This is a genomic window from Agromyces tardus (assembly GCF_003710805.1).
Classification (GTDB): domain Bacteria; phylum Actinomycetota; class Actinomycetes; order Actinomycetales; family Microbacteriaceae; genus Agromyces; species Agromyces tardus.
Genome location: NZ_RHHB01000014.1, coordinates 1 through 55,732 on the forward strand (window position 1 = coordinate 1; position 55,732 = coordinate 55,732).

General features: G+C 71.8%; 51 protein-coding genes, 1 tRNA gene and 3 pseudogenes (1 of these 55 cut by a window edge). 31 read left to right on the forward strand and 24 right to left on the reverse strand.

Annotated elements, in window-relative coordinates; translation table 11 throughout:
• Positions 1-742: pseudogene (locus tag EDM22_RS19535) on the forward strand (hypothetical protein); the annotation flags it as partial.
• Between the two features lie 103 nt (positions 743-845).
• Here the strand turns inward: EDM22_RS19535 and EDM22_RS09210 are convergent.
• Complete coding sequence (locus EDM22_RS09210; RefSeq protein WP_122936769.1) at positions 846-1,253, reverse strand: DUF7144 family membrane protein; 408 nt, start codon at positions 1,251-1,253, stop codon at positions 846-848.
• A gap of 142 nt (positions 1,254-1,395) precedes the next feature.
• Here EDM22_RS09210 and EDM22_RS09215 point away from each other — a divergent pair, with 142 nt between their 5' ends.
• The 8 genes from EDM22_RS09215 to EDM22_RS09250 all read left to right on the forward strand — a co-directional run bounded on the left by EDM22_RS09215 (position 1,396) and on the right by EDM22_RS09250 (position 7,711).
• The gene (locus tag EDM22_RS09215; RefSeq protein WP_122936770.1) at positions 1,396-1,788 is read left to right on the forward strand and encodes a hypothetical protein; all 393 of its coding nucleotides are present in this window, start codon (positions 1,396-1,398) and stop codon (positions 1,786-1,788) included.
• Between the two features lie 179 nt (positions 1,789-1,967).
• A tRNA-Trp gene (locus EDM22_RS09220) sits at positions 1,968-2,040 on the forward strand.
• Between the two features lie 40 nt (positions 2,041-2,080).
• Complete coding sequence (gene secE / locus EDM22_RS09225; protein WP_122936820.1) at positions 2,081-2,356, forward strand: preprotein translocase subunit SecE; 276 nt, start codon at positions 2,081-2,083, stop codon at positions 2,354-2,356.
• Positions 2,357-2,418: 62 nt separating this feature from the next.
• Complete coding sequence (gene nusG / locus EDM22_RS09230; RefSeq protein WP_122936771.1) at positions 2,419-3,348, forward strand: transcription termination/antitermination protein NusG; 930 nt, start codon at positions 2,419-2,421, stop codon at positions 3,346-3,348.
• 139 nt (positions 3,349-3,487) lie between these two features.
• A complete protein-coding gene (gene rplK, locus EDM22_RS09235; RefSeq protein ID WP_055863240.1) occupies positions 3,488-3,916 on the forward strand; it encodes a 50S ribosomal protein L11 in 429 nt (142 codons plus the stop codon).
• A gap of 163 nt (positions 3,917-4,079) precedes the next feature.
• Positions 4,080-4,769, forward strand: a complete 690-nt coding sequence (gene rplA, locus EDM22_RS09240; protein WP_122936772.1) for a 50S ribosomal protein L1 — start codon at positions 4,080-4,082, stop codon at positions 4,767-4,769.
• 231 nt (positions 4,770-5,000) lie between these two features.
• Positions 5,001-6,236, forward strand: a complete 1,236-nt coding sequence (locus EDM22_RS09245; protein WP_245989292.1) for an alkaline phosphatase PhoX — start codon at positions 5,001-5,003, stop codon at positions 6,234-6,236.
• Between the two features lie 170 nt (positions 6,237-6,406).
• Positions 6,407-7,711: an alkaline phosphatase PhoX gene (locus tag EDM22_RS09250; protein ID WP_212591923.1), complete on the forward strand. Its 1,305-nt coding sequence runs from the start codon at positions 6,407-6,409 to the stop codon at positions 7,709-7,711.
• Here the strand turns inward: EDM22_RS09250 and EDM22_RS09255 are convergent.
• Both EDM22_RS09255 and EDM22_RS09260 read right to left on the reverse strand, forming a co-directional pair.
• Entirely contained in the window at positions 7,695-7,892 is a 198-nt protein-coding gene (locus EDM22_RS09255; protein ID WP_122936773.1) for a DUF2188 domain-containing protein, read from the reverse strand. The two genes, EDM22_RS09250 and EDM22_RS09255, sit on opposite strands and share 17 nt — an antisense overlap.
• A 129-nt stretch (positions 7,893-8,021) precedes the next feature.
• The gene (locus EDM22_RS09260) at positions 8,022-8,291 is read right to left on the reverse strand and encodes an acylphosphatase (RefSeq protein ID WP_122936774.1); all 270 of its coding nucleotides are present in this window, start codon (positions 8,289-8,291) and stop codon (positions 8,022-8,024) included.
• An 85-nt stretch (positions 8,292-8,376) separates the two neighbouring features.
• Between EDM22_RS09260 and EDM22_RS09265 the strand changes: the two genes are divergently transcribed.
• The 4 genes and pseudogenes from EDM22_RS09265 to EDM22_RS09280 all read left to right on the forward strand — a co-directional run bounded on the left by EDM22_RS09265 (position 8,377) and on the right by EDM22_RS09280 (position 12,051).
• The gene (locus tag EDM22_RS09265) at positions 8,377-8,733 is read left to right on the forward strand and encodes an iron chaperone (RefSeq protein ID WP_122936823.1); all 357 of its coding nucleotides are present in this window, start codon (positions 8,377-8,379) and stop codon (positions 8,731-8,733) included.
• A 158-nt stretch (positions 8,734-8,891) separates the two neighbouring features.
• Positions 8,892-9,972, forward strand: a pseudogene (glsA, locus tag EDM22_RS09270) (glutaminase A).
• Positions 9,969-11,591 carry a LuxR family transcriptional regulator gene (locus EDM22_RS09275; RefSeq protein WP_122936775.1) on the forward strand — a complete coding sequence of 541 codons (1,623 nt, stop codon included), beginning with the start codon at positions 9,969-9,971 and terminating at the stop codon, positions 11,589-11,591. The pseudogene glsA and the gene EDM22_RS09275 overlap by 4 nt, the downstream one beginning before the upstream one ends.
• Positions 11,592-11,709: 118 nt before the next feature.
• A complete protein-coding gene (locus EDM22_RS09280; RefSeq protein WP_245989293.1) occupies positions 11,710-12,051 on the forward strand; it encodes a hypothetical protein in 342 nt (113 codons plus the stop codon).
• Here EDM22_RS09280 and EDM22_RS09285 read toward each other — a convergent pair.
• The 4 genes from EDM22_RS09285 to EDM22_RS09300 all read right to left on the reverse strand — a co-directional run bounded on the left by EDM22_RS09285 (position 12,048) and on the right by EDM22_RS09300 (position 16,840).
• On the reverse strand, positions 12,048-13,595 hold the full coding sequence (locus EDM22_RS09285; RefSeq protein WP_170964075.1) for an APC family permease: 1,548 nt from the start codon (positions 13,593-13,595) through the stop codon (positions 12,048-12,050). The two genes, EDM22_RS09280 and EDM22_RS09285, sit on opposite strands and share 4 nt — an antisense overlap.
• A 295-nt stretch (positions 13,596-13,890) precedes the next feature.
• Positions 13,891-15,255, reverse strand: coding sequence for an NAD-dependent succinate-semialdehyde dehydrogenase (locus EDM22_RS09290; protein ID WP_122936776.1), 1,365 nt, complete (start codon positions 15,253-15,255; stop codon positions 13,891-13,893).
• 90 nt (positions 15,256-15,345) lie between these two features.
• Complete coding sequence (locus tag EDM22_RS09295) at positions 15,346-16,089, reverse strand: PDC sensor domain-containing protein (protein WP_138708058.1); 744 nt, start codon at positions 16,087-16,089, stop codon at positions 15,346-15,348.
• Complete coding sequence (locus tag EDM22_RS09300; RefSeq protein ID WP_122936778.1) at positions 16,070-16,840, reverse strand: FadR/GntR family transcriptional regulator; 771 nt, start codon at positions 16,838-16,840, stop codon at positions 16,070-16,072. The genes EDM22_RS09295 and EDM22_RS09300 overlap by 20 nt, the downstream gene beginning before the upstream one ends.
• Positions 16,841-16,955: 115 nt before the next feature.
• Between EDM22_RS09300 and EDM22_RS09305 the strand changes: the two genes are divergently transcribed.
• Genes EDM22_RS09305 through EDM22_RS09315 form a run of 3 tightly spaced genes read left to right on the forward strand, consistent with a single transcriptional unit; the run spans position 16,956 to position 21,003 of the window.
• Positions 16,956-18,269, forward strand: coding sequence for a CaiB/BaiF CoA transferase family protein (locus tag EDM22_RS09305; RefSeq protein WP_122936779.1), 1,314 nt, complete (start codon positions 16,956-16,958; stop codon positions 18,267-18,269).
• 14 nt (positions 18,270-18,283) lie between these two features.
• On the forward strand, positions 18,284-19,492 hold the full coding sequence (locus EDM22_RS09310) for an acyl-CoA dehydrogenase family protein (RefSeq protein ID WP_122936780.1): 1,209 nt from the start codon (positions 18,284-18,286) through the stop codon (positions 19,490-19,492).
• 11 nt (positions 19,493-19,503) lie between these two features.
• Positions 19,504-21,003 (forward strand): aldehyde dehydrogenase (NADP(+)), encoded by a 1,500-nt coding sequence (locus EDM22_RS09315; protein WP_245989294.1) that lies wholly within the window; start codon positions 19,504-19,506, stop codon positions 21,001-21,003.
• Positions 21,004-21,077: 74 nt separating this feature from the next.
• On the opposite strand, the gene EDM22_RS09320 is transcribed toward EDM22_RS09315, so the two are convergent.
• On the reverse strand, positions 21,078-21,404 hold the full coding sequence (locus tag EDM22_RS09320; protein WP_122936782.1) for a hypothetical protein: 327 nt from the start codon (positions 21,402-21,404) through the stop codon (positions 21,078-21,080).
• A gap of 316 nt (positions 21,405-21,720) precedes the next feature.
• On the opposite strand from EDM22_RS09320, the gene EDM22_RS09325 reads away from it, so the two are divergent.
• The 4 genes from EDM22_RS09325 (at position 21,721) to EDM22_RS09340 (ending at position 24,810) form a co-directional block, all read left to right on the forward strand.
• Positions 21,721-22,536: an amino acid ABC transporter substrate-binding protein gene (locus EDM22_RS09325; RefSeq protein ID WP_122936783.1), complete on the forward strand. Its 816-nt coding sequence runs from the start codon at positions 21,721-21,723 to the stop codon at positions 22,534-22,536.
• Positions 22,537-22,538: 2 nt separating this feature from the next.
• Complete coding sequence (locus EDM22_RS09330) at positions 22,539-23,204, forward strand: amino acid ABC transporter permease (RefSeq protein WP_122936784.1); 666 nt, start codon at positions 22,539-22,541, stop codon at positions 23,202-23,204.
• The gene (locus EDM22_RS09335; protein WP_122936785.1) at positions 23,191-23,997 is read left to right on the forward strand and encodes an amino acid ABC transporter ATP-binding protein; all 807 of its coding nucleotides are present in this window, start codon (positions 23,191-23,193) and stop codon (positions 23,995-23,997) included. Before EDM22_RS09330 ends, EDM22_RS09335 begins: the two co-directional genes overlap by 14 nt.
• Before the next feature lie 63 nt (positions 23,998-24,060).
• On the forward strand, positions 24,061-24,810 hold the full coding sequence (locus EDM22_RS09340; RefSeq protein WP_122936786.1) for a Pr6Pr family membrane protein: 750 nt from the start codon (positions 24,061-24,063) through the stop codon (positions 24,808-24,810).
• 58 nt (positions 24,811-24,868) lie between these two features.
• Here EDM22_RS09340 and EDM22_RS09345 read toward each other — a convergent pair whose 3' ends face one another.
• The 4 genes from EDM22_RS09345 to EDM22_RS09360 form a co-directional block, all read right to left on the reverse strand.
• On the reverse strand, positions 24,869-26,413 hold the full coding sequence (locus tag EDM22_RS09345) for a flavin monoamine oxidase family protein (protein ID WP_122936787.1): 1,545 nt from the start codon (positions 26,411-26,413) through the stop codon (positions 24,869-24,871).
• A gap of 36 nt (positions 26,414-26,449) precedes the next feature.
• On the reverse strand, positions 26,450-27,655 hold the full coding sequence (locus EDM22_RS09350; protein WP_122936788.1) for an aminotransferase class I/II-fold pyridoxal phosphate-dependent enzyme: 1,206 nt from the start codon (positions 27,653-27,655) through the stop codon (positions 26,450-26,452).
• A gap of 94 nt (positions 27,656-27,749) precedes the next feature.
• The gene (locus EDM22_RS09355) at positions 27,750-29,156 is read right to left on the reverse strand and encodes an aspartate aminotransferase family protein (protein ID WP_122936789.1); all 1,407 of its coding nucleotides are present in this window, start codon (positions 29,154-29,156) and stop codon (positions 27,750-27,752) included.
• Between the two features lie 145 nt (positions 29,157-29,301).
• Positions 29,302-30,804, reverse strand: a complete 1,503-nt coding sequence (locus EDM22_RS09360) for a CoA-acylating methylmalonate-semialdehyde dehydrogenase (RefSeq protein ID WP_122936790.1) — start codon at positions 30,802-30,804, stop codon at positions 29,302-29,304.
• Between the two features lie 205 nt (positions 30,805-31,009).
• On the opposite strand from EDM22_RS09360, the gene EDM22_RS09365 reads away from it, so the two are divergent.
• The 3 genes from EDM22_RS09365 to EDM22_RS09375 all read left to right on the forward strand — a co-directional run bounded on the left by EDM22_RS09365 (position 31,010) and on the right by EDM22_RS09375 (position 34,078).
• Positions 31,010-32,638: a PucR family transcriptional regulator gene (locus EDM22_RS09365; protein WP_342768507.1), complete on the forward strand. Its 1,629-nt coding sequence runs from the start codon at positions 31,010-31,012 to the stop codon at positions 32,636-32,638.
• 233 nt (positions 32,639-32,871) lie between these two features.
• A complete protein-coding gene (locus EDM22_RS09370; RefSeq protein ID WP_122936792.1) occupies positions 32,872-33,330 on the forward strand; it encodes a VOC family protein in 459 nt (152 codons plus the stop codon).
• Positions 33,331-33,343: 13 nt separating this feature from the next.
• Positions 33,344-34,078 (forward strand): winged helix-turn-helix transcriptional regulator, encoded by a 735-nt coding sequence (locus EDM22_RS09375; RefSeq protein ID WP_122936793.1) that lies wholly within the window; start codon positions 33,344-33,346, stop codon positions 34,076-34,078.
• Between the two features lie 99 nt (positions 34,079-34,177).
• On the opposite strand, the gene EDM22_RS09380 is transcribed toward EDM22_RS09375, so the two are convergent.
• From EDM22_RS09380 to EDM22_RS09390, 3 genes are all read right to left on the reverse strand, one after another.
• A complete protein-coding gene (locus EDM22_RS09380; protein WP_122936794.1) occupies positions 34,178-34,744 on the reverse strand; it encodes an MOSC domain-containing protein in 567 nt (188 codons plus the stop codon).
• Between the two features lie 243 nt (positions 34,745-34,987).
• The gene (locus tag EDM22_RS09385; protein WP_122936795.1) at positions 34,988-35,350 is read right to left on the reverse strand and encodes a cupin domain-containing protein; all 363 of its coding nucleotides are present in this window, start codon (positions 35,348-35,350) and stop codon (positions 34,988-34,990) included.
• Positions 35,347-36,795, reverse strand: coding sequence for an NAD(P)/FAD-dependent oxidoreductase (locus EDM22_RS09390; RefSeq protein WP_122936796.1), 1,449 nt, complete (start codon positions 36,793-36,795; stop codon positions 35,347-35,349). The genes EDM22_RS09385 and EDM22_RS09390 overlap by 4 nt, the downstream gene beginning before the upstream one ends.
• 220 nt (positions 36,796-37,015) lie before the next feature.
• Between EDM22_RS09390 and EDM22_RS09395 the strand changes: the two genes are divergently transcribed.
• Positions 37,016-37,822: a glycoside hydrolase family 16 protein gene (locus EDM22_RS09395; RefSeq protein ID WP_212591925.1), complete on the forward strand. Its 807-nt coding sequence runs from the start codon at positions 37,016-37,018 to the stop codon at positions 37,820-37,822.
• Positions 37,823-38,095: 273 nt separating this feature from the next.
• Here EDM22_RS09395 and EDM22_RS09400 read toward each other — a convergent pair whose 3' ends face one another.
• The 6 genes and pseudogenes from EDM22_RS09400 to EDM22_RS09420 form a co-directional block, all read right to left on the reverse strand.
• Entirely contained in the window at positions 38,096-39,619 is a 1,524-nt protein-coding gene (locus EDM22_RS09400; protein ID WP_122936798.1) for a helix-turn-helix transcriptional regulator, read from the reverse strand.
• Positions 39,620-39,787: 168 nt separating this feature from the next.
• On the reverse strand, positions 39,788-40,657 hold the full coding sequence (locus tag EDM22_RS20250) for an AarF/UbiB family protein (RefSeq protein ID WP_376917751.1): 870 nt from the start codon (positions 40,655-40,657) through the stop codon (positions 39,788-39,790).
• Positions 40,658-40,749: 92 nt separating this feature from the next.
• Positions 40,750-41,622, reverse strand: a pseudogene (locus EDM22_RS20255) (ABC1 kinase family protein); the annotation flags it as partial.
• Positions 41,623-41,703: 81 nt separating this feature from the next.
• Positions 41,704-42,657, reverse strand: coding sequence for a TIGR03557 family F420-dependent LLM class oxidoreductase (locus EDM22_RS09410; protein WP_122936800.1), 954 nt, complete (start codon positions 42,655-42,657; stop codon positions 41,704-41,706).
• 81 nt (positions 42,658-42,738) lie between these two features.
• On the reverse strand, positions 42,739-43,335 hold the full coding sequence (locus tag EDM22_RS09415; protein ID WP_138708059.1) for a hypothetical protein: 597 nt from the start codon (positions 43,333-43,335) through the stop codon (positions 42,739-42,741).
• A gap of 103 nt (positions 43,336-43,438) precedes the next feature.
• A complete protein-coding gene (locus EDM22_RS09420) occupies positions 43,439-43,891 on the reverse strand; it encodes a winged helix-turn-helix transcriptional regulator (RefSeq protein WP_342768508.1) in 453 nt (150 codons plus the stop codon).
• A 104-nt stretch (positions 43,892-43,995) separates the two neighbouring features.
• On the opposite strand from EDM22_RS09420, the gene EDM22_RS09425 reads away from it, so the two are divergent.
• The 5 genes from EDM22_RS09425 to aceB all read left to right on the forward strand — a co-directional run bounded on the left by EDM22_RS09425 (position 43,996) and on the right by aceB (position 50,209).
• Complete coding sequence (locus tag EDM22_RS09425; protein WP_122936803.1) at positions 43,996-44,865, forward strand: NAD-dependent epimerase/dehydratase family protein; 870 nt, start codon at positions 43,996-43,998, stop codon at positions 44,863-44,865.
• Between the two features lie 102 nt (positions 44,866-44,967).
• Positions 44,968-45,612 carry a GNAT family N-acetyltransferase gene (locus EDM22_RS09430; protein ID WP_342768509.1) on the forward strand — a complete coding sequence of 215 codons (645 nt, stop codon included), beginning with the start codon at positions 44,968-44,970 and terminating at the stop codon, positions 45,610-45,612.
• A gap of 205 nt (positions 45,613-45,817) precedes the next feature.
• On the forward strand, positions 45,818-46,735 hold the full coding sequence (locus EDM22_RS09435) for a hypothetical protein (RefSeq protein WP_122936805.1): 918 nt from the start codon (positions 45,818-45,820) through the stop codon (positions 46,733-46,735).
• Positions 46,736-46,979: 244 nt separating this feature from the next.
• Positions 46,980-48,302 (forward strand): isocitrate lyase, encoded by a 1,323-nt coding sequence (aceA, locus tag EDM22_RS09440; RefSeq protein WP_122936806.1) that lies wholly within the window; start codon positions 46,980-46,982, stop codon positions 48,300-48,302.
• A gap of 173 nt (positions 48,303-48,475) precedes the next feature.
• The gene (gene aceB / locus EDM22_RS09445; RefSeq protein WP_245989295.1) at positions 48,476-50,209 is read left to right on the forward strand and encodes a malate synthase A; all 1,734 of its coding nucleotides are present in this window, start codon (positions 48,476-48,478) and stop codon (positions 50,207-50,209) included.
• Between the two features lie 127 nt (positions 50,210-50,336).
• Here aceB and EDM22_RS09450 read toward each other — a convergent pair whose 3' ends face one another.
• Positions 50,337-51,710 (reverse strand): ATP-binding protein, encoded by a 1,374-nt coding sequence (locus EDM22_RS09450; RefSeq protein WP_212591926.1) that lies wholly within the window; start codon positions 51,708-51,710, stop codon positions 50,337-50,339.
• A 134-nt stretch (positions 51,711-51,844) separates the two neighbouring features.
• Here EDM22_RS09450 and EDM22_RS09455 point away from each other — a divergent pair, with 134 nt between their 5' ends.
• Positions 51,845-52,441 (forward strand): GNAT family N-acetyltransferase, encoded by a 597-nt coding sequence (locus EDM22_RS09455; RefSeq protein ID WP_122936807.1) that lies wholly within the window; start codon positions 51,845-51,847, stop codon positions 52,439-52,441.
• 52 nt (positions 52,442-52,493) lie between these two features.
• A complete protein-coding gene (locus EDM22_RS09460) occupies positions 52,494-53,390 on the forward strand; it encodes a bifunctional helix-turn-helix transcriptional regulator/GNAT family N-acetyltransferase (protein ID WP_122936808.1) in 897 nt (298 codons plus the stop codon).
• 67 nt (positions 53,391-53,457) lie between these two features.
• On the opposite strand, the gene EDM22_RS09465 is transcribed toward EDM22_RS09460, so the two are convergent.
• Both EDM22_RS09465 and EDM22_RS09470 read right to left on the reverse strand, forming a co-directional pair.
• Positions 53,458-54,816 carry a cryptochrome/photolyase family protein gene (locus EDM22_RS09465; RefSeq protein WP_122936809.1) on the reverse strand — a complete coding sequence of 453 codons (1,359 nt, stop codon included), beginning with the start codon at positions 54,814-54,816 and terminating at the stop codon, positions 53,458-53,460.
• Positions 54,813-55,732: the 3' portion of an MFS transporter gene (locus EDM22_RS09470; RefSeq protein ID WP_245989296.1), read on the reverse strand. Its footprint extends 424 nt past the window's final position; only the last 920 of its 1,344 coding nucleotides appear in the window; the start codon falls outside the window, past its right edge — the gene reads right to left on this strand; the stop codon is at positions 54,813-54,815. The genes EDM22_RS09465 and EDM22_RS09470 overlap by 4 nt, the downstream gene beginning before the upstream one ends.

Genomic DNA, 55,732 nt, shown 5'->3' on the forward strand with positions numbered 1-55,732 from the left:
GCGCGCCCGCTGGCCCGGCGCCCGGGCCGCCCGCGCGCTCTGGGTGGCGGGCACCCGGCCGTGGCGCGCCGCGGAGGTCGTCGCCGGGCTCCCACGCGCCGAACAGGTGCTCGTGGTCGGCGTGCCCGCGGTGCTGATCGCCGCGAGCCGCGGCATCCAGACCTGGTTCCTCGCGCCCTCGCACCTCGTGGTCACGCTCGGCGCCTGGCTCGTGTTCGTGCTCGTGCTGCTGCTCGTGCTGCGGAGGCGATCCGCGTGGCCGGTGCTCGCCGCGCTCGGCGGAGCCGCGAGCCTCCGGGTCGCCCTGCTGCTCGTCGTGCTCGCGCCCACCGGCCCGGGCGGATACTGGTTCGACTTCTGGACGAACCCGCTCGCGCGCTCGGCCTACATCACGATCGCGTTCGCGGCGTTCGGCTGGGTGATCGTGGCGGGCGCCTGGGCCCTCGCGATCGAGCTCGGCGCGCGACGGGCGCTGGGCGGGGTCGTCGCAGCGGTCGGGGCGGTGCTCGCGGTGTTCGGTGCGCTCATCGGTGCGATCGGAGTCGAGGCGGCACTCACGGCGTGGAACGACGAGATGGGCCTGCTGCCGTGGGGACTCTCGCGGATCCTCGGCATCACCGTGTACCTCGACATCCCCGTCGACACGGCGTGGGTCGCCGCGGCCGCGGGCGCCGTGCTGGTCGTCGTCGGGATGCTGCTCGCGCTGCCCGGGCGGCGCCGACGCGCGGTCGCGACGACCTGAGCGACCGCTGCGCTCGCCGGGGCAGCCGTCGGGCGCGCAGCGAGGCGGCATCCGTCCATCGTGGGGTGGGCGGATGCCGCGGTCTCGCGTGGCGACTCGGTCGTCAGACCCTGGCGGCCTTGAGTTCCCTGCCGTGCACCGTGAGGGCGTAGATCACGAGGATGTCGAGCGTGATCACGATGATCGACCACCACGGCTGCAGCGGGAGCACCATGAGCTGGCTGAGGCCGTTGAAGGCCGCCAGCACGATCGCGACGACCCGTGCCCACGTCGCGCCGCTGAACAGCGCGATGCCGACGAGGATCAGCACGGCGCCGAAGATGACGTGCCACCATCCCCAGCCCTGGACGTCGAAGACGACCAGCTGGCTGTCGGTGACGACGAAGTAGGAGCTGCCGGGCTGGAAGATCGCGATGAACCCGTAGATGAGGTCGATCGCGCCGGCGATGATCAGCAGGATGCCGGCGAACCAGCCCCACCCGACCCAACCGGTGACCTGCGTGTCACTCATGTCAACACTCTTTCGCTCGATGCTGCGCCGGGCGCCCCTCGCGCCGGCGGTGGTGCTGTGCGTCAAGCTATCGCCGCCGCCGAGCGGGTGCGCGGGCCATTGGTCCCGCCCGGATGCCGCACCGGTCGGCGACACTGGCGTCATGACCGATCCCGTGCCGCCGTACTCGGGGATCGAGGGGCTGTGGAACGCGGACCCGATCGAGCTGGCAACGATGCTCTTCCGGCAGGTCTTCGCGCCCCGCTACGCCGAGGTGCTGCCGCGTCGGGGAGTCGGCTCGCTCGAGGAGGACCTCGCGGCGCTCGCCGGCATCCAGCTGCCGTCGATGCGGATGTACGGCACGCCGCCCGGCTCGACGCTCCTGCAGCTCGGGCTGGAGTGCGTGCTCATCTGGGAGCGCGCGGGCATCGCGGCACGCGAGTCGCACGGCACGAACCTCAACGTCGAGCACCAGGTGATCATGCTGCGCATGGGCACGACGGTGCTGCAGTCGGCCGACCCCGAGGCGACGGTACGCCGGCTCCTCGGTCGCTGAGACCGTCGGGCGGATGCCGCATCCGCCCGGGTTTGGCTCACCCTCCGGCGTCGCATACACTTGGTGAGGTTGTTGAAGTCAGCCAAGATTCCCTGCGCCTGTTTTCGGGTCTGAACGCCTGAACGGAGCGCGCAGGGGGCGGGCTTCGACCCCGTGGAACACGGTTCGCCGGGTTCCATAGGGCGGTGGCTCAATTGGTAGAGCAGCGGTCTCCAAAACCGCAGGTTGCAGGTTCGAGTCCTGTCCGCCCTGCGAGCCGGCAGCGAATGCCGGCCCATGAAAGGTGTACGAGGTGGCTCGGAAAGTACTCGACGAACCCAGCGAGGACGTCGTCGCCAACGCGAGGCGCGACAGCGCTGCGCGTCGGAACCCCTTCGCTCGGATCGCCCTGTTCATCCGGCAGGTCATCGCCGAGCTGAAGAAGGTCGTCACTCCGACGCGCAAGGAGCTGTTCAGCTTCACGGGCGTGGTGCTGGTCTTCGTGATCATCATGATGGCCATCGTCTGGACCCTCGACCAGTTGTTCGCAACGCTGGCGATCTGGGTGTTCGGACAGCCGGGGGTCTGATCGGGCCATCGTCCCGATACCCGCCGCGACGAATCGGCGCGGCAGAAGAGAAGGATTGAGAAGTGTCGAAGATCGAACGTGACGACGCCGACTGGGCGACCGCTGCAGAGCTGTCGTCCGAGGAGGACGAGGCGCAGGAGGGCAACGCGCTCGAGCACGACGAGCTGTCGTCGGCTCCCGCCGAGCACGGCGCCATGCACGTCGTCGACGACGAGGGCAACGACATCGACCTCGATGCCGTCCTCGACGCCATCGCCGAGGCGAGCGACCCCGAGGCCGACGCGATCGTCGACGACGCCCTCGAGATCGACTCCGTCGAGGAGGCCGACGCGGCCCTCGAGGCCGTGACCGAGGAGGAGGAGGAGGCGGAGCACGACCCCTACGAGTCGTTCCGCAGCGAGCTCCGGTTCCTCCCCGGCAAGTGGTACGTCATCCACTCCTATGCGGGCTTCGAGCGCCGCGTGAAGGCGAACATCGAGCAGCGCCGTGAGTCGATGGCCATGGCCGACTACATCTTCCAGGTCGAGGTTCCGATGGAAGACGTCGTCGAGATCAAGAACGGCCAGCGCAAGATGGTCACCCGCGTGCGCATCCCCGGCTACGTGCTCGTGCGCATGGACCTCAACGAGGAGAGCTGGTCGGTCATCCGCCACACTCCGGGTGTCACCGGCTTCGTCGGCAACGCGCACAACCCGACCCCCCTCCGCTTCGAGGAGGCCTTCGGCATGCTGAAGAGCCTCGTCGAGATCAAGGACGTCGCTCCCGCCAAGGGCGCGAAGGCCGGCGCCGCCACCGGTGCCGCCCGCCAGATCCCCGCCGAGGTCGACTTCGAGATCGGCGAGACCATCACGATCAAGGACGGCTCGTTCGCGGGCCTGCCCGGCACGATCAGCGAGATCAAGCCCGAGAGCGGCAAGCTCACCGTGCTCGTCTCGCTCTTCGAGCGCGAGACCCCGGTCGAGCTCAGCTTCGACCAGGTCACCAAGCTCTAGACCTCCCAGACAGGGCGCAGCAACCCTCCGGTACCATCGGAGGGTTGTGCTGCGTCAGCACAGACCACCGCCTCCCGGAACCGCCGGGTATGCGGGAGAGTGCCCCGGCACGGGGCGTTCGAACAGAAAGAGAGAAATCATGGCACCGAAGAAGAAGGTCACGGGTCTGATCAAGCTTCAGATCAAGGCCGGCGCCGCCAACCCCGCACCGCCCATCGGTCCGGCGCTGGGTCAGCACGGCGTCAACATCATGGAGTTCTGCAAGGCGTACAACGCGCAGACGGAGTCGCAGCGCGGCAACGTGATCCCCGTCGAGATCACCGTCTACGAGGACCGCTCGTTCACCTTCATCCTGAAGACCCCGCCCGCCGCGGAGCTCATCAAGAAGGCCGCCGGCGTCGCCAAGGGCTCGGGCGTCCCGCACACCACCAAGGTCGGCAAGCTGACCCAGGCGCAGGTGCGCGAGATCGCCGAGGCGAAGATGGTCGACCTCAACGCGAACGACCTCGACGCCGCCTCGAAGATCATCGCGGGCACCGCCCGTTCGATGGGCATCACGGTCGAGTAATCGCCTCGGGTCCACTTCCGTCGGTCGAGGAGCGCGAAGCGCGTATCGAGACCTGCCGGATCGAGGCTCCGAGCGGATGCCGCGGCATCCGCTCACCACAGAACTCTCATTCGTGGCAGCGCCCGCCAGGCGCGATGACCACACTCTCGCAAGGAGAACCAACATGGCACAGAAGTCCAAGGCCTACCGGGCCGCGGCCGAGAAGATCGAGGCCGGCAAGTACTACACCCCGAGCGAGGCCGTCGCCCTCGCCAGGGAGACCGGATCGGCGAAGTTCGACTCGACCGTCGAGGTCGCGCTGAAGCTCGGCGTCGACCCCCGCAAGGCGGACCAGATGGTGCGCGGCACCGTCATCCTCCCGCACGGCACCGGCAAGACCGCCCGCGTCATCGTGTTCGCGACCGGCCCCGCGGCCGAGGCCGCGATCGCAGCGGGCGCCGACGAGGTCGGCGGCGCCGAGCTCATCGAGAAGGTCGCCGGCGGCTACACCGCGTTCGACTCGGCGGTCTCGACCCCCGAGCTCATGGGCCAGGTCGGCCGCCTCGGCAAGGTGCTCGGCCCCCGCGGCCTCATGCCGAACCCGAAGACCGGCACCGTGACCCCCGACGTCGCGAAGGCCGTCTCGGAGATCAAGGGCGGCAAGATCGAGTTCCGCGTAGACAAGCACGCCAACGTGCACTTCGTCGTCGGCAAGGCCTCGTTCACGCAGGACCAGCTCGAGGAGAACGCCAAGGCCGCCCTCGAAGAGGTCGTGCGTCTCAAGCCGTCGAGCGCCAAGGGCCGCTACATCCAGAAGGGCGCCGTGTCGACCACGTTCGGCCCCGGCATCCCGCTGGACGTCAACGCCATCTAGTACCGCTGGTCGAGGCGCGCCGACGGCGCGACTCGAGACCACGAAGGGGCCCGCCGGTTCGCCGGCGGGCCCCTTCGTCATGCCCGCGGTGAAGTGCCGGCCACTCCCGCGCGCCGGGAGCGGGAGTTCACGCCCACGTCACCGCCCGCACACCTGCGGGCAAGCAGACCACCTCCCGCCGCTCGTAGCGTTCGAGTCGACCACGCAACACGCGATTCGAAGGAGTTCTCCGTGCGTACGCAGATCATCGCCGGCGCCGTCGGCGCCACCGCGCTGCTGGGCCTCGGCACCGCGGCCCACGCCGCGACCGGCCCGATCGATTTCGAGCCGATCGCGGGCTCGGCCTACGGCCAGGCATCCGCCGACTGGGACGAGCCCTACCTCGTGCCCGAGGGCTACACCCAGACCCTCGTGAAGGACGAGTCGGTGCTCGACGTCTACCCCGGCACCGCCGACCTCCACGACATGAACACGCAGAACGAGACCGGCTACCAGGCGGGCCGCTACCTCTACAACACGTACGAGGTCGGCTCGAACGGCGCCCTGGCCGTGACCGACCTGCAGACCGGCGAGGCCGAGGTCATCGCGCGCGACGCCGACTTCGGGTTCGAATGGAACCGTCTCGACGGCATCCGCTGGACGCCGTGGGGCACCCTCCTCTTCGACGAGGAGACCGCCGGCGGCCACGTCTACGAGGCGTTCTTCGCGAAGAACGACCCGACGACGATCGTCGACGTCGAGGAGCGCTCGGAGATCGGCATCCTGCGCCACGAGGGCATCGACGTGGGCGCCGACGGCTCGGTCTACGTGATCGACGAGCTCAACGGCGGGTCGATCTACCGCTTCGTGCCGACGGTGCGCGGCGACCTCTCGGCCGGGCAGCTCTACGCCCTCAAGCTGACCGGGCTCGGCGACGCCGAGCAGCTGTGGAACTCGTCGACCTTCGGCCAGAAGGTCGGCGCGTTCGAGTGGGTCGCGCTCGACCAGTCGGCGGTCTCGGTCGACGCGGATGCCGCGGCCAACGCCGTGCACGCCACCGAGTTCGGCCGCCCGGAGGACGTCGAGATCATCGGCCGCACGCTCTACGTGGCGAACACCTCCGAGGACCGCGTCATCGCGATCGACCTCGCCAAGCAGACGGTCGCGACCTTCGTGCAAGCGGGCGTCAACGTTCCCGTCGAGGTGAAGAACGTGACGACGGGCTTCAACAACCCGGACAACCTCGCCGAGGGCCCCGACGGCGCGCTCTGGATCGTGGAGGACAACGATTTCTCCGACATCTACCGCGCGAGCAAGGACCTCGACAGGGACGGCGCCGCCGACTCCGTCGAGCTCTTCGGATCGCTGAAGGACGAGGGCGCCGAGACCACGGGCATCTATTTCGGCCAGGACCCGAAGGTGATGTTCGTCTCGGTGCAGCACCCCGACAAGCCGCTGGCCGACGGCATCTGGGCGATCAGCAAGTAGTACGGGTCGAGGAGCGCCGCGGGCGCGACTCGAGACCGAGAGGGGCCCGCCGGTTCGCCGGTGGGCCCCTCGTCCCGAGGCAGCGACCTCACCGGGTGGAGACTGTGAGGGGGAGCCGACCGTCGACCGGCGGGTGGCCCACGCCGCGGCATCCGACGGGAGGCGTGCTCATGCGCAGGCGCACCTTCGTCGCCCTCGTGGTCTCCGCGGCAGCGGTCGGCGTCATCACCGTCGTCGGCGCGGCCGGCGTCCGCGCGTTCATGGGGCGAGAGGACCCCACCGCCGCGACCACGGCTCCGCCGCGGGCCGTGTCGGCACCCGGCTTCGAGCCCCTTGCCGCGTCGGCCTACGAGCAGGAATCCCAGGACTGGGACGTGCCCTACCTCCTGCCCGACGGATACATCCAGACTCTGGTCTCCGACGAGACCACGCTCGACGTGTACCCGGGCGCGCCCGACCTCCACGACATGAACGCGCTGAACGAGTCGGGAGTCGACGCGGGCCGCTACCTCTACAACACCTACGAGGTGGCCACCCACTCCGTGCTCGGTGCGACCGACCTGCGTACCGGGGCATCGAAGGTCATCGCCGACGGTGCCGACTGGGGCTTCGACTGGCGGCATCTCGACGGCATCCGCTGGACGCCGTGGGGCACCCTCCTGTTCGACGAGGAGACGCCCGGCGGCCACGTCTACGAGGCTGTCCTCGCCGACGGCGACCCCTCGACCATCGTCGACGTGCGCGAGCGTCCGCAGGTCGGCGCCCTGCGCCACGAGGGCATCGACGTGGGCGCCGACGGCGCCGTCTACGTGGTCGACGAGCGCGACGGCGGGTCCATCTTCCGCTTCGTGCCCGACGTGCCCGGTGACCTCTCCGCCGGCACCCTCTCCGCCCTCCGGCTCACCGCGCTGGACGACGCCGCGCAGGCCTGGGACCCGGACGCCATCGACCGGAAGGTCGGCGCGTTCGAGTGGGTGGCGCTCGACCGGGCCGCGGTCGCGTCCGACGCGGATGCCGCCGCGAACTCGGTCGCGGCCACCGAGTTCGGTCGCCCCGAGGACGTGGAGATCATCGGCGAGACGCTCTACGTCGCGAACACCTCCGAGGATCGCGTGATCGCGATCGACCTCGCCGAGCGCACCGTCTCGGGCTTCGTGGAGGCCGGCGTCAACGTGCCGGTGGAGGAGGAGGGGGTCGTGACGGGACTGCGGTTCCCCGACAACCTCGCGGAGGGACCCGACGGCGCACTCTGGATCGTCGAGGACAACGCGTTCTCGGACATCTACCGAGCGGCCCCCGACCGCGACGGCGACGGGCGCGCCGACCGGGTCGATCTCTTCGGCTCGCTCGTCGACCAGGGCGCCGAGAGCACCGGCATCACCTTCGGTACGGACCCGATGGTCGTCTACGTGTCCGTGCAGCACCCCGACAAGCCGTTGGCCGACGGGATCTGGGCGATCACCCCTCGTCGGTGATGACGCCGGTCTCCTCGCTCTCGACGATGAAGTGCTCGGAGCCGAGCACCGCCGCGAGCTCCCTGCCCGCGTCGATCGCCTCCTCCCTCGACCGGAAGCTCTGCGAGAGCTCCTCGCCGCCGATCACGCGGTTGACCCACTGGCCCCGCTTCGAGAGCGTCTCGACGTCTCCGTCGTGCATGGCCGGTCCTCCCTCCACCGCGTGCGCGGGGACGCGCGCGCGGTGCCACGAGTCAACCAGTTCGCGCCGCCCGCGGGAAGGCGTCGGCGGACGCCGGCGATCGGGTGGACGCCGCGTCGCGGCATCCGCTCAACCCGTGACGTGGAAGCCGCGCTCGCCCGTGGGCGGCACCTCGGTCGTGCTGATCGAGGTGACGTTCGCGCCCGGCGGCCCCTCGTCGAGCCAGCCGAGCATCGCGTCGACGGCGGCCTCGTCGCCCTCGATCTCGGCCTCCACCGCTCCGTCGACGCGGTTGCGGATCCAGCCCGAGACGCCGAGGCGCTGCGCCTCGGCCCGCGCGTAGTAGCGGAAGCCGACGGCCTGCACGAGGCCGTGCACCGTCACATGCGTCCGGATCATGAGACCCCCTCACCTCGAGGGTAGGACCTCGAGGGCCCCCGCGCACGGATGCCGCGGCGCGCCGCCCGCGCGTAGCATGGCGCCCATGGGGGAGATGACGGACTACATCGCGGGTCTCGACGAGCCCGACCGCTCCGCGATGGCGGAGGTGCACCGCGCGGCGCTCACGCTCGTGCCCGACGCCGTCGAGGGCGTGAGCTACGGGATGCCGGCGCTGCGCTATCGCGAGCGGCCATTGCTCTCGGTCATGCAGGCGAAGGGGCACATCGGGCTCTACCCCTTCAGCCCCGCCGTGGTCGCTGCGGTGTCCGACGAGCTCGGGGGCTACTCGTTCTCGAAGGGCACGATCCGCTTCACGGCCGACCACCCGCTGCCCGACGGGCTCGTCGACCGCATCGTGGCGCTGCGCCGCGACGAGATCGACGCGGCATCCGACCGGTGAGCGACGACCGGCGGTACGACACCGACACGCCCGGTCTCGGCCGTGTCGTCGACGACGCGCTCGCCGAGGCGCTGCACGAGGTCGCCGCGAGCGTGGGCGACGGCGCCGTCGCCGACTACATCCCGGAGCTCGCGCTCGCCGACCCCGGCGCCTTCGGAGTGTCGATGGCGAGCGTGCTCGGCCGGGTCTACGGCGCCGGCGACCGGGCGGCGCTCTTCACGATCCAGTCGATCTCGAAGCCGTTCGTCTACGCGCTCGCACTCACCGAGCTCGGCCCCGACGAGGTGCTGCGGCACGTCGGCGTGGAGCCGAGCGGCGAGCCGTTCAACGCGATCAGCCTCGACGATTCGGGGCGCCCGGCGAACCCGCTCATCGGGCGCCATCGTGACGACCTCGCTCATCCCCGCGGCCGACGCCGACGAGCGGTACGCGCGGGTGCGCGACGTGCTCTCGCGGTTCGCCGGCCGCGAGCTCGACCTCGACGACGACGTGTACCGGTCGGAGGCGACCACGGGGCACCGCAACCGGGCCCTGGCGGGGCTCACTCTCGCGGCGGGGGTGCTCGGCACCGACGACGTCGACGACGCGACCGATCCGTACTTCCGGCAGTGCTCCCTGCTCGTGAGCGCGACCGACCTCGCGCTCATGGGCGCGACGCTCGCGAACAACGGGGTGCATCCGCTCACGCGCGAACAGGTGGTCGACGCGCGGGTCGCGCGCGACACCCTGTCGCTCATGGCGACGTGCGGCATGTACGACCGGTCGGGCGCGTGGGTGTTCCGGGTCGGGATGCCGGCGAAGTCGGGCGTCGGCGGCGGCATCGTCGCGGTGAAGCCCGGCGAGTTCGGCGTCGGCGTGTTCAGCCCGCCCCTCGACGCCGCGGGCAACAGCAGCCGCGGCGTGGCGCTGCTCGAGCTCCTCTCGGAGCGGTCGGGCCTGCACATGTTCGACCACACCGCCGCGCCGCCGTCGCCGATGGGCGACATCACCGTCGGCGAGGCCGAGGCCGAGGTCACGATGGCCCTCCGAGGCGAGCTCGACTTCGTCGCGATGGAACAGGTCGTGCACGACGCCCGCCGCCTGGTCGAGTTCACGGGCGCCACGACGCTGCGCCTCGACCTCGAGGCGGTGACGCGCGTCGCCCCGGTCGCCGAGCGGCTGCTGCGGGCGATGGTGCAGGTGGCGGATGCCGCGGGCCTGGCGGTGCTCGTCGTGAACCGCCCGGCGGGCGCGCCATGAACCCCTCCACCTCGCTCGACGCGGGGCGTGCGGCCGCGGCGGATCGGCGCTGGGCCGACGCCTACGAGCGACTCGCCGGGGTCGAGGCGACCGAGGGGCTCGCGGCATCCGACCTCGAACTGCTCGCGACCGCGGCGCTCCTGCGCGGCGAGCCCCAAGCCGCGGTCGACGCGCTGTCGCGCGCATACGAGCGTCACCTCGCGGATGGGAACACCGCGGGCGCCGCGCGCTCGGCGGGCTGGCTCGCGCTCGACCTCATCGAACTCGGGGACTTCACGCGAAGCGTCGTCTGGGCGGCACGGGGAATGCGGCTCGTCAACGCGATGCCGGAGCCGGGCGCGCTGGCCGGATTCGTGCGGCTGGCGCCGGCGGTCGGGCAGATGGGCAGTGGGGATCCGGGCGAGGCGCGGCATCGGTTCGAGGAAGTCCTCGCGATCGCCGAGCGCCACGAGGACGGCGAACTCGTCGCCCTCGCGATGCTGGGCCTCGGGAAGTCGCTGATCGAGGTCGACGCGATTCCCCAGGGGTTCGCGTGCTTCGACCGCGCCATGGCCTCGGTCGCGGCCGGCGAGGTCGCGCCCGTCCCGACGGGCGTCATCTCGTGCGCGGTGATCTCCGATGCGATCATGGCGTTCGACCTGGAACGTGCCACCGAATGGACGAGCGTGCTCGATCGGTGGTGCCGCGATCAGCCCGAGCTCATCACGTTCAGCGGCCAGCGCCACGCGCTCGAGGCCGGGCTGATGCTGCTGCGCGGCGCGTGGGCGGAGGCGTCGACCGCTGCGGAGCTCGCGCTGTCGCGCTTCCGCGCGGGCGACTACCGGGCCGTCTACGGCGCGCCCTACCAGCTCGCCGAGCTCGCGCGATTGCGCGGGGCCTTCCACTCCGCCGAGGAGTCGTACCGTCGGGCCGGTGAATCCGGGTGGGAGCCGGAACCGGGGCTGTCCCTGCTGCAGCTCGCCGTCGGGAGGACGCGACGCGCGCAGGACGAGATCCGACGCAGCGCCGCCGGCGCCGACCCGTTCACCCGTCGGTACCTGCTGCCCGCGATCGTGGAGATCGAGGTCGCCGCCGGTGATCTCGACGCCGCCCGCCGTGGCGTCGAGGAGCTCCGCGCGGCCGAGCTCGGTGCTCCCACTCCGATGCTCGCCGCGACGGTCGCTGCCGCCGAGGCACGGATGCTGCTCGCCTCCGGCGACGCCGCGGCGGCGCTCGACGCAGCGCGCACCGCAGCGCACGCGTGGCAGGCGCTCGACGCTCCATACGAACGAGCTCGGAGCAGGGCCTCCGCAGGACGCGCACTGATGGAACTCGGTGATCGCGATGCCGCACTCGCCGAGTTCCGGGCCGCACGCGAGGTGTTCCTCGCGCTCGGCGCGGATCCCGCCCTGGCGGAGCTCGCAGAGGTGATGGGCGACCGTCGCGCCGGGGTGCTCACGGCTCGCGAGGTCGAGGTGCTGCGACTGGTGTCGACGGGGCTCACCAATCGGGCCATCGGCGAGCGGCTCTCGCTCAGCGAGAAGACCGTGGCCCGGCACCTCAGCAACATCTTCGGCAAGCTCGGGCTCTCGACGCGGGCTGCGGCGACCGCCTACGCGTACGAGAACGGTCTCGTCTGAACGCGGTCGTCGACCCCGCTGCGTCCACGGACTGCACAGAATGACCCATACGCCTCGCACGGCGAAGATGGACGCTTCGGTCGACGCGGCGAGCGGATGCCGCGCCTACCGTTTGGGCATGGACATCCCACTGATCGCCGGCACGGTCTCGACCGTGGTGTTCGCGGTCAGCAACCTGCCGATGCTGCGCAAGGCGCTGCGCACGCGGGACGTCTCGTCGTACAGCCTGTCGAGCGTCGTGATGATCAACGCCGCCAACGCGGTGTACTCGCTGTACGTCTTCAGCCTCCCGGTCGGCCCGATCTGGGTGCTGCACACGTTCTACCTCGTCTCGTGCGCGATCCTGCTCGTGCTGTGCCTTGCCCAGCGCCGCATGGCCGCATCGAGGACGACCGAACGCAGACGCCCACCCGAGCACCGTGCGGTGCCGGATGGGCGTCTGCGCGTGCGCGACCGCTAGTTGTTCTTGACCGGTTCGGCCGCCGCGGTGCGCGAGGGGTGCGAACGCAGGCGCTCGGCCACGTCGATCGCGTCGCCGGCAGGTGCGTCGGAGAGGCGGTCGGGTCGCGCCACGAAGAGGTACACGAGCCCGGTGCCGAGCACGATCCCGAGGCCGATCAGCACGATCCAGTCGGTGACGGGGTCGCCCGAGGTGCCGGGAGTCGCGAGGAGGATCATCGCGAACACGCCGTAGGCGAGTGCCGCGAGGTTCACGACCATGCCCCATCGGCCCAGCGAGAAGGGACCCGCCGGCTTCCAGCCGCGGAAGCGCTGGCGCAGCGACGCGAGCACCACCATCTGGAATGCGACGTAGATGCCGAGCACCGCGAACGCCGTGACCGGGTAGAGCAGGTCGGCGTTGAGCCACACGAGCACCGCGATGAGCGCGGGAACGGTGCAGGCCACGATGAGGGCGTTCGCCGGTACCTTGCTGCCCTCGGTCACCTTCGACAGCCAGCGGTGTCCGGGGAGCATGCCGTCGCGGGCGAAGGAGAACAGCAGGCGGCTCGCCGCAGCCTGCAGGCTGAGCACGCAGGAGAGGAACGCCGTGATCGCCACGATGAGGAAGAGCTTCGCGCCCACCGGCCCGAGCGTCGACTCGAGGATCGCGGGGATCGGGTCGGCGTCCTCGCCGGAGACGATGGCCTGCAGGTCGGGGGCCGCGAGCACGTAGCCGCCGAACGAGAACAGCGCCGAGACGCCGCCCACGAGGATGGTGAGCACCATCGCCTTGGGGATGCGGCGGGCCGGGTTCTCGACCTCCTCGGCGACGTCGCCGCACGCCTCGAAGCCGTAGAACAGGAACAGGCCGGCGAGCGCCGCGCCCATGAACGCCGTGATGTAGCTGCCGTCGCCCTCGACGCCCATCGTGTCGAAGAAGATGCCGAAGTCCTGCTTGCGCTGGAAGATCAGCAGGTAGAGGCCGAGGCCGATGACGCCGATGAGCTCGGCGGCGAGGCCGATGCGGGCCACGCGGCCCAGCCACTTGGTGCCCGACAGGTTGATCAGCAGGGCGATGAGCAGGAGCCCGAGCGTGATCCACAGCGTGGAGTCCGCCGTGTGCTCGATGCCGAAGAGGCTCGCGGCGAAGCCGGAGCCGTACTCGGCGACGGCGGTGATCGTGACGATCATGGCCCAGATGTAGACCCAGGCGGCCATCCACGCGTAGCGGCGACCCCACAGGCGGCGGGCCCACGGGTAGATGCCGCCGTGGATCGGGTACTGCGACACGACCTCGCCGAACACGAGGGACACGAGCAGCTGCCCGGCGCCCACGATGACGATCCACCAGATCGAGGGCGGGCCGCCCACGGTCAGCGCGAGCGCGAAGAGGGAGTACACGCCGACGAGCGGGGAGAGGTAGGTGAAGCCGAGGGCGAAGTTCGCCCAGAGGCTCATGGAACGGTTGAAGGAATCCTCGTAACCGAGGACCTGGAGGTGCTCGCCGTCGCCGAGATCGGCGGGCTTGGCGGGTTCGGACATCGTGACCTTTCGGATCGTCATTGATCGCGTCCGCCACCCCCGGACGCCAGTCGATTGCGTCAGCTTGCCATACCTTCGGGCGCTATAGCTATAGCACCAGATGATTATTTTGCGGGGGCGCCGCGCACGAGAAACGCCGGTCGAGTAGCGCAGCGTATCGAGACCGTGGATGGGGGTCTCGATACGCGCTGCGCGCTACTCGACCGGCGACGGTGCGGTCGGGAAGACGCCGGTCGAGTAGCGCAGCGTATCGAGACCGCGACGGCGGGTCTCGGGTCTCGATACGCGCTTCGTGCTACTCGACCGGCGGGGTGCGTCAGCCGATGCGGATCATCTTCTTGTTGACGAACTCGTCGGCGCCGAAGCGGCCGAGCTCGCGGCCCGAACCGGAGCGCTTGATGCCGCCGAAGGGCAGCTCCGCGCCATCCGCCAGCACGACGTTCACGAACACCATGCCGGCCTCGATCGCGTTCGCGACGCGGTCGGCCTGCTCGGCGTCGGTCGTGTAGACGTACGAGCCGAGGCCGAACGGGATGTCGTTGGCGATGCGCACGGCGTCCGACTCGTCGGACGCGCGGTAGACCTGGGCCACCGGGCCGAAGAACTCCTCCTTCGACGCGGGGTTGTCTGACGCGACATCCGTCAGCACCGTGGTCTGGAAGAACGCGCCGTCACGGGTGCCGCCGTGCACGAGCTTGGCGCCGTGCTCGACCGCGCGCTTGACCTGCTCCTCGAGCCCTTCGGCCGCGCGGAGCGACGAGAGCGGGCCGAGCGCCGAGTCCGACGAGGTCGGGTCGGTGGCCTCGACCTCGGCGATCTTCGCGGTGAACTTCTCGAGGAAGGGCTCGTAGAGCTCGTCGATCACGATGAAGCGCTTGGCCGCGTTGCACGACTGGCCGCTGTTGTCGAGGCGTGCGTCGACCGCGTTCTGCACGGCCGTGTCGAGGTCGTCGGTCGAGAGCAGGATGAAGGGGTCGGAGCCGCCGAGCTCGAGCACGACCTTCTTGAGGTGGCGTCCCGCGATCTCGGCGACCGCGGCGCCGGCGCGCTCGGAGCCCGTGAGCGAGACGCCCTGCACGCGCGGGTCGGCGATGACGGTCTCGATCTGCTCGTGCGACGCGTAGATGTTCACGTAGGCGCCCTCGGGGAAGCCGGCATCGTGGAAGATCTGCGCGATCGCCGCGGCCGACTCGGGGCACTGCTCGGCGTGCTTGAGCAGGATCGTGTTGCCGATGATCAGGTTCGGACCGGCGAAGCGGGCCACCTGGTAGTACGGGAAGTTCCACGGCATGACGCCGAGCAGCACGCCGAGCGAGCTGCGGCGGATGACCGCCGAGCCCTCGCCCGCCAGCAGCTGCACCGGCTCGTCCTTGAGGAAGTCGGCCGAGTGGTCGGCGTAGTACGCGTAGATGTCGCCCGCGAAGTCGGCCTCGGCGAGCGCCTGCTCGATGGGCTTGCCCATCTCGCGCACGATGATCTCGGCGAGCTCCTGGCGGCGCTCGACGTGCAGCTCGCCCACGCGGCGGATGAGCGCGGCGCGCTCCTCGACGGTGGTGGACTTCGACCACGTGCGGTGCGCCTCGGCGGCCGAGGCGATGGCCGCCTCGAGCTCGGCGTCGGAGATGGTCGGGTACGTCTTCAGGACCTCACCGGTCGCAGGGTTGGTGACGGCATAGCTCATGGGGTTTCTCCTTCTCGGGGTGCACACGCGCCAGAGCCTCGTCTGCCTCGGTGCATACGCTCGTCGTTCAAAGATATAGCATCGGATGATTTATTTCGACACGGATGCCGCAGGCTCCACGAGCACGCGGAACGGCGTGCCGGGGCACGGCTCGGCGTGGGCCCACCCGGCCGCGAGCTGCCCGACCTGCAGCGTCGGCTCGGTCGACAGCACGACGCGTCCGGCCTCGTTCACGAGCGCGAGCGGCTCGGGCACGTCGAGGAACGCGGCGAGGAGCTCGCGCTCGAGGCGGCGCACCGCGACATCCGCCCCGACGACCCCGACCATACGGGCGTCGCCGTCGTCGCCCGCGCCGCGCGCGTGCACCGGCATCGTGAGCGTCAGGATGTAGTCGCACGTGCAGAGGTGGTCGACGTAGGGCCCCGTGACGTGCGCGTGCCGGGTCGTCGCGGGGATGGCGTACCACTCGAGGGCGCGGAAGTCGCGCAGGTACTCGGTGTAGCCGCGCGTCGTGAGGTCGAGGCGCGTGGGCTCCGTCGTCGAGCCGAGCACGGGGTTCGCCTCGAGCGGGCCGAGCCACCACGCGAAGTGCACGTCGCGCCCCCGCACGATCTCGCCGTCGGCGATGAAGCCCGCGCCCACGAGCAGGGGGTCGGGCTCGACGATGCGCGGCAGCACGAGCTCGGCGACCGTTGCGTCGAGGTCGGCGGGGCGCACCTCCGCCGAGGACGCGATCACCTGCTCGATGGGGGTGCGCCATGCGGCGAGCTGGTCGAACACGCTCGTGAACACCGCGCTCACGGCGGCGGCGACCTCAGGCACTGATCGGCTCATCGAGTGCACCTCCCCGCTCGACGCGCGACTTGGCGGCGAGGAGGTGCTCGGACAGACCGCGCACGAGCCCGCCCGCGGCATCCCGCGCCTTCGCCGGCCGGTGCGCCGTGACGGCGCGCACGATCGCTCGGTCGCTGGCGATGATCGTGGTGCGCGCCCGCTCGTCATCGAGGCCGAGCAGCAGCAGCGGGCCGAACTCGGCCTGCAGCCGGATCTGCTCGCGCACGAGCCGCGCCGACTGGCTGAGCACGGCGAGCTCGAGGAAGAACCCGCCCTGGTTGGTGCGAGCGGATGCCGCGGTGCCGAAGTCGGCTGCGGCGAGCCACGCGCCGAGGCGCTCGCCGTCGCCCTCGGCGGCACGCTCCGCCGCGCGTTCGGCGACGGCCGCGAGGATCGCGCCGAAGTACACGGCCATGTCGCTGAGCTCGACCTGGGCGAGCGCGCGCAGGCGCGAGGTGATGAGCGAGCGGTGCTCCGCGTCATCCGCCACCACGAAGCTGCCGCCGTCTCGGCCACGGCGGGTCTCGACGAGGCCGGCCTCGCGCAGGATGCCGAGGCCCTCGCGCACGGTGATGAGCGCCACGCCGAATCGGCGGGCGAGCTCGGGCTCGCTGGGGAGCCGCTCGCCGGGGTGCAGCACGCCGAGCACGATGCCGTCGGTGAGGCGCTGCGCGACCTGCTCGGCCCGCCCGGTGTCGGCCAGCTGGGCGAACACGGCCTCGCGCGCGCCCGGCCCCACCCTCGACTCCATGCGATCAGGCTAGCCCCTCGAATGGGGCCCGAGTGGCGGTTCGCGAAAAAATCATTCAGTATGGGAGGAATTCCACGCGACCGACGACGGTCGCTCCCATGCGAAGGCGGATGCGATGCAGGAGCCACTCGGCGGACCGCTCTCGGGCGTGCGCGTCGCCGACTTCTCCCGCGTGCTCGCCGGGCCCTACGCCACCATGATGCTCGCCGATTTCGGCGCCGACGTGATCAAGGTCGAATCGCCCGCGGGCGACGACACGCGCCAGTGGCTCCCGCCTGTCGACGAGGCCGGCCGCTCCACGTACTTCGGCAGCGTCAACCGCAACAAGCGGTCGGTCGTGCTCGACCTCGCGGATGCCGCGGGGCTCGCCGAGGCGCGCCGGCTCGCGACATCCGCCGACGTCGTCATCGAGAACTTCCGCCCCGGCGTCATGGACCGCTTCGAGCTCGACTACGCCCACGTGCGCGCCGGGAACCCCGGTGTCGTGTACTGCTCGATCACGGGGTTCGGCACGGGCGAGGGCGCCTCGCTCGCCGGGTACGACCTGCTCGTGCAGGCCGTCGGGGGGCTCATGAGCATCACGGGGGAGCCCGACGGCGAGCCGAGCAAGGTCGGGGTGGCACTCGTCGACGTGCTCACCGGCCAGAACGCCGTCGCCGGCATCCTGCTCGCGCTGCGCGAGCGCGAGCGCACGGGGCAGGGCCAGCTCGTCGAGGTCAACCTGCTGCAGAGCCTGCTCTCGGCGCTCACCAACCAGGCCTCGTCGACGCTCGCCACGGGCGTGCCGCCCCGCCGGCTCGGCAACGAGCATCCGAGCATCGCGCCGTACGCGGTGTTCCACGCCGCCGACCGCCCGCTCGTGATCGCCGTGGGCAACGACAAGCAGTTCCGGGCGCTCGCCGAGGTGCTGGGCGCCCCCCGTCGGTCGAGTAGTGCGCGGAGCGAGCGTATCGAGACCACGGAGGGTCTCGATACGGCCCTGGCGGGCCTACTCGACCGGCGGGTCGGGCTCGCCGACGACCCGCGCTTCGCCTCCAACACCGACCGGGTCGCGCATCGCGCCGAGCTTCGGGCGGCCATCGAGGCGGCGCTCGCCGCGGCATCCGCGGCGCACTGGGTCGACGCCCTGGCGCGCGCCGGGGTGCCCGCGGGGCTCGTGAACGACGTGGCCGAGGCGATCGCGTTCGCCGAGGGGCTCGGACTCGAGCCGGTGGCCGAGATCGCGGCGGGGGATGACGCGGGGGCGGGGGGTCTCGAGACGCTCGCTGCGCTCGCTCCTCGACCCGCACAGGGCGCCGCTCCTCGACCCGCACACGTGCATCGCTCGATCGCGAACCCGATCGGGCTGTCCGCGTCCCGACCCCGCTACCGCGCCGCGCCGCCCGCCCTGGGCGAGCACGACGGCGCCGACTGGCTCCCACGAGCATGACCGAAAGGACCACCATGACCGCACCGACCGTCACCGCACCCCGCATCGACGCGGTGTTCGACCTCGACGCCCTCCTCAGCGACGAGGAGCGCGAGTGGCGCGACCGCGCGCGCCGCTTCGCGCAGGAGCGCATCCTCCCGGTGATCGAGCAGGACTTCGAGGACAAGCACTTCCGGAAGGAGCTCGTGCGCGAGGCCGGCGAGCTCGGCTTCCTCGGCATGCACCTCGCGGGCTACGGCTGCGCGGGCGCGAGCGCCGTGAGCTACGGCCTCGTGTGCCTCGAGCTCGAGGCCGCCGACTCGGGCTGGCGCACCTTCGTGTCGGTGCAGGGGTCGCTCGCGATGAGCTCGATCCACAAGTACGGCTCCGAGGAGCAGAAGCAGCGCTGGCTGCCGGGCATGGCGACGGGCGAGCTCATCGGATGCTTCGCCCTCACCGAGCCGCAGGGCGGCAGCGATCCCGCCGCCATGACCACGGTCGCGCGCCGCGACGGCGACGGCTGGGTGCTCGACGGCGCGAAGCGCTGGATCGGCCTCGCCTCGCTCGCCGACGTCGCCGTCGTGTGGGCGCGCGTCGAGGACCCGTCGGGCGCGTACGGGCAGGGCGCCCACGCGATCCGCGGCTTCCTCGTTCCCACCTCCACCCCGGGCTTCACCGCCACCCCCATCGACGGCAAGCTCGCGATGCGCGCGTCGGTGCAGTGCGACATCACGTTCGAGGGCGTGCGGCTCGACGCCGACGCGATCCTGCCCGGGGCATCCGGACTCTCTGGGCCCTTCGGCTGCCTCAACGAGGCGCGCTACGGCATCGTGTGGGGCGCGATGGGCGCCGCCCGCTCGTGCCTCGAGGCGGCGCTCGAGCGCTCGGTGACCCGCGAGGTCTTCGGCAAGCCGATCGGCGCGAACCAGCTCATCCAGGCGAAGCTCGCCGACATGTTCCTCGAGGTCGAGAAGGGCGTGCTGCTCGCCCTGCACCTCGGCCGCCTCAAGGAGCGCGGCGCGCTCACGCCCGCGCAGATCTCGGTGGGCAAGCTCAACAGTGTGCGCGAGGCGCTGCAGATCGCGCACGAGGCGCGCGCGATCCTCGCGGGCGACGGCATCACCGACGCGTGGCCCGTCATGCGGCACGCCGCGAACCTCGAGGCGGTGCGCACCTACGAGGGCACCGACGAGATCCACCAGCTCATCCTCGGCCGGGCCCTCACCGGGCTCAACGCGTTCTGAGGGGAACGGCCGTGAGCGAATCCAGGACGGGTCAGCGGGCGGATGCCGCCGCCGAGCCGACGGCCGCGTCGGTGACGGATGCCGCGACCGACGTCGACCGCGCCGTGCGGGACGCTGCGGCATCCGGACTCGACCGTGCGTCGCGCGACGACCGCGCCCGCTGGCTCACCGCGATCGCCGACGCCCTCGAGGCCGCCCGCGACGAGCTCATGGCGATCGCCCGCGAGGAGACCCATCTGTCGGAGGCGCGCCTGAACGGCGAGGTCGGCCGTACCGCGACCCAGCTGCGCTTCTTCGCCGGCGTGGTGCGCGAGGGCTCGTACCTCGAGGCGACGCTCGACTCGCCCGACCGCTCGCTCGTGCCGCCCCGGCCCGACCTGCGGCGCATGCTGCGGCCGCTCGGCGTCGTGGGCGTGTTCGGGGCCTCGAACTTCCCGTTCGCCTTCTCGGTGCTCGGCAACGACACCGCCTCCGCGCTCGCCGCGGGGTGCCCGGTGGTCGCGAAGGCGCACCCGGGGCATCCGCGGCTCTCGCGGCGCACGGTCGAGGTCGCGCGCGACGCACTCGCGGCGGCGGGCGGACCGGAGTCGGCCGTGACCCTCGTCGAAGGGCTCGACGCGGGCGTGGCGCTCGTGACGGATCCGCTCGTGACCGCGGTGGGCTTCACCGGGTCCACGCGCGGCGGACGTGCGCTGTTCGACCTCGCCGCGGCGCGCCCGGCACCCATCCCGTTCTACGGGGAGCTCGGCTCCATCAACCCCGTGGTGGTCACCCGGGCAGCCGCAACCGCCGACGTCGACGGCATCGCCGCGGGCCTCGCCGGCTCGTTCACGCGCGACGGCGGTCAGTACTGCACCAAGCCGGGGCTCGTGCTCGTGCCTGCCGGGGCCGGCTTCGAGGACGCGCTCGCCGGCTCGCTCGCCGGCGCGGCACCGCAGCGGCTGCTCACCGAGGGCATCGCGGCGGCCTTCGACCGAGGGGCCGGAGCCATCGCCGAGCGCGACGACGTCGAGGTGGTCTTCCGCGGCGAGGCGACGGATGCCGCGGCGCCCGTCGTGATCGCCACCTCGGCCGTCGCGTTCGCGCACGCACACGAGGCCTTCCTCGAGGAGCACTTCGGCCCGCTGACCGTGCTCGTGCGCTACGACGGCGACGACGAGCTCGCGGACGCGCTCCGCGTGCTCGAGGGCTCGCTCACCGCGTCGATCCAGCACGCGCCGGGCGAGGACGTCGGGCCGCTCGCAGAGGCGCTCGGCCGCATCTCGGGCCGCCTCGTCTTCAACGGCTGGCCCACGGGCGTCGCCATCGCGTGGGCGCAGCACCACGGCGGATCATGGCCCGCGACGACGGCCTCGGTGCACACGTCGGTCGGGGCGACCGCCATCCGCCGCTGGCTCACCCCGATCGCCTACCAGGACGCGCCCGCGGCCGTGCTGCCGCCCGAGCTCGCCGACGGCAACCCGCTCGGCGTGCCACGCCGTGAGGACGGCGTGCTCGTCGCCGCCCGCTGAGTCGACCCGGGAACGTCGAAGGCCGGCGCCACGCGCGAGCGCGGCGCCGGCCTCTCGCTCGACCGGAGCCCGGGTCAGTTGATGCCGGGGATGATCACCCAGTGGTTCACGAGGACCAGCCAGATGGCGATCACCACGATCGCGGCGATCGTGAGCCCGCGACCGGTGCGACCGCCGGCGAACAGGGCGACGACCAGTGCGATGAGGGTGGCGACGCCGAGCACCACCGAGCCCCAGGGGACGGGCACGAAGAACGACAGGATGAACAGCGCGGCGACGATGATCTCGATGACGCCGACGATCGTGCTGCCGCCGCGTGCGCGAAGGCGCCAGATTCCGTCGACGAGCGCGAGGACGCCGCCGATGATGCCGAAGATGACGAGCAGGCTGAAAGTGATCACGTGGATTCCTTCGGTTGGTGTGGGGGGCACCGCGACGGGGGAGAGGACTCCCTCGACCGCGCTCAGCCTAGCGACGCGGTGGATTCCGCGTCGAGGGTTGCGCTCGCGCCATCCGAACGTGTATGCCGCGGAGGGAATGCTGGCGGAGCGGGTGCGAAATCCACGGATCGGGGAATGGAAACAGGGCGTCATCCGGTTTCACCCCGTGGCCGTCGGCGTGATGGACTCGTCCCCGCCGGGCGACGGACCGAAGCCACGGCACATCCGCCGACATCGCACGACCGATGTCACCGACATCCGAAACGGAGCACCATCCATGCCTCGCACCCGCACCCTGCTCGGCCTCGCCGCCGCATCCGCCGCCGTCATCGCCCTCGCCGCCTGCTCGTCGGGCACCTCCGGGTCGGCAGGCAGCACGGATGCCGCGGGCGACGAGTACGGGCTCGTGACCGCGGGCACCCTCACCGTCGCCACCGAGGGCACCTACCGTCCCTTCAGCTACCACGAGGACGGATCGGGCGACCTCGTCGGCTACGACGTGGAGATCGCCGAGGCGGTGGCCGACGAGCTCGGGCTCGACATCGAGTTCCAGGAGACCCAGTGGGACGCGATCTTCGCGGGTCTCGACGCCGGCCGCTTCGACGTGATCGCGAACCAGGTGTCGATCAACCCGGAGCGCGAGAAGCAGTACCTCTTCAGCCAGCCCTACACCGTCTCGCCCGGCGTCATCGTCGTGAAGCAGGGCGACTCCTCGATCTCGTCGTTCGACGACCTCGCGGGCAAGACCACCGCGCAGTCGCTCACGAGCAACTGGTACGAGCTCGCCCAGGAGTCGGGCGCGAACGTCGAGGCCGTCGAGGGCTGGGCGCAGGCCGTCGCGCTGCTCGAGCAGGGCCGTGTCGACGCGACGATCAACGACAAGCTCACCTTCCTCGACTACGTGAACACCAACGGGGCCTCGGGCCTCGAGGTCGCGGCCGAGACCGACGACCCGTCGCTCAGCGCGCTCGCGTTCACGAAGGACAAGGAGTCGCTCGTCGCGGCGGTCGACGCGGCGCTCGCCGAGCTGCAGGCCGACGGCACGATCGCGAAGATCGGCGAGAAGTACTTCGGCGAGGACGTCTCGGAGTAGCCATGTCCGAGGGCTGGCAGCTGTTCCTCGAGTCGTTCTGGCCCATCGTCTTGGGCGGACTCACCGGCACGATCCCGCTCGCGCTCGCGTCGTTCGCGATCGGGCTCGTGATCGCCCTCGGCATCGCGCTCATGCGGCTGTCGGGCAATCGCGTCGTGTCGGGCATCGCCCGGTTCTACGTGTCGGTGATCCGGGGAACGCCGCTGCTCGTGCAGCTCTTCGTGATCTTCTACGGACTGCCGTCGCTCGGCCTCGTGATCGACCCGTGGCCGAGCGCGATCATCGCGTTCTCGCTCAACGTCGGTGGCTACGGGGCCGAGATCATCCGCGCCGCGATCCTCTCGGTGCCCAAGGGCCAGTGGGAGGCCGGCTACACGATCGGGATGTCGCGGGGCACGACCCTGCGCCGCGTCATCCTGCCGCAGGCCGCGCGCGTCTCGGTGCCGCCGCTCTCGAACACCTTCATCTCGCTCGTGAAGGACACCTCGCTCGCGTCGCTCATCCTCGTGACCGAGCTGTTCCGCGTCGCGCAGCAGATCGCCGCGTTCAGCCAGGAGTTCATGCTGCTCTACCTCGAGGCGGCGCTCATCTACTGGCTGTTCTGCCTCGTGCTCTCGAGCGGGCAGGGCATGATCGAGAAGAGGCTGGACCGCTATGTCGCACACTGACCCGCTGCAACCGCCGCACGCGAACGGCGACGAGACGACCGAGCTGCTCTCGGCACGCGGCATCCGCAAGTCGTTCGGCGACAACGTCGTGCTGCAGGGCATCGACTTCGGGGTGCGTCGCGGCGAGGTCGTCACCCTCATCGGGCCCAGCGGCTCGGGCAAGACCACCGTGCTGCGCTCGCTCAACGGCCTCGAGACGCCGGATGCCGGCACGCTCGAGTTCGACGGCGGCCCCGCGATCGACTTCGCGCGGCCCGTCCCCCCGAAGCAGCGACTCGCGATGCGCGACCGCTCGGCGATGGTGTTCCAGCAGCACAACCTGTTCCCGCACCGGACGGTGCTCGAGAACGTCATCGAGGGCCCGGTGCGCGTGCAGCGGGTGCCGAAGGCGCGTGCGGTCGCCGAGGCCGAGGCGCTGCTCGAGCGGGTGGGGCTGGCCGAGAAGCGCGACGCGTACCCGCACGAGCTCTCGGGCGGGCAGCAGCAGCGCGTCGGCATCGTGCGCGCCCTGGCCCTCAAGCCCGACCTGCTGCTCTTCGACGAGCCCACGAGCGCCCTCGACCCCGAGCTCGTGGGCGAGGTGCTGCACGTCATCAAGGAGCTCGCCGACGAGGGCTGGACGATGGTCGTGGTCACGCATGAGCTGAGCTTCGCGCGCCAGGCCGCCGACGAGGTGCTGTTCATGGACGGCGGCGTGATCGTGGAGCGCGGGGCTCCCGCCGACATCTTCACGAACCCGCGCGAGGAGCGCACCCGGCGATTCCTCGACCGCATCCTGCGGCCGCTCGACTAGCGGGAGCGGGCGCGCCGTCTCGCGACCAGCCGGCCGCCAGCCGCGACGGCGTACCGTGAGCACATGACCGCCAGCGCCCCCGGCTCCGCCGTCGGCGAGCGGGTGCGGGCGGAGGAGCGGGCGAGCGAGCTCGTGCCGGAGCCTGCCCGCGACCCACGGCGCGTGGCCCTCGGGGCGTTCCGGCTCGCGATCGCGGCGACCGAGGTGGTCGCCCTCATCGGCAACTTCACCTACGTGCTCGGCTTCCGCCTCTTCGCGACGGTGAACTTCTTCAGCTACTTCACCGTGCTGTCGGCCATGCTCGCCGTGGTCACGCTGCTCGTCGCCGCCTGGTACGCGATCCTGCGCCCACGGGACCCGGTGTTCCTCGGCGTCTTCCGCACGATGGTCACGGTCTACCTCGTGGTGTCGGGCATCGTGTTCGGCCTCATCGTGGCGCAGGCGTCGAGTGTCGACTACCGCGTCGACGTGCCGTGGTCGGACACGCTCCTGCACTTCGTCGTGCCGGCGCTCGCCCTCATCGCCTGGACGGTCGACGCCGTGATCGCCGTGAACCCGCCGGTGCCCTGGGCGACCGTCGGCTGGGTGCTCGTGATCCCGACGATCTGGCTCGTCTACACGCTCCTGCGCGGCGCCGACGTGGGCTGGTACCCCTACTTCTTCCTCGATGAGACGCAGGTGGGCGGCTTCCCGGGCGTCATCGGCTACTGCGCCGTCGTGCTCGCGATCTTCGTGGCGGTCACCGCAGTGCTCGTGGCCGTGCACCGCGGGTTCGCCCGCAGGGCGGTGCGCCGAGCGGATGCCACGGCCTGACGTCGTCGCGTTCGGTTCCGGCCGGGTCGCGGTGCTGCTCCCGCGTTCGCACCGGCGTCTACGGCGTCGGCGTCGGAGTGGCGGACGGCGTCGGGATCGCCGGGGCGGGCGGCGCGAACGGCGCGAGCGCCGCGAGCACCTCCGCCTCGAAGTCGGCGTCGTTGAGCGTTTCGAGCCGCAGCGCCTGGTCGGCGGCGATGACGCCGACGAGCACCGAATCGGCGCCGGCCGAGGCCGGGTCGAGGTCGAGCCAGGCGGCGACCGTCGGCGCCTCGCCGACGACGGTGAGGACGTTCGGCGCGGATGCCGGCGCGGGCGCTGCGACCGCGGCATCCGTCGCACCGCGCCAGAACGGCTCGTCGAATCGCAGCCAGACGAGGTCGACCACGCCCATGCCGAGCAGCGAGATCGCGCGCTGCTGCCGCAGCGGCAGCGGCGGATCGAACGCGATCGTGTCGGTCTTGAGCACGCCGAGCGATGCGGTGACCACGACGCGGTCGGCGCGCAGCGACTCGCCGGTGTCGAGGCGCAGGCTCACCCGGTCGTCGCTGAGCACGATGTCGGTCACGGCGCTCGCGCCCGCGATGTCGAGGCCGTCGGAGAGCAGCTGGATCAGCCCCTTCCAGCCGTCGACCACGCGGGCGGTCGGCGCCCAGGCTCGGTCGGGGTCGACCTCGAGCGCGGAGACGTGCGTCGGTGCCGCGCCCGTCGCCGGTTCGACGCCGGTGGCGAGGGCGTGCACCAGCCACTCCTCGGGGCTCGCGCCCGAGGCATCCGGTTCGCTGGAGAGCGGCGCGATGCCCGAGCGGGTGAGCGCGGCCGCGAGCGAGACGTCCGACGGCTGCTGCACGGCCCAGGCCTGCGCGTCGCGGATCGCGTCCCAGCCGGTGGGGGGCACGCCGGCGAGCGACTCGCCGCCGACGGTGCGCACGCCGACCACGGGGACGAACGACTCGGTCGTGACGGAGGCGTCGCCGAGCACGCCGCGCATCGAAGCGCCGTCGGAGACGAACGGACTGCCGAGCTCCACGGGCACGGGGAAGTTGTTGTCGGCGACGGTGCGCAGGCGCCCGCCGAGCCGCTCGGACGCCTCGATCACGACCACCTCGAAGCCCGCGTCGGTGAGGCTGCGCGCCGCGGCGAGCCCGGCGATGCCGGCCCCGACCACGGCGATGCGCTCGCCGGGCTCGGCGAGGTCGGCGATCACGCGGGCGGCGCGCAGGCCCTCGCCGTAGGCGCCGTGCACCGTTCCGGGCGCGTCGTCGGAGGTGGCCTCGCCCGCGATCACGAGGCGGTCGCGCACCGGCTCGCCGAGGATCTGGCGTTGGGTGTGATCGCTCCCGACCCCGTCGTAGCTGACCGCGCCCCGCACGAACGGATCGGCGCCCCACCGCGAGCGGCGCATCGCCGTGGGCTGGGGCACCCCGGGTGGCGGGGGAGTGGACGGCGGGGCCGACGTGGTCGCGGGAGCGCTCGAGGGCGTCACGGTGGGTCGCGGCTCGTTCCAGGTGCACCCGGCGAGCGTCGCCGCGACGCCCGAGAGCGTGGCGACGAGGAAGGTGCGCCGCGGCAGTCCGCCGCCGGACGCCGCCCGTGAGTCCATGCTGCTCAGGCTATCCGTTCGTCCGGCTGCATCGCCTCAGCCGGCGGGCGACCCGGCCGCCGCGCGGAAGGCGGCGGCGAACCGGGGCAGGCCCGCCTCGATGGTCTCCATCGTGGCGGTGAGCGAGATGCGGAAGAAGCCCGGCGTCTCGAACATGCGCCCGGGCAGCACGAGCACGCCCTCGCGGTCCAGCGCTCGCGTGAACTCGACATCGTCGTCGAGCGGCGACTCGGGGAAGAGGTAGAACGTCCCTTCGGGCAGGGCGACGCGGTAGCCGATGTCCCGCAGGGCGGCCACCATCACGTCGCGCTTGCGCTGGAAGAGCGGGAGGTCGAACGCGAGCGTCTCGAGCCGCGGCAACGCGTACTGCATCGACACGTTGGGGAAGAGCCATCCGCCCGCGATCTGCACGGTCTCGATCGCATCCCGGAAGGCCTTCCGGTCGGGCATCGTGGGAGGCACGGCGAGGTACCCGACGCGCTCGCCGGGAGACAGCAGCGTCTTGCCGTAGCTGTAGGCGAGGAAGCTCCACGGGTAGAACTCAACCGGGCTGCGGAAGCGCCGGCCGTCGAAGACGATGCGGTTGTAGGCCTCGTCGGAGATGAGGAAGATGCGGCGCCCATTCCGTGCCGACGCCTCCTCGAGGATCGCGGCGAGGCGGTCGAGCGTCGCTGGCGGATAGATCCGCCCGGTGGGGTTGTTCGGGCTGTTCACGATCACGATGCGCGTGCGCGGCGTGATGGCGGCCGCGATGGCGTCGAGGTCGAGGTCGAGCGTCTCCCGGTCGATCGACACCTTCACCGGCACGAGTCCGGCCTCCAGGATGAGCGGCTCGTAGAGGAACCACGGCGGGAGGCTGTAGACGACCTCGTCGCCCGCGTCGCCGACGATCTTCAGCGCGGTCGAGATCGCCGCGAAGCCGCCCGTGGTCAGGTGCACGTCGCCGACCTCGAAGGGAATGCCGAGGTGCCGGCGCAGCGACTCCGTCGCGGCCTCGATGGCCTTCGCGTCGCCGAAGTTGTACGCGAACCACAGCTCGTGCTGCGGCACCAGGGCGTCGCGGAGAATGTCGACGTACGCCTGCGACGGCGGGTCGTGCGGATCGCCGAACGTGAAGTCGAGCACGCCGGGCTCGTGCCGTCGATGCTCGTAGCCCGAGAGCCGGTAGAACTCGTACAGCAACTGGAACGGCGTCGCAGCGGCGACGGATGCGACTCGGTCGGAGGTGGATCGGTCGGCCATGAACTCGTCTCCCCCCGGAGATCTTGAGCGTCGTCGGCACGACGGCCCTGCGGATGCCGCCCATGGTACTCCCAGGGCGGCATCCGCCTTCGCGTCAGGCCGCGAAGCCGTCGGCGACCGTGAGGGCCTCATCGATGATGTCGAGGCCGCGCACCAGTTCCTGCTCGGTGATGACGAGCGGCGGTGCCACGTGCATGCGGTTGAAGTGCACGAACGGCCAGAGGCCGGCCTGCTTGCAGGCGGCGGCGACGGCGGCCATCGGCGCGGCATCCGCCCCGCTCGCGTTGAACGGCACGAGGGGTTCGCGGGTCTCGCGGTCGCGTACGAGCTCGATCGCCCAGAAGAGGCCGAGCCCGCGCACGTCGCCGACCGACGGATGCGTCGCCGCGATCTCGCGCAGGCGCGGCTCGACGACGCGCTCGCCGAGGTCGCGCACGCGCTCGAGGATGCCGTCGCGCTCGAACACCTCGAACGTCGCGACGCCCGCGGCGCACGCGAGCGGGTGGCCCGAGTACGTGAGGCCGCCCATGAACGCGACGGTGTCGAAGTGCGACGCGATCCGCTGCGAGATCACCACGCCGCCGAGCGGCACGTACCCGGAGTTCACGCCCTTGGCGAAGGTGATGAGGTCGGGCACGACGCCGAAGTGGTTCACCGCGAACCACTCGCCGACGCGGCCGAAGCCCACCATGACCTCGTCGGCGATGTAGACGATGCCGTACTTGTCGGCGAGCGCTCGCACGCCCTGCAGGTAGCCGGGCGGGGGCACGAGCACGCCGTTCGTGCCCACGACGGTCTCGAGGATGATCGCCGCGACCGTGTTCGCGCCCTCGAGGGTGATGACCTGCTCGAGGTGGGCGAGCGCGCGCTCGGTCTCCTGCTCGGGGCTGTCGGAATGGAACGACGACCGGTAGGGGTACGGGCCGAGGAAGTGCGCGACGCTGCCGTCGCTCGGCTCGTTCGCCCAGCGGCGGGGATCGCCCGTGAGCGAGATCGCCGTGGCGGTGCCGCCGTGGTAGCTGCGGTACATCGACAGCACCTTGCGGCGGCCGGTGACGGCGCGGGCCATGCGCACGGCGTATTCGTTCGCGTCCGCCCCGCCGTTCGTGAAGAACACCTTGTCGAGGTCGCCGGGGGCCACCTCGGCGATGCGCCGGGCGAGCTCGCCGCGCACGTCGGAGGCCATCGACGGCTGGATCGTCGCGAGGCGGCCCGCCTGCTGCTGGATCGCCGCGACGAGGTCGGGGTGCTGGTGCCCGAGGTTGAGGTTCACGAGCTGGCTCGAGAAGTCGAGGAACGAGTTGCCCTGGTAGTCCCAGAACGTCGAGCCCTCGCCCGCGGCCACGGGCAGCGGGTCGATGAGGGCCTGCGCGCTCCAGGAGTGGAAGACGTGGCTGCGGTCGTCGGCGCGCACCTGCGCCTCGGCGGCGGCATCGGGCAGCGGATGCCGCGTGCCGTGCCGATCGGTGTACGTCGCCGTCTCGACGAGCGTGTCGGTCATGGAGGGTCCTTTCGGGTCGCCGGTCGAGTAGCGGCGGAGCCGCCTATCGAGACCCGGTCGTCGCTGGTCTCGATACGCGCTGCGCGCTTCTCGACCGGCGGGATGGTCTCGATACGCGCTGCGCGCTTCTCGACCGGCGGGATGACTAGTGGTTCGAGGGGAAGCCGAGGTTGATCTGCGACTCGCTCGGCTCGGGCCAGCGCGAGGTCACGACCTTCGAGCGGGTGTAGAAGTGCACCGACTCGGGGCCGTAGATGTGCGAGTCGCCGAAGAGCGAGTTCTTCCAGCCGCCGAACGAGTACGCGCCGATCGGCACGGGGATCGGCACGTTCACGCCGACCATGCCGACCTCGATGTCGAACTCGAAGCGGCGCGCGGTGCCGCCGTCGCGCGTGAAGATCGCGACGCCGTTCGCGAAGCGGCTCGCGTTGATGAGCTCGACCGCCTCCTCGTACGACTCGACGCGCACGACCGAGAGCACCGGGCCGAAGATCTCGTCCTCGTACACCTTCATGCCGGGCTGCACGTGGTCGACGAGCGAGACGCCCACGAAGAAGCCGTCGTTGTCGAACTGCTGCTGCGTGCCGTCGACGACGACCGTGGCGCCCTCGGCCGCGGCGTTCGTGACGTACGAGGCGACCTTGTCGCGGTGCTCGCGCGTGATGAGGGGGCCCATCTCGCTCGAGGGGTCGGTGCCGTCGCCGATCTTCAGCGCGCCCATGCGCGAGCGCACGGCCTCGACGAGGTCGTCGGCCACGTCGCCCACGGCGACGAGCACCGACACGGCCATGCAGCGCTCGCCGGCCGAGCCGTATGCGGCCGACACCGCGGCATCCGCTGCGCCCTCGAGGTCGGCGTCGGGCATGACGACCATGTGGTTCTTCGCGCCGCCGAGCGCCTGGACGCGCTTGCCGTTGGCTGAGGCGCGCTCGTAGATCGAGCGGGCGATCGGGGTGGAGCCGACGAACGAGATCGCGCGCACGTCGGGCGAGTCGAGGATCGCGTCGACCGCGACCTTGTCGCCGTTGACGACGTTGAGCACGCCGTCGGGGAGCCCGGCCTCCTGGAAGAGCTTCGCGAGGAAGAGCGAGGCGCTCGGGTCCTTCTCGGACGGCTTCAGCACGACCGTGTTGCCGCACGCGATCGCCGAGGCGACCATCCACAGCGGCACCATGACGGGGAAGTTGAACGGCGTGATCGCCCCGACGACGCCCACGGGCTGCTTCACCGAGTGCACGTCGACGCCGCGCGCGACCTGCTCCGAGCGCTCGCCCTTCAGCAGGTGCACGAGGCCGGCGGCGAACTCGATGTTCTCGATGCCGCGCGAGATCTCGCCCTTGGCGTCGGAGATGACCTTGCCGTGCTCGTTCGTGAGGATCTCGGCGAGCTCGTCCTGGCGCTCGACGAGCAGGTGACGCAGCTTGAAGAACACGTCGGCGCGCTTCACGAGCCCGGTCGCGCGCCAGCCCGGCAGCGCGGCCTTGGCCGTGGCGATCGCGGCGTCGACCTCCTCGGTCGAGGCGAAGGCGACCTCGCGGGCGACCTCGCCCGTGGCGGGGTTGTACACGGGACCGGTGCGGTCGGCGCTGCCGACCTCCTGTCCGCCGACGAAGTGTCGGACGAGGGTGCGGGTGAGGGTGTCGCTCATGGCGCTCCTTGGTGCGTTCGGGTGGCGGATGCCGCGGCATCCGCAGCTGCAGTGCAGCCGGCTCGCAATCATCGGACAGATCGACCGACGTCGTCTAAGCTGGCGTTTCCCCCAGTGTGACAGAGGCAGAGAGGCGGCTCGGATGGCACTCCGTCGCGAAGACGAGTCGATTCGAACGGATCGTCCGGACGGTGCTCCTGCGTCGGTGCCCAGTGATGACGGGCTCCCGACGGTTCGTGAGATCCTCGAGCTCGACGCGTTCGCGGGCGGGGTCGCCGAGGTGCTCGTGGGCGACGCGGCCCTCGAGGCGAGGGTGCGGTGGGTGCACGTCTCCGACAGTCCGGGGGTGGCGCGGCTGCTCGACGGCGGCGAGCTGCTGCTGTCGACGGGCGCGGGCTGGCCGGCCGAGCCCGACGAGTTGCGGGCGCTCATCGCCGGGCTCGTCGAGACGGGGCTCTCGGGGCTCGTGCTCGAGCTCGGCGCCCACTACCGCTACGTGCCCGCGGTCGTCGTCGACACCGCAGCAGAACACGGTCTCGCGCTCGTCGCCCTGCACCGCGAGGTGAAGTTCGTCGCCCTCACCGAGGCCGTGCACCGGCGCATCATCTCGGAGCAGACCGCGGCGCTGCACGCCCGCGACGAGGTGCGCGAGCGCTTCACGGCGCTCGCCCTGCGCGGCGCGCCCGCCGACTTCATCGTGCAGCAGCTCGCGCAGACGCTCGGCTCGCCCGTGGTGCTCGAGAACCTCGCGCACGAGGTCGTCGCCGCGGAGGTGGCGCCGTCGGCCGAGCACGAGCTGCTGGCCGACTGGCAACGGCGCTCGCGCGACGCGCATCGTCGCGACGCCGACCGCCGCCGAGCCCATGCGGCGGCGCCCGCCGACGGCTGGCTCGTCGTGCCCGTCGAGGCGCGCGGCATCCGCTGGGGCCACCTGATCGCGTTGCCGGGGCCGGCGCACCCTGCGGGCCGAACGAGCGTGCTCGAGCAGGGCGCGATCGCCCTCGCCCTCGGCCGCCTCGCCGACGGCGACGACGACTCGTGGGCGCGCATCGGCCGGCAGCGACTCGTCGAGGGGCTCCTCGCGGGGCGCTTCGCAGGCGTCGCCGGCGCGACCGCCCGGGTCGAGGCGGCGGGGCTCCCGCTCATGGGGGCGAGCCTGTTCGGCCTCGTGGTGACCGGTGGCCGGGTTGCCACCGGCGTAGCGGATGCCGCGGCCAGGGCCCTCGGCGGCCGCGCCCTCGACGGCACGGCACCGGGCGGTGCGGCGCCTGCGTCGGCGCGGGTGGTGCTGCTGTCGCTGCCCGGCGGAACGCGGTTCGATGACGCCGCAGCGCGGCGGTTCGCGGCGTCGCTCGTGGGTGCTGCCGGTCCGGCGGATGCCGCTGCGGCCGGCGTCGTGCTCTCGATCGGCACGCCCGCGCGCGACCTCGAGGGCATGCTCGTGGCGGTGCAGGAGTCGCTCGACCTCGCCGCGACGCCCCTGCCGCGCGCGGCGCGCGGTCCCGTCATCCGCCGTGCCGACGATCGGCCGCTCGTTCGGCTCGTGACGTCGCTGCGCGACGACCACCGGCTGCAGGAGCACGGCGAGCGCATGCTCGCGCCGCTCATCGAGTACGACCTCGCGCGCGGCGGCGACCTGCTCGACGTGCTCGGCGCGATGCTCGCGCACCCCGGCAACCGCACCGCAGCGGCGGCGGCGAGCCACCTCTCGCGATCGGTGTTCTACCAGCGGCTCGCGCTCATCGGAGACCTGCTCGACGCCGACCTCGACGACGGCGAGACGCTCACGGCGTTGCACCTGGCGCTGCTCGTGCGGCGCACCGCGGCGCGCTGACCCCTCTCCCCGCCGGTCGAGTAGCGAAGCGTATCGAGACCCGAGCCGCAGATGGTCTCGATACGCGCTCCGCGCTACTAGACCGGCGGGTGCGCGGTCGCCGGTCGAGGAGCGAAGCGTCCCGAGACCCTCGCCGTCGACGCCCTTCACTTGCTATTGACAAGTGCACTTGCAAAGAGCAAGCTGGTGCACATCAACCCGGACCGACACCGATCACGCAACTGGAGGACACCATGAGCACCAGCATCTTCGTCAACCTGCCCACGACCGACCTCGAGCGCTCGAAGGCGTTCTACGAGGCGCTCGGCTTCACCATCAACCCGATGTTCACCGACGAGAACGCGGCCTGCGTCGTGCTCGCCGACAACATCTACTTCATGGTGCTCACCCGCGAGTACCTCGGCACCTTCACCGACAAGCAGATCGTCGACCCGAAGACCCAGGCTCAGACGAGCATCGCGTTCACCCGCGACTCCCGCGACGAGGTCGACGAGGTGCTCGCAAAGGGACTCGCCGCCGGCGGCACCGAGCCGCGCGAGGCGCAGGACCTCGGCTTCATGTACTCGCGCGACCTCGAGGACCCCGACGGCAACATCCTCGGGTTCCTCTACATGGAGCCCGCGGCGGCGCAGATGGGGCCCGACGCCTACCTCGCCGAGCAGGCCGGCGCGACGCCGTCGACGACGGCCTGACCCGGCCCGCAACATGGCTGCACGCGGGGCGCGCGGCTTCGGCCAGTACAGCGGCGCAGCCCGGGCGCTCGAGCGGGTCGGGGATCGATGGGCACTCCTCATCGTCCGCGACCTGCTCGTCGGACCGCGCCGATACGGAGACCTGAAGGCGGGCCTCCCGCGCATCCCCACGAACATCCTCAGCGACCGGTTGCGCGAGCTGCAGGAGACGGGCGTCATCCGCCGCGTGCCGACCGTGCGCGGCGGCTATGAGCTCACCGAACTCGGTCGCGGGCTCGAACCCGTCGTCGTCGCCCTCGAACGCTGGGGCTGGTCGGTGCCCGGCGAGCCCGCCGAGGGCGACCTCGTGTCGAGCGACGCACTCGCGATGGCGCTGCGCGCCGCGTTCCGGTCGGATGCCGCGGCCGGGATGCCGTCCACGGAGTACGTGCTCCACGTGGGCGGCGTCTCGGTCGCGGCGGTCGTCGTGCACGGCACGCTCGACGTCGTGCCGATCGGACCGGGCGCGCTCCCGCAGCCGCGACGAGCGGAGCCCGAGCCGGCGTTCGAGGCGTGGGTCGAGCTCGCACTCGCCCCGGTCGAGTTCCGCGACCTGCTCGTGGGCGCGCTCGACCTCGCGTCCGTGTCGCTCCTCGCCGGCGACGCCGAGACGCTCGTGCGCTTCACGCGCACGTTCCGCATCGACCCGGTGGTGCCGCCGACGGATGCCGCGACCGCATCGGATGCCGCCGCGGCATCCGTCGCCTGATTGCGCCCCCGCCGGTCGAGTAGCGCGGAGCGCGTATCGAGACCCGGGGCCGCGGTCTCGAGTCGGCCCTGGCGGGCATCCTCGACCCGCACACCACGCCTAGACGACGTCGAGCGGCTCCCGCGGCCCGTCGGGCAGCGTGACGGTGAGCGCGTCGCCCGCCCGCACGGTACCGCCGTCGACGACGACGGCCATGACGCCGGCCCGTCGATGGGTCGCACCGGATCCGTCGCGGCGGATGAGCCGCTTCATGAGACCGGACTGGAACCGGTCGATCTGCACGCACGGATTGCGCAGGCCGGTGAGCTCGACCTCGGCCGAGTCGCCCAGCCGGATCCGGGTGCCACGCGGGAGCGCGAGCAGGTCGACGCCCGCGGTCGTCACGTTCTCGCCGAGCTCGCCGGGCGCGACCTCGTGGCCCTCGACGGCCAGCTCGTCGAAGAGCTCGCGCTGGATGAGGTGCACCTGCCGCAGGTTCGGCGGCGTGTCGGCGCCCTTCACGCGCGACCGATGGCGCATCTTCGGGCCCGCGTGCGCGTCGCCCTCGACGCCGTGCCCGGCGATGAGCACGATCTCGTCGCGCACGGGCTTCGAGAAGCGGTGCGCGTCGTCGCGGGCGACGGCGACGACCGTCGGCGTGTCGGAGGTGTCGGATGCGGAGTCCACCGTTCCAGTATCGTCCCGCCGGTCGAATGGGCCAGCGCCCCGCCGGTCGAGTAGGCCCGCCAGGGCCGTATCGAGACCCCGGTCGAGTAGGCCCGCAGGGCCGTATCGAGACCCCGGTCGCGAGGGGTCTCGATACGCGCTTCGCGCTACTCGACCGGCCAGGGGTCTCGATACGCGCTTCGCGCTACTCGACCGGCGAGGGGTCTCGATACGCGCTTCGCGCTACTCGACCGGCGACCGGCGCTACGGCGCCACGTACACCTTGCGCAGCGTCTGCCGCACCGTCCAGATCGTGCGCGTGCCCGCCGTGAGGCGCACGACCGAGCCCGGCCCCAGGATGATCGGGTCGGCGACCGGATGCTGGAACTCCACGGTCGCGGCGCCTGCGAGCACCACGAACACCTCGTCGGCCTCGGTGTCGTGCATCGCGCCCGGCGTCATCTCCCACACGCCCACCACTCGGCCGCCGTCGTCGTCGAGCACGAGGTGCCCGGTGGTCGGCGCGCCGGAGACGACCTGGTCGGCCGGCACGGGTTCGTGCTCGAGGGCGACGGATGCGGCATCCGCGATCGTGCTGGCAACGAGCCTGCCCACTTCGATGGTCATGAGTCGAACCCCAATCCGAGTGCGTCGAGGGTCTTCAGCAGCAGGTTGCGCCGGCCGCCCTCGTGGTCGGCGCGGTCGAGCGACCAGCGCGTGGCGTTGATGCCGAGGGATGCCGCGGGCTCCGGCGGGAACGGCAGCGGGCGCTTCCGCACCATCTCGAGCGAGGTGCGCTCGTTCTCGCGCTGCTCGAGCAGGTCGAGCATGACCTCGGCGGCGAAGCGCGTGCTCGCTACGCCGAGCCCCGTGAACCCGGCCGCATACGCGACCCGATGGTCGCGCGCGGTGCCGTAGAAGGCGGCGAACTGCGTCGACGTGTCGATCGCGCCCGCCCACCGGTGCGAGAAGCGCAGCCCCTCGAGCTGCGGGTAGGTCGTGAAGAAGTGGCTCGCGAGCTTGCGGAAGCTCTCGGGGCGCTCCTCGTACCGTTCGCGCACACGGCCGCCGTAGTGGTAGATCGCGTCGTAGCCGCCGTACAGGATGCGGTTGTCGCGCGTGAGCCGCGAGTAGTGGAACTGGTTCGCCATGTCGCCGATGCCCTGCCGGTTGGCCCAGCCGATCGACGCGAGCTGCTCGTTCGTGAGCGGCTCGGTCATGAGCACGTAGTCGTACACCGGCACGGTCATGAGTGCGTTGCGCTTGAGGAGCGAGGGGAACACATTCGTCGCGAGCACGGCGTGGCGCGCGACCACGCGGCCCTGGTCGCCGATGAGCGTCACCGCGCCGGTCGAGCCGGGCGTCGACAACCGGCGGATGGGCGACTGCTCGTAGATCTCGACACCGAGCTCCTCGGCCGCGCGTGCGAGCTCGGCCGCGAGCTTGCCGGGGTGGAGGATCGCCGAGGTGCGGGTGTTCCAGACCGCCCCGAGGTACGTAGGCGAGGCGACCTCGGCGCGGATCGCGGCCTCGTCGAGGAACCGCACGGTGTCGTCGCCGCGCGCCGCGGCATCCGCCATCGACTCGTGCAGCCACTCGAGCTGGTGCGGCTCCACGGCGACGTCGAGGGCGCCGTTGCGCTCGAACTCGAAGTCGATGCCGAGCTCGGCGCCGGCGGCCTCGATCGCGTCGAGGTTCTCGAGTCCGAGCCGGTCGAGGGTCTCGAGCTCGTCGGGCCAGCGGGCCAGGCCGTTCTCGCGGCCGTGCGTGAGGCTCGCCTCGCAGAAGCCGCCGTTGCGCCCGGATGCCGCCCAGCCGATCGTCTTCGCCTCGACGAGCACGACGTGCAGCGCCGGGTTGCGTCGCTTCGCGAGCACCGCCGTCCACAGGCCCGTGTAGCCGCCCCCGACGATGGCGAGCTCGGCGACCCGCTCGCCGGTGAGCTTCGGCCGCGGGCGCTTCGCCTCGGCCGAGAGGTCGTCGAGCCAGAACACCGACTGTCGGGTCTCGGCGAGGGCATGGTCGATGACGGATGCCGCTGGCCGGCGCCGTTCGAATACGGTCGTTCCCATCCGGGGCTCACTCCGATGCGTCGTGGTGCCCCAATCCTCCCGCGCGGGGGGGCGAGCCGCCAGTGGCGCGGTGTCGCGACATCCGCGCCGCGCCGGACGAATTGGCCGGATGGACAACTTCGGGCTGGCGCCTCATCCTTCAGGGCGACGCGGATGTCGGTGGCCCCGGGCAACATGGGATCAGCGCGATCCGCGCGACCGACCCCGCGAAGGACTGCCTGTGAGCGAACAGCCTGTCACCGACCTGCCTGCGACCCTCGACTACGCGCGCTACGAACTCGAGTTCGACGCGGACTTCTCGGGGCCCGACCTCGATCCGGCCCAGTGGGTGCCGCACTACCTTCCCCAGTGGTCGAGCCGCGAGCAGACTCGCGCGCGCTACGACGTCGGCGACGGGCTGCTCACGCTGCGGGTCGACGCCGACCAGCCGCCGTGGTCGATCGAGTACGACGGCAGCGTGCGCGTGTCGAACCTGCAGACCGGGGTGCGGTCGGGTCCGGTCGGCAGCGCTTCGGGGCAGCACCCGTTCCGCGACGGCCTCGTGGTGCGCGAGCAGCAGGCCGAGCAGCGGCTGTACGCGCCGCAGTACGGCATCGTCGAGGTCCGCGCCGCCGCTACCGACGACCCGCACAGCATGGTCGCCCTGTGGCTCATCGGCGTGGAAGACGAGCCCGAGCGCTCGGCCGAGATCTGCGTCATGGAGATCTTCGGTCGCGAGCTCACCGATGCCGCGGGCCTCGTCGGCATGGGCGTGCACCCGTTCAACGACCCCGCGGTCGCCGACGACTTCGACCGTGTGCGCGTCGAGGGCGACCTGCGCGAGTTCCACGACTACGCCATCGAGTGGCTGCCGAGCGGCATCCGCTTCTTCGTCGACGGGCGGCTCGTGCGCGAGACCGACCAGTCACCGGGCTACCCCCTGCAGCTCATGCTCGACGTCTTCCACTTCCCGCCAGAGGAGGGCGACGCCGGCCGGTATCCGAAGGAGTTCCAGGTGCAGCGGGTGCGCGGGTTCCGGCCGCGCTGATCCCGGGGCGCCCGTCGATCGAGTAGTGCGAAGCGCGACCCCGTCGATCGAGTAGCGCGAAGCGCGACCCCGTCGATCGAGTAGCGCGAAGCGCGACCCCGTCGATCGAGTAGCGCGAAGCGCGACCCCGTCGATCGAGTAGCGCGAAGCGCGTATCGAGATCCGGAACGCAGGGTCTCGATACGGCGCTGCGCGCCTACTCGACCGGCGAGGCGGCGCTGCGCGCCTACTCGACCGGCGGGGGTCGCGCTGCGTGCCTACTCGACCGGCGGGTCAGCGGGGCGCGTGCGCCTCGAGGAACTGGTACACCTCGGTCTGGTCCACGCCCGGGAACGTCCCCGTGGGCAGCGCCGCGAGCAGCGAGGTCGGGGTGCGCGCGGCCGGCCACGAGGCATCCGCCCACTTGTCGCTGAGATCGCCGGGCGCGCGGCGGCAGCACGACTCGTCGGGACAGCGTGACACCGCCCGGTGCGGTGTCTCGCGCCCTCGGAACCACTTGACGTGCTCGAAGGGCACGCCCACCGACACGGAGTACTCGCCCTCCTTGGCCTTCTCGATGCGCGAGGTGCACCAGAACGTGCCCGAGGGCGTGTCGGTGTACTGGTACCACGGGCTGAATCGGTCCTCGACGTCGAACACGGTGCGCGCCGTCCAGTTGCGGCACACGATCGTGCCCTCGACGGCGCCGAGCGCGTCGGACGGGAACTTCACCGAGTCGTTCTCGTAGGCCTTGATGATCGTGCCCGACTCGTGCACCTTCATGAAGTGCACGGGGATGTCGAGGCGCGCCGTCGCGAGGTTCGTGAAGCGGTGGGCGGCGGTCTCGTACGAGACGGCGAAGTGGTCGCGCAGCTCCTCCATCGAGATGCGGCGCAGGTTCTTCGCCTCGCTGAGGTAGCGCACCGCGGCCTGCTCGGGCAGCAGGATCGCGGCGGTGAGGTAGTTCGTCTGCACCCGCTGGCGCAGGAAGTCGCCGTAGTTGCGCGGTTCCTCATGCCCGAGCAGGTGGCTCGAGAGCGCCTGCAGGATGGGCGAGCGCGAGTCGCGCGACGGCGACTGCTGCGTGGGCAGGTAGATGCGGCCGTTGCGCTTGTCGGTCACCGACCGCGTGGAGTGCGGCAGGTCGCCCACGTAGTGCAGCGAGTAGCCCAGGTGCGAGGCCATGTCGGCGACGAGCTGGTGCGACACGGGTCCGCCGGCGTGGCCGACGGCCTCGAGCAGCTCGGCCGCGCGCGCCTCGAGCTCGGGGAAGAAGTTGTCGCGGGCGCGCATCTCGGCGCGCAGCTCGGCGTTGGCTCGCCGAGCCTCCTCCGGCGTGGCCGCGCGCTCGCGGTGCAGCCGGTCGATCTCGTTGTGCAGCGCGAGGATCGTCTGCAACGTCTGGTCGGTCATGCCCTTCGCGACGCGGAACGAGGGGAGGCCCAGCGCCGAGAACACCGGGCCGCGCTGGGCTCGCTCGACGGCGATCTCGAGGGCCGCGCGCTCCGACGGGGCGTCGGGCTTGAGCAGCTCGTCGGCCGTGGTGCCGAGGGCGAGGGCGATCGTGCGCAGCATCGAGAGGCGCGGCTCGCGCTTGCCGTTCTCGATCGCCGAGACCTGCGACGGCGCCCGGTCGATCGCGGCGGCGAGCTCGCCGAGGGTCATGCCGCGGGCGGTGCGGCGATCGCGGATGCGGCGGCCGAGCGTCAGCGCGTCGACCTCGTCGCCGTCGGCCTCGACGGCACCGAGCACGACGGGTGCGGTGGCGACGGAGGCGGCGAGGACCGTGGGGCGACGTGTGCGATCGGCGGTGACCATGCCTCATGCTCACATGAGCGAGCGGATGTCGCAAACGGAAGAACTGCGATCGTTCCGTCTTCGTGGCGGATTCCGAGCCGGAATCGGCTCAGGCTGCAGCATCCGCTCGTGAAATCAGCACGAATTTTTGCACCGGGGCGCACGCAGCCGCAGCCGCCGCCGCTGCGGCTACCAGCGACGACGTGCCACGACGGCGTCGAGCGCCGCCCACGCGAGCAGCGCGCCGGCGCCGATGGCGAGCGCGAACCCCGCCGACGCCGTCGTGACGACCCCGGAGACCGAGGGCGGCGACATGGTCAGGAACACGAGTGCCGCGACGGCCGCGCCCGCGCCAGCGAGCAGGAGCGCCGACCGGCGCACGAGCCCGGTGAGCAGGCGGCGGTCGCGGTGGTCGGCGAGGAGCCGCACGTTGACGTTGAGCGACCCGTTCTCGAGCGCGAACCCGATGCGATCGATGCGGCGGGGCAGTCTGCGCACGCTCGGCAGCAGCGCGAGCGCCTCGGTCGTGACGAGCTGGCGCACGTGTGCGGGCGTCATCTGGTCGCGGATCTGCTCGGCGGCGATCGCCCGCGACTCCTCGATGAGGTCGAAGTCGGGCACGGTGGAGCGCAGCGTGCCGTCGAGCACCGCGAAGCCGCGCGCGGCGGCGACGAACTCGGCGGGAACGGTCTGCCCGTACCGGGTCAGCAGGTCCACGAGCGCGTCGACCGTGGCGACGGTGACCACCGCGCCCGGTCCGAGCTCGAACGTGATGAAGGTGCTGAGGTCGCGCCGGAACACCGCCTCGTCGGCGCCGGGGCGCAGCGGCGCGAGCGCGAGCAACCCGTCGGCGATGAGCTGCGTGTCGCCCTGCAGGTACGCGATGACGAGCTCCTGGATCGCCTCCCGCAGCTGCAGGTCGAGCCGGCCCACCGAACCGAAGTCGACGAGGCCGGGCCGCCCGTCGGCGAGCACCAGGATGTTCCCGGGGTGGAGGTCGGCGTGGTAGACCCCGTCGAACGCGATCTGCCGCACGAACGCGCGCAGCACGGTGCGCATGGTTTCGGTGAGCTGCGCGAGCTCGGCCGACCCTGCGCGCGGCGCGGGCCGCCGACCGCGCCGTTCGACGCGGCGCGCGCGCGCCGGGTCGCCAGCGTCTCGCCCTCGAGGAACTCCATCACGAGCACGCGGTCGCTCGACAGCGACGGATGCGGCCGCGGCAGGCGCAGCTCGTCGGCACGCGGGGAGCGCGACTGCATGGCGTGCATGGCCGCGAGGTTCACCGCCTCGAGCCGGAAGTCCAGCTGGCGCAGCAGGTCGGCGGCGTACTGCTCGGCGACCGCCTGCACGCCGAGCGCGCGGGCCTGCGGCGACGTGCGGACGAGTGCGTTGGCGACGCGCAGCGCGATGTCGACGTCGCGGCGCACCTCGGGCACGATGCCGGGCCGGCGCACCTTGACCGCCACCACGTCGCCGGAGTGGAGCGTCGCGCGGTGCACCTGGGCGATCGATGCCGCGGCGAGCGGGGTCGGGTCGAACCGTGCGAAGACGCTCGTGAGCGGTCCGCCGAACTCCTCCTCGAGCTCGGCCTCGACCGCGTTCCACTCGGCGGGTTCCACGGACTGCTGCAGGCCGGACAGCGCCGCGACGTACTCGTCGGGCAGGATGTCGGCCCGCGTCGACATGAGCTGGCCCATCTTCACGAACGCCCCGCCGGCCTCCTCGAGTGCGAGCCGCAACCCCTGCGCCTGCGCGGCGCGCAGCGAGGCACGACTCGGATCGCTCGAGAGGTCGAGCTTCCGGAAGGGCAGGAGCCCGTGTCGGCGGGCGATGCGGTTGAGCTCGGCGAAGCGACGGCCCCGGCTGAGCACCGAGCCGTTCGCCGCCTTGGCGTCGGCGCCCGACACCCGGGCCAGCACGTCCCCGATCTTCGGGATCGTGACCCCTCGTGCGCCTTCCACCGTTCCGCCCTTCGCCGTGCCCTGTCGTGGTCTCCTCCAAGGCGACGGCGCGGCGATGCGCATCGGCGCGGTGCGGATACTCGGCAGATCGGCAGGCGGGCGGATGCGGCATCCGCTCGCCTGCCGCGAGCCTGGATCGTGGACTCAGCCGGCGAGCTGCGGTTTCAGCTCACGCGCGAAGAAGTCGAGGAATCCGTCGGGGTCGGATCCGTTGTTCATGAGCACGACGTGATCGTAGCCCGCCTGCTCGTACTGCCGGATCGCGGCCAGGTGCTTCGCGGCATCGGGTCCGCACGGCATCTGCCCCGCGACGTCCTCCTCGCGCACGTATCGCGCCGATGCCTCGAAGTTCGCCGGGTTGGGCAACTCGCTCATGACCTTCCAGCCCGTCAGCGACCACCGGGCCGACTCGAAGGCGGCTCGAACCGCGGAGGCCTCGTCCTCCGCCCAGGCGAGACCGACCTCGCCGTACGCGGGACCGGCCCCACCCGCGGACCGGTAGGCCTCGAACAGCTCGGCCTTCGGCTCGGTGCCGAACATCCCGTCGCCGAGCTCGGCGGCGAGCTCCGCGGCATCCGGCCCACCCGCCGCGACGACGATCTGCGGAAGCCGCTCGGGCAGGTCGAAGACGCGCGCGTCCTCGAGATCGAGGTACTCGCCGCGATACGAGTGGTAGCCGCCCGACCAGAGCAGCCGGATGATCTCGATGGCCTCGCGCAGCATCGCCTGGCGTTCGGCGACGGCGGGGAAGCCGCGGCCGACGACGTGTTCATTGAGCCGCTCGCCCGACCCCAGGCCGAGCGTGAAGCGTCCGTCGGAGAGCAGCGACATCGTCGCGGCCGCCTGTGCGATGACCGCCGGGTGGTACCGCACCGTGGGGCAGGTCACGCCGGTCGCGAGGCCGAGGGAGTCCGTGCCCGCCGCGATCGCACCGAGCACCGACCAGGCGAAAGGGGAGTGGCCCTGCGAGTCGAGCCACGGGTGGAAATGGTCGCTGATCTCGACGAAGTCGAATCCGGATGCCTCGGCGAGCTGCGCCTGGCGCACGAGTTCCTTCGGACCGAATCCCTCGGCGGCGAGCTTGTATCCGTACTGCATGGTGTGTCCCCCTTCGACCCGGGCGACGCTACGCGGGCGCGGCAGCGACGGGGACCGGGTTGACCCGGGCGGCCGCTGCCGTTACGGGTCGGCGCGGTCGGAGCGGCTCGGGGCGCCCTGCGTCGCGGAGGCGCCGGCCGCTGCGGCGGCGAGGATGCCGGCCGCGGTGAGCGTGCAGACGGCGAGGCCGGGCTGCACCAGCGTCGCGGCGAGCACGAGGACCGCGGCCGTCCGGAGTCCGATCACCCGGATGCGGCCCGAGCCGAACACCGACCCGAGCGCGGTCGCCGACGCGGCGGCGAGGATCAGCGCGGCAGGCAGGAGCGCCCCGCTCCAGTACGCGGCGGTGTCGGCGAGCCCGTGACTTCGGTGCACCAGGAACCACGTCGCGAGGAACGCCCAGGCGATGCCCGCGATCGCGACGACGACCAGCAGCCGGGTCCGCGTGGTCCGTGAGGGGTTGACGAAGATGAGCAGCCCGGAGAGGAACGCGGGCACGACGGCGGCGCACAGCAGTACCGCAAGGGACTCGAGGTAGCCGATTCCGTCGGCGCAGATGAAGCTGTCGCCGCCGAGCGGATCCGCTTCGCAGCGGACGTGCAACTGGTCGCGCGCCAACCCGACCGCGAGGGGCGCGGTGAGGACCGAGAGCACCGCTCCCGCGATCACCCAGACCACGATCCATCCCTGTCGCGCCCACACCGGGTCATCGTGTCGCACGGTGCGGTCGGATGACGCCACGAACCGCGGCGCGTCGCCGGCCGGCGTCGGCACGCACGCGTCAGCCGTGGACCGCGTCGAGCGCGTCGAGGTGCCGCTCGCGGGAGGCGAGCACCTCGGGCACGTGCGCCTCGGCCCAGGCGCGCATCGCGGCCATGGGCTCGAGCAGTGAGACGCCGAGCGGGGTGAGTTCGTACTCGACGCGCGGCGGCGACTCGTCGTAGGCACGTCGGGAGACGAGCCCGTCGGCCTCCAGGGCGCGGAGCGTCTCGGTGAGCACCTTCGACGTCACGACGCCGACGCGCGCCTTGAGGGCGGTGAATCGCAGCGGTCCGTGGGCGAGGGCGAGGATGACGAACATCGACCAGCGTTCGCCGATGCGCTGCATCACGACGCGGCTCGGGCAGTCGGGGCGCAGCACGTCCATGGGGACGGAAGGCAGTGGGGTCGCCGCGGCATCCGTCGTCGTCTTCGGCTGGGAGGCACCGCGGGTGGGGGTCGTCGTGGCGGGCATGATGGGCTCCTCGTCGCCTCGCGGCGCCGGTTCGTGACCCCGTGTTGCGGAGGCCCGGTCCGGTTCCGTTGAAGTAACCGGTATCCGATGGATACCGTCAGTGCATGAGGATTCTACTGACCGGGGGAACCGGATACATCGGATCGGCCGTGCTCGACGCGCTCACGGGCGCGGGACACGAGGTCGTCGCGGTCGTGCGCAACGCGCGTGCGGCGGAGCGGGTCGCCGCGCGCGGCGCCACTGCGCTCGAGGGCGACCTGACGGATGCCGCGTGGTTCGCGCAGGCGCTCGACGGCGTCGACGGGGCGATCCACACCGCGGTGCCCGACGAGGGGGCGCCCGAGTTCAACGAGACCGTCGTCGACGCGGCGATCCGCGCCTTCGGCCACGGCGGACGCCGATTCGTGCTCACGAGCGGCGTCTGGGAGTACGGCTCGGGCGCCGACCTCGACGACGACGGGCCGCTCGACCCGCCGTCGCTCGTCGCGTGGCGCGTGCCGCAGGAGGAGCGACTGCTCGCCTCGGGGGTCGATGCGGCGATCGTGGCGCCCGGCATCGTCTACGGGCACGGGCACGGCCGCGGACTCGTGGGCCTCGTGACCGACGCGCCCCGCACCGAGTCGGGCGCGCTCCGGCTCGTCGGCGACGGCACCCAGCACTGGACCTTCGTGCACGTCGACGACCTCGCCCGGCTCTACCTGGCCGTGCTCGAGCACGACGGCACGCTCGGGCGGGTCATCGGCTCCGACGGCTCGCCCACCACGGTGCGTGAGCTCGCCGAGTCCGTAGCGGATGCCGCGGGCGTCGCGCCCGAGCCGGCGGACGCCACGCGCGAGCGCCTCGGCGCCGCCTTCGCCGACGCGCTGCTGCTCGACCAGGACGCGCGCGGCGCGAAGGCCCGCTCCCTCGGCTGGATCCCCGAGCACACGGGCGTCCTCGACGAGGTGCGCGCCACCCGGGCCGAAGCGGCCTGAGGCCGTGAGACGGTGACGGATGCCGCGGCCCCGCGCCGCGGCATCCGCCACCGCTGTGGACGCGCTGTGCCCACGGCCCGCGGTGCTCGCTAGGGTCGGATGATGGATCTCGTCGACGTGTGGCCTGTCTTCGGCACGCGCCTGTTCACCCCTCGGCTCGAGCTGCGCGTCGCCCGCGACGAGGACATCCCGGGTCTCGCCGACGCTGGGATCCGCGGCATCCACGACGCCGAGCGCATGCCGTTCGCCCACCCCTGGACCGACGAGCCGCCCGAGACCCTGCGCCGCGAGATGGCGCGATATCTCTGGCGGGAGCGGGCCGCCGTCGCACCCGGCACGTGGATGCTCAACTTCGCCGTGCTCGACGACGGCGTGCCCATCGGCATCCAGGACCTGCGCGCCGTGGACTTCACGCCGCTGCGCACCGTGTCGACGGGCTCGTGGCTCACGCGATCGCGGCAGGGCGCCGGACTCGGCACCGAGATGCGCGCCGCGGTGCTCGCGTTCGCGTTCGACCACCTGGGCGCCGAGGTCGCCGAGTCGGCTGCCATCGACTGGAACGAGGCATCGCTGAGCGTCTCGCGCAAGCTCGGCTACTGCGAGAACGGCGTGAAGCGCGTCACGGCGCGGCCCGGCACGGTCGAACGCGAGGTGCTGCTCCGGCTCGAGCCCGGCGACTTCATGCGGCCCGACTGGGAGCTGCGCGTCGAGGGCGTCGAGGCCGCGCGGGCGGCGCTCGTCGCCTAGCGCCGGGCCCGGTTCGGGTTCGCGTTCGCGTTCGCGTTCGAACTGACGCTTCTTGTCGGAATGTTGCACCGATACCGACAAGAAGCGTCAACTCGGCAGCGGGCAGCGGGTTGACTTGTCCCCGACAGGGGGTCGACGCACCGCAGAGCGCACCGACCGGCGCCGGCGAGCGCCGTCTCGCCCTGCCACGTCGAATGCTCGACGGATGCGACGTCCCACGCACCTGCCGCCGCGCTTCGAGGGCGCACCGTTCAGCACCGCCGAGGCCCTCCACGCCGGCGTGACGCCTCGGCGGCTTCGATCGGACTCCCTCGCAGCCCCGCACCGCGGTGTCCGCGTCGACCCGGAGCGACTCATCACCACCCTCGAGCGGTGCCGCGCCTACGCCGTGATCATGTCACCCGGGCACGTCTTCTCCGGGCCGACGGCAGCCGCGCTGTACGGCATGCCGTTGCCGCTCGCGCTCGAGCGTGACCTGCGGCTCCACGTCACCTCCGTCGATGGCTCGCGTGCGCCTCGCGGCCGGGGCGTCGTCGGCAGTTCGACGACCGTCGCGCCGCTGCTCATTCGAGTGCCGGGGCTCGGTGGTGCCCGCATGACCTCGCCGGCCGACACCTGGTGCGCGCTCGCGGCGGCATTGACGCTTGACGATCTGGTCGCCGCGGGCGATCGCCTGCTCGGACTGCCGAAGCCGCTGTGCGCCGCACGGCAGATCGACGACGCGATCGCACGTCACGGATCGCGACGGGGTGCCCGCGCGCTCCACGATGCGCGCGGGTGGCTGCGCGCCGACGTGTTCTCGCGAAGGGAGACCTTCGCCCGCCTGATCCTCGTTCGGGCGGGAATGCCGGAGCCCGAGCCCAACGGCCTGATCGTCCTGCGATCGGGGCGCCGTACGCGGGGCGACCTCGTCTTCCGACGGCATCGCGTTCTCGTCGAGTACGAGGGCGAGCACCACCTGTTCGACGTCGATCAGTGGGCCACGGATGTCGCGCGGCTGAACGACCTCATCGACGACGGTTGGTGGGTGATCCGGGTCACCAAGCGGATGCCGCCGTCGGAGCTCATCGCGCGCACGAGCCGCGCTTTGGCCGATCGAGGTTGGGTGCCTGCTACGAAGTGACGCCTCTTGTCGGAATCCCGCCGCCATTCCGACAACTGGCGTCATCCGGAGTCGTCACCACGACGCGCGCGAGAGCGGGGTTGTTCCGCGGCGCAGAAGAACCGTGAAAGTTCACCCCCCGGATCGAGGGTCGGCGGGGTTGCGCGGCCCGCAGAGTGGAGGCACAGACCCCCGGACGGCACCGAAGCAGACGCCCGACGGACACACCGAAGCATCCGCACCGCAGCACCGAAGGAGCACGACGATGAGCACCGACCGCCCCGGCGACCAGACCCAGACCGCAGCCGAACTGCAGCTCGAGTGGGACGCGAACCCCCGCTGGGACGGCGTCCGCCGCGACTACACCGCCGCCGACGTCGTCGCCCTCCGTGGCCCGGTGCGCGAGGAGCGCACGCTCGCCCGCCGCGGCGCCGAGAAGCTCTGGGAGGACATCCAGAGGAACACCGGCACCGCCTTCGCGCCGCAGGAGGACCCGCAGTGGTCGGCCGCGCTCGGCGCCCTCACCGGCAACCAGGCCGTGCAGCAGGTGCGCGCGGGCCTCAAGGCGATCTACCTGAGCGGCTGGCAGGTCGCGGCCGACGCGAACCTCAGCGGCCAGACCTACCCGGACCAGTCGCTCTACCCCGCGAACTCCGTTCCGGCGGTCGTGCGCCGCATCAACAACGCGCTGCTGCGCGCCGGCCAGATCGAGCAGGGCACCGACGACCGCGACTGGATGGCCCCCATCGTGGCCGACGCCGAGGCCGGCTTCGGCGGTCCGCTCAACGCCTACGAGCTCATGCACCAGATGATCGAGGCGGGTGCGGCCGGCGTGCACTGGGAGGATCAGCTGGCCAGCGAGAAGAAGTGCGGCCACATGGGCGGCAAGGTGCTCATCCCCACGAGCCAGCACATCCGCACGATCAACGCGGCACGGCTGGCGGCGGATGTCGCGGGCGTGCCCTCGATCATCATCGCCCGCACCGACGCACTCGCCGCGACCCTGCTCACGAGCGACCACGACGAGCGCGACAAGCCCTTCGTCACGGGCGAGCGCACCGCCGAGGGCTTCTACGAGGTGCAGAACGGCATCGAGCCGGTCATCGCCCGCGGCCTCGCCTACGCCGAGTACGCCGACCTGCTCTGGGTCGAGTCGGCCGAGCCCGACCTCGACCTGGCCCGCCGGTTCGCCGAGGCCGTGCACGCGAAGTTCCCGGGCAAGCGCCTGAGCTACAACTGCTCGCCGTCGTTCAACTGGAAGCGCCACCTCGACGACGACCAGATCGCCAAGTTCCAGCGCGAGCTCGCGTCGATGGGCTACGCGTTCCAGTTCATCACCCTCGCGGGCTTCCACGCCCTCAACCACTCCATGTTCACGCTCGCGAAGGACTACAGCGAGCGGCACATGAGCGCATACGTCGAGCTCCAGGAGGCGGAATTCGCCTCGGAGGCATCCGGCTACACCGCCACGCGCCACCAGCGCGAGGTCGGCACCGGCTACTTCGACCAGATCGCCACGGCGCTGAACCCCAACAGCGCAACGCTCGCCCTCGTCGGATCGACCGAGGAAGAACAGTTCAACCACTGACCCCGTCGGTCGAGTAGCGCGCAGCGCGTCTCGAGACCACCACCGCCGGTCGAGGAGCGCGGACCGTATCGAAACCAGCACTGGTCTCGATACGGCCTCCGGCCCACTCGACCGGCGGGAGGTCTCGAACGGCCTCCGGCCTACTCGACCGACGCACCGAAGGAGACACGACCATGAACACCACGCCCAGCATGATGCTCGAGCGAACGGATGCCGCGGCATCCGAGACCGCGACCACCGCCACGCCCGCGACGACCGAGCGCGCCCGCTTCGCGACCGAGCCGAAGCCCGCCACCGGCAGCTTCCGCACCGTCGAGCCCCGCATCGAGGTCACCGCGCCGCTCGGCGAGCGCTACGACGAGATCCTCACCCCCGAGGCGCTCGAGTTCCTCGCCGAACTGCACGACCGCTTCGCCCACACCCGGCACGAGCTGCTCGCCGTGCGCCTGCAGACGCGCGTCGACGCGGCCAACGGCCGCGACCCGAAGTTCCTGCCCGAGACCGAGCGGATCCGCAACGACCCCTCGTGGCGCGTCGCCGGCGCCGCACCGGGCCTCGAGGACCGCCGCGTCGAGATCACCGGCCCGACCGACCGCAAGATGGCCATCAACGCGCTGAACTCCGGCGCGAAGGTGTGGCTCGCCGACCAGGAGGACGCCACGAGCCCCACCTGGCAGAACGTGATCGAGGGCCAGCTGTCGCTGTTCGACTTCCTGCGCGGCAACCTCGAGTACACGAGCCCCGAGGGCAAGGAGTACCGCGTCACCGCGTCGGAGACCCCGACGATCGTGATGCGGCCGCGCGGCTGGCACCTCACCGAGAAGCACATCCGCTTCCACGACCGGGCCGGGCGCGACATGCACGCCTCGGGTTCGCTCGTCGACTTCGGCCTGTACTTCTTCCACAACGCGCAAAAGCTCATCGACGCCGGACGCGGGCCGTACTTCTACCTGCCCAAGCTCGAGTCGCACCGCGAGGCGAAGCTCTGGAACGACATCTTCGTCTACGCGCAGGACCGCCTCGGCATCCCGCAGGGGACCGTGCGCGCCACGGTGCTCATCGAGACGATCCAGGCCGCGTTCCAGATGGACGAGATCCTCTACGAGTTGCGCGACCACTGCGCCGGACTCAACGCCGGCCGCTGGGACTACATCTTCTCGATCGTGAAGACGTTCCGCTCGCGCGGCCGCCGCTGGGTCATGCCCGACCGCAAGGCGATCACCATGACGGTGCCGTTCATGCGCGCCTACACCGAACTCCTCGTCGCCACCTGCCACAAGCGGGGTGCGCACGCGATCGGGGGCATGAGCGCGTTCATCCCCAACCGCCGCGACGCCGAGGTGACCGAGCGGGCGCTCGCCGCGGTCGCCGCCGACAAGCGCCGCGAGGCGGGCGACGGCTTCGACGGCACGTGGGTGGCCCACCCCGACCTCATCCCCACGGCGCGCGCCGAGTTCGACGCGGTGCTGGGCGACCGGCCCAACCAGGTCGACCGCCTGCGCGACGACGTGCACGTGACGGCGGCGCAGCTGCTCGACATCCCGTCGATCGGCGGCCAGGTCACCGAGGCGGGCGTGCGCGACAACATCTCGATCGGCATCCGCTACATCGAGTCGTGGCTGCGGGGCGTGGGCGCCGCGGCGATCGACAACCTCATGGAGGACGCCGCGACCGCGGAGATCTCGCGTTCGCAGGTGTGGCAGTGGCTGAACGACAACACGGTCACGGCCGAGGGCACGCGCATCGACCAGACGTCGATCGTGCGGCTCATGGCGGCGGCGGTCGCCGACCTGCCGCGGTTCGAGGGCGACCGGTTCGACGACGCGATCTCGGTGTTCCGCAGCGTCGCGCTCGAGCCCGAGTTCCCCACGTTCCTCACGGTGGGGGCGTACGCCCGGTTCCTCTGATCGGGGCGAATGCGACGAGCGGATGCCGCGGGCGGGACCCCGCGGCATCCGCTTCGTCGTGTCATCGCCACGTGGGCATGCCCGCGGGCGTCGGAGCCGCGCCACGCGGCGACCCCGCCGACGCCCGTCAGCGCATCGGCACGCTCACGTCGGTGCCGCCCTCGGGCGTGAGCCGTGCGTTCATCTTCACGAGCGTCGGCGCGGGCACGAAGCCGCCCGCGAAGAGCGCCTCGCCCTGCCGGAACCACGGCGACCGCGCGATGAGCGCCGTGGGGGCGTAGCCGAAGTAGGTGGCGAGCCCCTCGAGGTCGACGGGCGAACTCATCTTCATGAGCGCGAGGTTGTCGCACTGGGAGATGATCCCGGGGTGCACCTTCGAGGGCCGCTGCGTCGAGAGCAGGAGCCAGAGCCCGAACTTGCGTCCCTCGGCGGCGATCTGGATCAGGCGTTCGCGCACCGCGACGGCAGTGGGCGAGTCGAGTTGCGGCGAGCACAGGTTGTGCGCCTCGTCGATCACGAGCAGCAGCGGGCGGCGCTCCTCGCGCCGGTTCCAGAGCTCGTCGAGCACCGAGAGGGCGACGACGAGCTGCTGCTCGGGCGTCGAGAAGCCGCCGAGGTCGAGCACCGTGGCATCCGGCCGCTCGTCGATCACCTCGGTCGCGGCTCGGTTCAGGCCGGCCCAGACCTCCCAGCCGAGGAGGCCGAGGTTCTCGAGCCGCAGCGCGAGGCGCTGATGCGCAGGCTCGTCGGAGTTGTGCAGCGTCGGGAGGATGTTGGCGATGTCGGTCACCTCGAACAGCTCGCGCAGGTGCAGCAGCGCGTTGAATTCTTCGCGGTCGGCGACGGGGTCGAGTTCGAGCACCGCGGCCTTCGACATGATCGGCATGTCGAGGAACCGCGCGCGCAACGGCTCCGCGCCGGCCGTGTTCGGTCGCAGCACCCGGATGTCGCGCTCGCGCAGCGCATCGGCCGACGGGCCCGTGGCGCCCGGGTTCAGCTCGCCGAGCCGCACGAAGTCGGAGTTCGGGTCGAAGATCACGACCGGCAGCGCCGTGTGCGCGATGACCTGCTCGAGCACGACGCCGAGTGCGTAGGTCTTCCCCGAGCCGCTCTGTCCGCACCAGAAGGTGTGCCGATTGAAGCGGTGCGGAAGCAGGCGTGCCGGCCCGCCGGGCGGCGTGAGGTCGCCGCCGACCTCGAGTGCGGCGCCCGTCGCGGCGTGCAGCAGGTCGAGTGCGTCGAGGTCGACGGGCGACACCGCGGCCTCGCCGAACGCATGGCTCGTGCGGGTGTCGAGCACGCCGTCGGCGATCGCGCCGATGAGGCGGCCGCGCACCGTGCCCGTCGTCTCGTCGCGGCTCTCGAGGAGGGCGACCTGGCGATGCACGCCGTCGTCGACGATCACGAGCGAGCCGACTACGAACGCGTTTCCCTCGGTGGGCATGGTGAGCGAGCGTCCGTCGTCGGAGTGGGCGGTCAGGGCAGCGGCGGTGGCATCCATGCGCCGATCCTCGCACTCGGGCCGCCCGGCGGCGAGCCCGGGTCGGCCGGTGTCGCCGAATCGGCCGGCCCGCGGGGAGTGCGAGCGCGCGGTGACCACGCGGACATCGCGGAGACCGCCGGTAGGGTGCACTCGTGACCGTGCAGATCAGACCGGCAGGCGAAGCGGATGCGGCGGCGCTCGCCGCGCTCGCCGCCGTGACTTTCCCCCTCGCCTGCCCGCCGTCGACGGCGCCCGAGTCGATCGCGGACTTCATCGCCAGGAATCTCACCGGGGAACGCTTCGCCGAGTACCTCGCCGACCCGTCGCGTCGGCTGTTCGTCGCAGTGCCGGATGCCGCGACCGAGCCGGGTGCGTCACTCGCCGCCTCGCCCGAGATCGCCGCCACGGGCGGGCTCGTGGGCTGGTCGATGCTCGTTGCCACAGAAGGAGGCGAGCCGGCCGACGCGGATGCCGCTGCAGCCGTGTCGGCGCGTCCGGCGATCGAGCTGAGCAAGATGTACGCGCATCCCGCGGCACACGGCTCGGGGATCGCGGGCGAGCTCATGCGGGTGACGCTCGACGCCGCCGCCCGCGGCGGGGCATCCGTCGTCTGGCTCGGGGTGAACCAGGAGAACGCCCGCGCGATCCGCTTCTACGAGAAGCACGGGTTCCGCATCGTGGGCACGAAGCGCTTCCTCGTCGGCCCACGCTGGGAGCACGACTACGTGCTCGAGCGCCCTGCGCGCTGATCAGCATAAGAGGCGATTGCCGCCTCCAGAATCTCTGACTAAAGTCAGCGATATGACGGACACGCTCGACGCCGACGAGATCGCGCGGGTGCGCGCGTTCAACCGCGCCGTGACCACGCGCATCGGCGCCCTCGAAGACCATTACCTCGGCAGTGCGCGATCGCTCGGCAGCTCACGGGTGCTCTGGGAGGTCGCCGGCGATGGCCGCGACGTGCGGGAGATCCGCGAGCGGCTCGAGCTCGACTCGGGCTACCTCAGCCGGCTGCTCCGTTCCCTCGAGCGCGAGGGCCTCGTGACCCTCGCGAGCTCGGCGTCGGACTCACGCGTGCGCACCGTGCTCCCGACGGAGGCGGGGCGTGCCGAGCGCGCCGAGCTCGACCGGCGCAGCGACGCGCTCGCGGCCGCGCTGCTCGAGCCCCTGAGCCCGGGTCAGCGCACCCGTCTCGCCGACGCGATGGACACCGTCGTGCGGCTGCTCGACGCCTCGCTCGTGCAGGTCGAGGCCGCCGACCCCGGCTCCGACGACGCCCGCCGCTGCCTCGCGGCCTACTACGACGAGCTCGCGCGCCGGTTCCCCGGCGGGTTCGACCCGGGCCGCAGCCTGCATCCCGACACGCGCGAGTTCACCGAGCCGACCGGGCGTTTCGTGCTCGCGCGGCTGCGCGGCCGGGCGATCGGATGCGGCGCGGTGCTGTTCCACGACGGCGCGCCCGCGTACGTCAAGCGCATGTGGGTCGATGACGCGGTGCGAGGGATGGGCGTCGGCCGGCGCATCCTCGCGGCGCTCGAGGATGCCGCGCGCGAGCACGGCGCGGCATCCGTCACCCTCGAGACGAATGCGAGCCTCACCGAGGCCATCGCGATGTACCGGGCCTCGGGGTACGTCGAGGTCGAGCCGTTCAACGACGAGGTGTACGCCGACCACTGGTTCGAGAAGGCGCTCGGGTGAGGGGCGTCGAGTCGCTCGTGCGGGTCGACGAGCCGACGGAGGCTGCGTCTCGAGGCCCTGGGCGACCTCAGCGGGCGGCCTTCACCCGCTCGTAGGCCGCGAGGGCCGCGTCGCGCGTGGCCTTGAGGTCGACGATCGGCGCGGGATAGACGTCGGTGCCGAACTCGGGCACCCACCGACGCACGTACGCGTCGTCGGGGTCGAACTTCGCGCGCTGCAGCTCGGGGTTGAAGACGCGGAAGTACGGTGCGGCGTCCGCTCCCGACCCCGCGACCCACTGCCAGCTGAACGGGTTCGAGGCGCTGTCGGCGTCGACGAGGGTGTCCCAGAACCACTCCTCGCCGCGGCGCCAGTCGATGAGCAGGTTCTTCGTGAGGAACGAGGCGACCACCATCCGCACGCGGTTGTGCATCGTTCCCGTCGCCCACAGCTCGCGCATGCCCGCGTCCACGAGCGGCACGCCCGTGCGTCCGCGCTGCCAGGCGCGCAGCGCCGCCGGGTGCAGCCGCGGCCACGGGAACGCGTCGAACTCGCTGCGCCAGTTGCGCGTCGCGAGGTCGGGCGCATGGAACAGCACGTGCCACGCGAACTCGCGCCAGCCCACCTCCGAGAGGAACTTCGCGGCAGCCGTCGATCGCCGGTCGTGCTCGCGCACGGCGTGCCACACCTCGAACGGGCTGAGCTCGCCCCAGCGCAGGTGGGGCGACAGGCGGCTGGTGACCTGCCGGTCGGTGCGGTCGCGGTCGGTCGCGTAGGTCGGCAGGTCGTCGTCGAGGAACTCGCGCAGGCGGCGACGTGCCGATGCCGACCCGGGGGTCCACGCGTCGCGCAGGCCGGCGGCCCAGTCGGGGTCGGTCGGCAGCAGCCGCCAGTCGTCGAGGCGGTCGCCCGCGGCATCCGCTCGTTCGATGCGGTCGGGCGCGGGCAGCGGGTGCCGCGGCTCGGGCGCCGCGAGGCACGCGCGCCAGAACGGGGTGAACACCGAGAAGGGCGTGCCCTGCCCGGTGCGGATCGTCCACGGCTCGAAGAGCAGCGACGCCTGGAAGCTGCGCACCTCGAGCCCGGCGTCGGTGAGCTCGGCCTTGAGACGGGTGTCGAGTTCGCGCTCGGGGCCGCCGTAGCGTCGGTTCCAGAACACGGCACCGGCACCGGTCTCGTCGACGAGCGAGCGGATGACTCGGTCCGCCGGCCCGCGACGCAGCACGAGCCGCCCGCCGAGGCGATCGAGGTCGGCCGCGAGCGCCTCGAGCGAGCCGTGCAGCCACCACTTGGCCGCGCCGCCCAGCGGGCGGATGCCGGGAGACTCCTCGTCGAGCACGTACACGCACACGAGGGGTTCACCGCGCTCGAGTGCCGCGTGCAGTGCGGGATGGTCGGCCACCCTCAGGTCGTCGCGGAACCAGACGATCGACGGCGTGGCAGTCATGCTGCGACCGTAGCCGAGCCCTCCGTCACGCGGGCTGGGAGTCCGGTGCGCGCCGCCGACCGCGCGACCGCCCACGTGCCGAGCCCTGCCGAGAGGAACACCGCCGCGAGGACCGCCCATCCCGCGAGTCCGAGCTCGAGCGCCGTCGAGGTCACGACGAGCGGCGACGCCATCGCGCCGAGCGAGTACCCCATGGCGAAGACGCCCTGGTAGGTGCCCGCCCGAACCGGGTCGGCGAGCTCGAAGCTGAGCCCCCAGCCGCCCGCCTGCGAGAGCACCTCGGCGAACGCGTGGGCCGTCGCGGCCGCCACGATCACGACCACCGCGAACCACGCGGGCAGGCCGGAGGCCGCGGCGTACACGAGACACGCCGCCGCCATGAGCCATGCGGCGATCGCCGACACCCGCCCGGCGCGGCGCACGTCGTGGGTGCCCCGCGAGAGCGGCACCTGGAAGAGCACGACGATCGCGGTGTTGAGGATGAGCACCACCGCCACGAGCACCTCGGGCGCCGCGGTCTCGTTCGCGATCCAGAGCGGCACGCCCACCTCGCCCACGCCGAACTGCATGCCGAAGACGGCGCTCAGTGCCGTGAGCAGCAGGTAGCGCGGGTCGCGCCAGGGCGAGTGGGAGCGCAGGGCGCGACGGTGGGCCCGGGCGGATGCCGCGACATCCGTCGACCCGGTGGCCGTCGTCACGGGCGACCCGAGCGGTGCCGTCGGCGCGTCGACGGAGCGCGGCAGCCGCACGAGCCGGGTGACGCCGAGCAGGTACATGACGCCGGCGGCGACGATGAGCGCGCGGTACGCCTCGGCGGTGCCGACGACGAGTGCGAGCGCACCGATGCCCGAGCCCACGGCGATCGCGACGTTCGTGACCGTGCGCAGCACCGCCCGGGCATGCACTCGTCGCTCGC

What these genes read in the sequence shown, in the direction of transcription:
- EDM22_RS09295 (WP_138708058.1), bottom strand. Translation starts at nt 16,089, where the DNA reads ATGAGCCGATCAGTGCCTGAGGTCGCCGCCGCCGTGAGCGCGGTGTTC.
- EDM22_RS09215 (WP_122936770.1), top strand. Translation starts at nt 1,396, where the DNA reads ATGACCGATCCCGTGCCGCCGTACTCGGGGATCGAGGGGCTGTGGAAC.
- rplK (WP_055863240.1), top strand. Translation starts at nt 3,488, where the DNA reads ATGGCACCGAAGAAGAAGGTCACGGGTCTGATCAAGCTTCAGATCAAG.
- EDM22_RS09285 (WP_170964075.1), bottom strand. Translation starts at nt 13,595, where the DNA reads ATGACGATCCGAAAGGTCACGATGTCCGAACCCGCCAAGCCCGCCGAT.
- aceA (WP_122936806.1), top strand. Translation starts at nt 46,980, where the DNA reads ATGAGCACCGACCGCCCCGGCGACCAGACCCAGACCGCAGCCGAACTG.
- rplA (WP_122936772.1), top strand. Translation starts at nt 4,080, where the DNA reads ATGGCACAGAAGTCCAAGGCCTACCGGGCCGCGGCCGAGAAGATCGAG.
- EDM22_RS09420 (WP_342768508.1), bottom strand. Translation starts at nt 43,891, where the DNA reads ATGCCCGCCACGACGACCCCCACCCGCGGTGCCTCCCAGCCGAAGACG.
- EDM22_RS09275 (WP_122936775.1), top strand. Translation starts at nt 9,969, where the DNA reads ATGAACCCCTCCACCTCGCTCGACGCGGGGCGTGCGGCCGCGGCGGAT.
- EDM22_RS09390 (WP_122936796.1), bottom strand. Translation starts at nt 36,795, where the DNA reads ATGGGAACGACCGTATTCGAACGGCGCCGGCCAGCGGCATCCGTCATC.
- EDM22_RS20250 (WP_376917751.1), bottom strand. Translation starts at nt 40,657, where the DNA reads ATGCGCACCGTGCTGCGCGCGTTCGTGCGGCAGATCGCGTTCGACGGG.
- EDM22_RS09450 (WP_212591926.1), bottom strand. Translation starts at nt 51,710, where the DNA reads ATGGATGCCACCGCCGCTGCCCTGACCGCCCACTCCGACGACGGACGC.
- EDM22_RS09255 (WP_122936773.1), bottom strand. Translation starts at nt 7,892, where the DNA reads ATGCACGACGGAGACGTCGAGACGCTCTCGAAGCGGGGCCAGTGGGTC.
- EDM22_RS09430 (WP_342768509.1), top strand. Translation starts at nt 44,968, where the DNA reads ATGGATCTCGTCGACGTGTGGCCTGTCTTCGGCACGCGCCTGTTCACC.
- EDM22_RS09425 (WP_122936803.1), top strand. Translation starts at nt 43,996, where the DNA reads ATGAGGATTCTACTGACCGGGGGAACCGGATACATCGGATCGGCCGTG.
- EDM22_RS09400 (WP_122936798.1), bottom strand. Translation starts at nt 39,619, where the DNA reads ATGGTCACCGCCGATCGCACACGTCGCCCCACGGTCCTCGCCGCCTCC.
- EDM22_RS09290 (WP_122936776.1), bottom strand. Translation starts at nt 15,255, where the DNA reads ATGAGCTATGCCGTCACCAACCCTGCGACCGGTGAGGTCCTGAAGACG.
- EDM22_RS09375 (WP_122936793.1), top strand. Translation starts at nt 33,344, where the DNA reads ATGGCTGCACGCGGGGCGCGCGGCTTCGGCCAGTACAGCGGCGCAGCC.
- EDM22_RS09325 (WP_122936783.1), top strand. Translation starts at nt 21,721, where the DNA reads ATGCCTCGCACCCGCACCCTGCTCGGCCTCGCCGCCGCATCCGCCGCC.
- EDM22_RS09385 (WP_122936795.1), bottom strand. Translation starts at nt 35,350, where the DNA reads ATGACCATCGAAGTGGGCAGGCTCGTTGCCAGCACGATCGCGGATGCC.
- EDM22_RS09460 (WP_122936808.1), top strand. Translation starts at nt 52,494, where the DNA reads ATGACGGACACGCTCGACGCCGACGAGATCGCGCGGGTGCGCGCGTTC.
- EDM22_RS09310 (WP_122936780.1), top strand. Translation starts at nt 18,284, where the DNA reads ATGACCGCACCGACCGTCACCGCACCCCGCATCGACGCGGTGTTCGAC.
- EDM22_RS09355 (WP_122936789.1), bottom strand. Translation starts at nt 29,156, where the DNA reads ATGACCGACACGCTCGTCGAGACGGCGACGTACACCGATCGGCACGGC.
- EDM22_RS09465 (WP_122936809.1), bottom strand. Translation starts at nt 54,816, where the DNA reads ATGACTGCCACGCCGTCGATCGTCTGGTTCCGCGACGACCTGAGGGTG.
- EDM22_RS09370 (WP_122936792.1), top strand. Translation starts at nt 32,872, where the DNA reads ATGAGCACCAGCATCTTCGTCAACCTGCCCACGACCGACCTCGAGCGC.
- EDM22_RS09280 (WP_245989293.1), top strand. Translation starts at nt 11,710, where the DNA reads ATGGACATCCCACTGATCGCCGGCACGGTCTCGACCGTGGTGTTCGCG.
- EDM22_RS09330 (WP_122936784.1), top strand. Translation starts at nt 22,539, where the DNA reads ATGTCCGAGGGCTGGCAGCTGTTCCTCGAGTCGTTCTGGCCCATCGTC.
- EDM22_RS09305 (WP_122936779.1), top strand. Translation starts at nt 16,956, where the DNA reads ATGCAGGAGCCACTCGGCGGACCGCTCTCGGGCGTGCGCGTCGCCGAC.
- EDM22_RS09360 (WP_122936790.1), bottom strand. Translation starts at nt 30,804, where the DNA reads ATGAGCGACACCCTCACCCGCACCCTCGTCCGACACTTCGTCGGCGGA.
- EDM22_RS09250 (WP_212591923.1), top strand. Translation starts at nt 6,407, where the DNA reads ATGCGCAGGCGCACCTTCGTCGCCCTCGTGGTCTCCGCGGCAGCGGTC.
- EDM22_RS09340 (WP_122936786.1), top strand. Translation starts at nt 24,061, where the DNA reads ATGACCGCCAGCGCCCCCGGCTCCGCCGTCGGCGAGCGGGTGCGGGCG.
- EDM22_RS09210 (WP_122936769.1), bottom strand. Translation starts at nt 1,253, where the DNA reads ATGAGTGACACGCAGGTCACCGGTTGGGTCGGGTGGGGCTGGTTCGCC.
- EDM22_RS09265 (WP_122936823.1), top strand. Translation starts at nt 8,377, where the DNA reads ATGGGGGAGATGACGGACTACATCGCGGGTCTCGACGAGCCCGACCGC.
- EDM22_RS09350 (WP_122936788.1), bottom strand. Translation starts at nt 27,655, where the DNA reads ATGGCCGACCGATCCACCTCCGACCGAGTCGCATCCGTCGCCGCTGCG.
- EDM22_RS09435 (WP_122936805.1), top strand. Translation starts at nt 45,818, where the DNA reads ATGCGACGTCCCACGCACCTGCCGCCGCGCTTCGAGGGCGCACCGTTC.
- EDM22_RS09335 (WP_122936785.1), top strand. Translation starts at nt 23,191, where the DNA reads ATGTCGCACACTGACCCGCTGCAACCGCCGCACGCGAACGGCGACGAG.
- aceB (WP_245989295.1), top strand. Translation starts at nt 48,476, where the DNA reads ATGAACACCACGCCCAGCATGATGCTCGAGCGAACGGATGCCGCGGCA.
- EDM22_RS09300 (WP_122936778.1), bottom strand. Translation starts at nt 16,840, where the DNA reads ATGGAGTCGAGGGTGGGGCCGGGCGCGCGCGAGGCCGTGTTCGCCCAG.
- EDM22_RS09345 (WP_122936787.1), bottom strand. Translation starts at nt 26,413, where the DNA reads ATGGACTCACGGGCGGCGTCCGGCGGCGGACTGCCGCGGCGCACCTTC.
- EDM22_RS09410 (WP_122936800.1), bottom strand. Translation starts at nt 42,657, where the DNA reads ATGCAGTACGGATACAAGCTCGCCGCCGAGGGATTCGGTCCGAAGGAA.
- EDM22_RS09260 (WP_122936774.1), bottom strand. Translation starts at nt 8,291, where the DNA reads ATGATCCGGACGCATGTGACGGTGCACGGCCTCGTGCAGGCCGTCGGC.